This is a genomic window from Streptomyces sp. NPDC015144 (genome assembly GCF_043079735.1).
Taxonomy (GTDB): Bacteria; Actinomycetota; Actinomycetes; order Streptomycetales; family Streptomycetaceae; genus Streptomyces.
The window spans coordinates 16,519-73,125 of sequence record NZ_JBIBUU010000026.1; the positions used below are offsets into that span (position 1 = coordinate 16,519).

Consider the following 56,607-nt stretch of genomic DNA (forward strand, 5'->3'; position numbering starts at 1 on the left):
CCGACGCGCTCGCCCTGTTGGCCAAGCTGCGGGAAGAGGCCGGGGACCAGGAAGATGCCGAGAGGCTGGCCCGCGAAGCCGCCGACCACGGCGACATCGACGCGCTCGCCCTGTTGGCCAAGCTGCGGGAAGAGGCCGGGGACCAGGAAGATGCCGAGAGGCTGGCCCGCGAAGCCGCCGACCACGGCGACAGTTTTCCCTACCTGGACCGCGTAGCGCATCGCATGCTGGCAAGGCTGCATCCGCATGGACTGGACCCGGACGGTGCGCCGACGCCTCCGTGGCAGTGAACGCTACAGATCCGAGGGCATCGGGGCAGCCGAGACGGCACTTGATGAGACAACTTCAGGTGTCTGGAGAACCGTGTCGATCTTGGGCTCAAACCGCCAGCCTGGACCGTCGGGAAGGGCCGGGACGGCTTGTGCGAGTGCGACCTTGACGGGATGCGCTCGGTCCCGGGTCAGGGCGCGCCGAGCACCCGGTCCGGTCGGCACACGTCGCAGGGCGTGGCCCCGGCGGCGAGGGCGGCCACCGCTTCCTCCCGGCTGGCGGGCCGCAGCTGCATCCCCATGGCCCAGCAGTCCCCGCGGTGGACCTCGGTCTGGGTGGTACGGGCGCCGTCGGTGATGCCCCACGCCGGGGCCTGCGGCCGCGGCGCCAGGCTCTGTTGCTCCTCGGTCCGAAGGGCCCCGCGCTCGCGCTGCCCCTCGACGGTTCCCGGCCCCTGCCCCCGCCGCTCCTGGGCCTCAAGCTCGCGGATCCGGGCACGGGTCTGGCGCAGCTGCCAGTCCAGCCACTCCTCCAGGGTCTTCAGCTTGCCCAGACGGGACACTGGTCCTGGGTTGGGCACGGCTACGCCGCCCGGTCCTCGGACTCGGCCGGCTCGTGGGCGTGCTTGAGCGCCATGCGTGCATCGACGAGGTCGGGGCCGCTGAGCGAGGCCCAGTACGGGTGGGTGGAGACCTCGGCGCTCAGCCGGAGGAACTCCTCGCGGAAGTGGGTGACCTCGACCTTCTGCTCGTCCGTGTACCCGGGGCTGTCCGGCTTCCCGGACCGGTAGCTGCTGTGGAGTTGCTTGTCGCCTTCCCAGCCAGGCATCGGCTCGGCGGACCACGGCAGGGTCCTGGCGTACGCCTCGTACGCGGCGCGGGTCTGGTGGAGGGCGAGCTGGGCGTCGCGGAGATCCTGGGGGAAGGGGTACTCGGGCACACGACAATGCTACGTCTGTTCGAATGTTGGATGCGAGCGACGTGCCGGGCACCCCGCTCGCGAGCGCCCGACCGGCCCAGCGCGCAGGACGGACGCGGTGGCGGCAGGGTACGCGCCGGGGAGGCAATCGCGGTGGTGCGCTTCGCGGGATTCGGCTGGTGCGCCCCGGGACGTGGGGCTGCAGTCCCGGCCAGAGGAAGGGCTGGAACCGGGCTCACGCGTCGCGACACCTGGGAGTGGCTCACCGCCCTGGCCGTCGACCACGGCCACTTCCGCACCCCGCCCTCGGTCGAGGACGTCAAGGAAGGATGCGTCCAGACCGTCCTGTCCGGCCGCTCTCACGCTGACTGGTGCTCCTCATGGCAGACCTTGCAGGAGGGACGCCGCTGAGGGTCGCGCATGTTCGTTGCGGTACCGCAGTACAGGCAGGGAAGCCGGGCTGGGTCCCACCGGGAGGGGCGGGCTGTTTGGAGGTGCGCGGCGAGCGCGCGGTGGTAGCCGTCCGAGGCGGTCTCCCTGGCGCGTGGTGGCCCAGCGCGGGTGACCGAGCTGATTGCCGCCGAGCAGGACCCGGCGACCGGCCGGTGGGCGGCCGCCGAGGCCCGCCCCAGGGCCGAGGTCGCGGGCCCGCCCGGAGCCGCTGGGTACGCCCCGGTCGCGGACGACCCGCACTCCGACCCGCTCTTCGCCCGGCTCCACCATCTCGTCGGCGGCCTCACGGCCGAGGTTGAGCGGCTCTCCGGGCGCCCGCGCCCGCAGGCCGACGAGCTGCGGACCGTACTGGAGGACGTCACGGCCGTGCCCCAGGAACTCTGGCGGACCCTGTCGGAGGCACGGGCGGCGGGAGCCCGCGCCGGGTACCAGCGGGGACGGGCCGCCGGGCGGCGACGGTGACCTGATCGCCCGCCCGGTCAGGACCGGCGGGCCCGATCGGACTCGGCGACGGCCGCCGCCCGCACCGCCGTCATTGCCGTCTGCACCGACGCCAGGTGCGGGCCCGCCCCCCCGGCACGACCGCCAGCGCGGCCGCCAGCATCCCGATCGCCTCGGTGACCTGGCACGCGAGGGCCGGTGCCAGCACGTCGTGCGCCAGCACCGCGTCCAGGACCACGTCCGCCTCCTGCGTGACCAGGCCCACCGCGTTGTTGAGCGTCGGCGCCGGCCCGTCGTACGTCTCGGCCCACGCCCGCACCAGGTGACGGTGCGTCCCCCGGTCCGTCGCCCCCAGGATCCGCCCGCGCAGGCGCCCTCGCCGTTCCAGCTCCGTTGCCGTCATGCCCCGCCAAACGAGGTCCCGGCCGGGCCGGACACGGCCGGGCGGGCCCCGGACCGCGATGGCGGGGCCGCCCAGTACCTGGACCAGCCCGCCGGCCGAGATGGTCCCCACAACGTCGTACGCCCAGATACCTGCGCTCCGGTCCTCCCCCGGCCTCCCGCGTTGCAACAGGCCAACGGCGAATCTCGGCGGGCCGGGCGTACCCGTGCTGGGCAACGGGGGCGGGGGCTTTCACTCGTTCCCGCACCGGCGACGTCCCGCACACATGACCGCCTGTCAGGGGGACTGCGCTGGCTGGGATCATGAGGGCTCATCAGCCCCGACCAGCTGGAGACCCTTGTGTCCGTACGCCGCCTTCTCCCGATCGCCGTCGCCGTGCTCGCGGCCACGCTCACCGCGTGCAACCCGAGCGCTGCGGACTCGTCCGACGCGAAGCCGTCTGCCGCCGAGTCCGTCAACGCCTCCACCGGGGCCAGCCCCTCCGCGGCCGCGGGTGCCCCGGCTGACGGGAGCGGGCTGTCCCTCGCCGCGGCCATCGCGAAGATCGCCGCCGCGGAAGAGGTCCGCGACGGGTACAAGCGCGACAGCTTCAAGCACTGGGTGGATGCGGACCGAGACGGGTGCTCGACCCGCAACGAGGTCCTTCTCGCCGAAGCGGTGGAGAAGCCGGAGCAGGGTGCCCGGTGCGCGCTGACCGGGGGCGAGTGGCTGTCCTACTACGACGAGGTCACCGTCACCGAAGCGGGGAAGCTGGACATCGACCACATGGTCCCGCTCGCCGAGGCCTGGGACTCCGGAGCCTCCACCTGGGACGCGGACCGGCGCATGCGCTACGCCAACGACCTGGACGCCGAGAGGTCGCTCGTGGCGGTCACCGCGAAGACGAACCGCAGCAAAGCGGACAAGGACCCGTCAGAGTGGATGCCGCCGGCCAAGTCCGCGCAGTGCACCTACCTCGCAGACTGGACCGCCACAAAGCTCCGCTGGGAACTCACCGCGGACGACAAGGAGCGCGCCGCCCTGGAGAAGCTCTCGGCGGACTGCACGGACACGGTCGTGAAGTACGAAGTCGCGCCGTGATGTGAACACCGCCGGCCGGTGCGACACGCCCGCCATCTGCCGCACCACCAGCTCATCTCATGCGAGTTAGGTTGGCCATTGAGCGTGCGAGCCGGCCGTCCGTTTGAGCGGGACTCTTCGGCTTTGGGACAGGCGGTACCGGGCCGTTGCGCCTCGTGAGGGCAGCGGCCCGGCCAGAGGACCCGACGGTCAGACCGAGAACCCGACGTTGTCCAGGACGGGCTGGACGATGGACCATCCGGACGGGCAGGCGGCGTACACACCTCGCCTGTCGCCGAACGCCCGGGAGTAGGTGGCGTAGTAGTTGCTGACCCGGCTTCCGTTGGTGCAGGGCAACCAGGTGCTGTACTTGTCCGGTCCTGTCCCGTCGCACCATCCTGTGAAGGATGTGGCGTTGTAGCTCAGCACACCGCAGTAGCCGTTCCAGCCTGCGGTACCTACCTCTCCCGCTGATGCGGTCGGCGCTGAGAGCGCGATGCCCGCGACAGCGGTGGCAGTCGTGACGGCGGCAATTACGTTACGGCGGATCCTCATCCGTCCCCTCCCTATGCGTATGCCTTTCCAGCTATTGGCGCTGGTAGTGGCGCGGCCGTGCGGCGTGTTCGTGCGGGTCTCGCCGCCCTCCTGTTCCCGACCTACGGTGCTGAGGCGAGGACGGACGGGGCAATAGTGAGCGGCTGTCCCGGACACGCGGCGGCTGTCCGGGCTGTTCAGAGGTGTGTCCCGGACACTGGCCGGGAGGCGTTGGCGTCGACTGAGGCCGGAATCAGCGTTTCCGGACGACTCAGCTGACCGAGTCCGGGCATCGGCGGAGTCTGCTGGCACTCAGCTGGCCATCGGGCCGCTGCGCAGTTCAGGCGACCGGCGGAGCACCGAAGCCGGTGACACCCACCATGCTTCGTCGCGGTGGTCTTGGCCGCCTCGACCGGGCCTGGCGGCGGCCGACGGCACGGTCGAGGCGATGGTGGGCTTCGGGCCCGTTGTCCTACGGGTGCTGCTGGATCCACCAGAAGCCGAGGCCGACGATGCCGGCGCCGGTGGCGTAGGCGGCGCCGCGGAGGGCGCTGGAGAGCAGGGCGTGGCGGCGGCGGGCGAGCCAGCGGTTGGTGCGGTGGATTCGGTTGGTGTGCCCCGGGGTGTGGGGCTGGCGGCTAGTGTGCATGAGGTGCTCCGTTGTTGCGGGTGCTGTTTCGGGGAGTCCGGTGGGGGCTGGGCGTAGGAACTTGGCCCTGGCCGGGCTTCTTCGTTTACTGGCTGACGAGGTCGTGGATGCGGTTGGCGAGGTGGGGTGCGGGCCGGCAGACGAGGCCATCGTCGTGGCGGGTGATCAAGCGCTCGAATTCGGCTTCCAGCTGGCCGGTGGGGACGGTGCGGCGGGTGTGGTGCCGGTCGGAGTAGCCGGTGACGGTTTCCAGTGCCTCCAGGAACTCTTCCGGGTCCACGAGGGTGCGGCCCGGGCCGAGCTCGAAAAGGGAGGTGGTGACCTGCTGCTTCCAGAGCTGGGCTTCGCGGTCCTCGCCGAGGCCGAGGTGGTCCAGGTAGAGGCAGTACGCGGCGGCGGTGCTTCCGGCGCCGGCTGCGAATCTCCACCAGAATCGGGCGCTTTCGGGGTGGTGGGCGAGGTAGAGCATGCATGCGAAGGCGTGGGCGCCGTCGACGTCGACGGCGTTGGTCCAGCCGTCGAACTGGGCGATGCTCTCGTCGTCGCCGAGGAGGGCGGAGAGCTCTTCCACGTGTGCGGCCGCCCCGGCCTGGGTGACGGCCCAGCGGGCCATCACGCCGAGGCGGCGTCGGGCGCCGGCGCCTGTGTGGGCCTGTCCGGGGGCGGGGGGCATGTAGCCGGCGTCCTGGGCGAGGCGGCGGAGTCCGGCGCCGACGTCGAAGGGGCGGCGGGGCTCGCGGGTGGCGGCGGCGTCGGTGAAGGCTTTCTTCCATGCGTTCACAGGGTGTCCCTCGTCTTGATCGGCCGGGTGGCGCGGCGGTAGATGGGGTCGAGGCGTTCCTGGGCCCTGCGGCAGTGGTGGGTGACGGTGCTGGGTGTGAGGCCCATGTACCAGGCGATGTCGCGGGTCTCGTACTTCCCGATGTGGCGCAGGACGACCGCGTCGAACTGGCGCGGGGGGAGTTTGCTGAGGGCCGGGTACAGGCCGATGTGGCTGTCCATCGTGGTGAGGTCCTGGCGCAGGCCGTTGAGGAGTTCGCCGATGACGACGCGGCGCATGATCTGCCAGGTCTGTTCCTGCAGGTCGGGCTCGGTGAGCAGGGTGTCCCAGTGCCGCAGGATCTCGAGGAAGGCGCGGTGGACGGCCCTCTCGGCGCGGTCGTTGGTGTGCAGGATGGCGAGGGCGTACGCGTGGAACGCGTCCTGGTTGGTGAGGTAGTGGGCCTCGAAATCCAGCGGGAGGGGGAGCGGGGCCTCGGTCACGGGGGTGTGACCGTACTCCTCACGTACTTCGTCGGTCATGGGTCCTCTTCATTGAGGTGATGCGATGTGGTCGGGCACGTACTGATGCACCGTCACGGATCACTCAACCGGTCGAATCAGCCGAACGCGCATGCGCGGTCGAGCGAATATCACGCACCGGAATGAAGCATCGGCGGAACGTGATGTTGTGACGCATGGTGCGGGTGCGCTGACCTGCGGTGACGTAGTGGGCCGTGTGACGGGTTACCGACAAGCGCATCAATGAGAGTGGCGCACATCACAGTTTCGATCGGTGCTGCGGAAGCAGTCAGTTCTCACGATCGAGTGAAACCCCGCGCATCGCCTGCAAGTTCAGCGGGCCAGATGGTATGGGGCGACCTTCCGTATCGCCCTGATGAGGAGCGCGCGGCGCGGCCCGCGCCCCTCGGATCACCGGACCGAGGGTGTGGCGCCGGTGGCCTGATGACACCGGTCCGGCGAACGGGTTGATCGGTATCTCCCGTACCAGCTGTACGCGGCGATCCAGCGTGACCACCGTGGCGGCATGTCGATGCGGGAGCTTGAGCGCAAGCACGGCGTGACATGGCGGACGGTGCGGAAGGCGTTGGACTCGTCCTGGCCGGAGCCGCGCAAGAAGCTGCCGCCGCGGGCGACCGGAGCGGACCGCTACAAGGCGGTGATCGACGAGATCCTGCGGGAGGACCTGGACGAGGCGGTCGGGGCGCGGAGGACCGTGCTCGTCGCCGTGGCGGCGGGCGGTGCGCGCGGTGGCCGTTGCGGCGGTGCTGTTCATGCCGGTGCGGTCGGTGCGTTGGTCGAACCGGTAGGGCCGGGTGGTGCACACGTCGCCGACGGTGTCGGCGACCGTGGTCAGACGGCCGGTGTTGTCGTAGGTGTACGCACCGGCCGGGCGGAGCGGATCTGCCTCAAAGCCCGGGTTCCCGGCGTGTGGTGCCGGGGACCCAGGCTTCGTGCAAGAGGCTGCTCAGACTGTTCTCAGCGTGGTCCGATGCGGAGCGCGCTTCAGGTGCTGCTCGCTCGACGGTGAACCTTCGCGGAGCAGATCGGTCCAGCTGCCGTGGCGGAGGAGGTGGAACTCCGATGTTCCTGCGAAGAGACGTCGGCGCCGCGATACCCGCAGCTGGCGGGAGAGCTCCGTATCAACGAGGTCGGCCATCTCCGCGAGGGAGGGAGCCGCCGCGACGAAAGTCGTCACGATCGGGTCCTCGCACAGTTCGCCGCCCCAGCCAACTGTGAACGCCTCTTCCGTCAGCAGTACGCGCAGCGCGATCTCGCGGTCCCAGCCGGCCGGCAGAACCAGTTCGAGATTGTCCTCGCCCTCCATTGCCGAGCCCAGGTACCACATGGCCTCGTCACGGATGATCCCGATGGGGTCGGTGGCATCGAGAAGCCCGTCGACCGCGTCGATGAGAGCTCCTTCACGTGCCGTCGGTTCATCCCGCGCGTTGAGATCCGGGTCGGTATGCAAGTAGGTCACGATGCTGGTCGTCCTTTCATCGGCGGAGCTGTGCCACCGGGACGCCTGAGAGTTCAGCACGGACCCACGCCGGACGTCAGCCGTCGCATTTTGGAACGGCCGATGCCCGCCCTCCAGAGGATTTCCCCCCAGCCGCCACACTTACAAATGCATTCCAAAGGTCGATTACTGGGGATTATTTCCCATTCTTCGATCGATTTCTTTTTCCTCGTAGAATGCGAAGCCCTTCCCGAGTATTGCTGATGTCGAGCAGGACAAGCACGGCCTTCCCTGCTCCCTTCAGCCCTCGGAGGATGATTGCCACGAGATCTTCCATGATGTCTCCGGTTTCCTGTGTGGTGGCGCCGACCCTCGTTCACTCTTCGGGTCGGCGCCACAGTGGAACAGCGTGACACGTGCGGCTGGAGGCGGAAGCCCTGCAGTCCGGTCAGCGCGGAGCTTCGCTACGACTCAACGCTGATGAAGACGCGGAGCCGCCCTATGTGCAGGATCCTCGGCCGCGGTATCCCGTGTATTTGCGGCAGACGCTCTGCTGGCCTGCGCGGGTCAGAGACCGGTTGTAGTCGCGCATGTAGCTGTAATTCCTGAACATTGCACGCCCGCTCCTGTAAGCGGTTCCGACTCCCGTGACGGATCCTGCGCAGCCCCAGGCGTGCTTGAAGCCTCGCGCGCACATTCGGGCAACTCTCCGTGGACGCTTGAACGCGATATAAGCGTACCGTGCCTTTTTGGCCGGATTGACGAGGGAGGTGATGATTCGAAGACCGTAGTAGTAGTGTCGATAGTTTGGGTTTCTACTGGTTCGCCCCCACCAGCCCTTGGCGCGCTTCCAGAATCCTTGACGGCCGTCGAGGTCGTAGCGGTTGATGGGATCGGCGTGGGCGTACTCGTACGCGTTGGCGTTACCGCCGAAGACCGGGTCGGTGGACAGGAAGCGTCCGGTGGCGGAGTTGTAGAGGCGGACTCCCATGAGGGCCATGCCGGTGGGGGTTTCGGTGGAGCGTTGCTTCGCTCCGAGCCAGTTGTATCGGGTTGCCGGCTGCCCGGCTCTCGGGTTGCCGTACTCGTCGCTGTCCAGGGCCGTGGGGGCCTGGGTGGCGTCGAGGGGCAGTGCCAGGGCGATGTCACCGTGGATGGTGGTCAGCTGCAGGATCGTGTCGCCGGTCTTGTCGGTGGTGGCGGCGAGGTCTCCGCCGACGCCGTCGACGTTTCGGGTGAGCACTCCGGAGGTGTCGGACTCGGTGATCCAGCGGGGGTTGTCGCTGTCGCTGTCGTAGTGGTTGGTCTTGACCGCGCTGGTGGTCCAGGCGTCGTCGAGGTAGTCCTCGATGGTGGTGGCCCCTAGGCGGCCGGCTGCGTCCAGCGTCCAGGTCTGGCGCTGGGTGTCCGTGGCCTGACGGCGGACCAGGTCGTTGACGTGGTAGTCGACGGTGGCACCGGGCAGAGCGGTGGTGCGGCCGAAGGCGTCGTAGGTGTAGCCCTTGGCGATCAGCCGGTCGGCGCTGTCGAACGTGCTGCTCGCCGCCGGGGTGGTGGCAGCCGGGCAGGCGTCGGTGGCCGTTGCTGCGGTGCTGTTCATGCCGGTGCGGTTGGTGCGCTGGTCGAACCGGTAGGACCGGGTGGTGCACACGTCGCCGACGGTGTCGGCGACCGTGGTCAGACGGCCGGTGTTGTCGTAGGCGTATGCCTGGTCGGACCAGCCGGAGTGACTGGCGACCTGTCCGTGGACGGTCTCGGTCGTGGTGTCCCCGTAGACCAGTAGCCCGTCGCTCTCGCGGGTGTACTCACGGGAGAGGATCGCGCCGGTCGGGTCGGCCTCGACAGCGAGGGTATAGCCGCCGGGCAAGGTCTCCTTCGTCAGAACGCCGTCGGCGTTGTAGGCAGCGGTGAAGTCTCCGGCCACGGAGTCGGTGACTTTGGTGGCCAGGCCGCGGGGTTCGGCCGTGTGGTTGTAGGTGTACGTGGTGGTGGTCGGGATGCTGTCGCTGACCGTCACGGGCCGGTCGTACCGGTCGTAGTCCGTGGTGGTCGTGCCGGATGCGCCGTCGTTATAGGAGATCTGACGCCCGAGGGCGTCGTATTTCTTGGTGATGGTGGCGGCGCTGGTGACGGTGCGGACGGCCTGGCCGGTGGCCGGGTCGTATTGCGTCGTGACCGGCAGCACTGCTTCTCCGAGGCCGCCGGTGACGGCGACCGTGGTCGGGCGGCCGGAGTTGTCGTAGGAGTTGGTGGTGGTTCGGGTGATGCCGTTCGCGGTCTCGGTGACCTTGGCCGCGTTGCCCCACCAGTCATATTCGGTGGCGGTGGTCGCCAGGCCGGTGGGGTTGCTGCCGCCGCCGGTGATGGCGCCGCCGGGACCAGTGGTGCAGACCTGGTCGGCCCACTCCGGACGGCCGGCGCAGGTGCCGGTTCCGGTGGCGCTGTAGTACGTGGTGACGCGGGTGGCAGCGTCGGTGCCCGTGGCACCGGGCAGCAGTTCCTTGGTGACGCGTCCCTGGGCGTCGTACTGGGTGCTGGTGGTGATGTTCAGGCCGCCCGGGTCCTTGGTGGTGGTGGTGGGCAGGCCCTTGACCCAGTCGTACTGGGTGGTGGTGGTGCGGGTGTGGGTGAAGAGGGCCGGGGCGTCCAGGAGCTGGGCGCCGGTGGTGGTCTTGGTGACCTGGTTCTCCACGGTGGCGGTGTCGTCGGTGGGCCGGCCGGTGTCGTACTCGTTGACCGTGCGCGACCGGGCCGGGGCTATGTCGCCCTTGGCGAACAGGGTGTCGGTGCCGGAGGTGACCGGCTCGGTGATCTCTACCAGGTGCAGCGGCCCGAGTTCCTCCAGTTCCTGGGTGCCTGCGGCGTTGTAGGTGCTGCTGGTGGAGAGGAGTTCGGCGCGGGCGGCGGAGTCCTGTTCGGTGATGCCCAGGTCCCTCAGGGTGGCCTGCGCCTCGTTGGTGGCGCCCAGGGCGGTCTGGCGGTTGCCGGCGGTCAGTTCGCGAACGGTGTTGCCGAAGCGGTCGTACTCGGTGGTGGTGATGTTGCCGCCGGGGGTGGCGGTGTTGACCTCGCGGCCGGAGGCGTCGGTGTAGGTCACCGTGGCCCGGGCGTAGTCGGCGGCCGTCAGGTTGGCGCCGTTGTGCGAGGTGGGGACGGCTTCGCCGTGTGGGAGTACAGCGGTGGCGTCGGTGGGTGCGTCGGTCTGGCCCCAGGCCGCGACGGTGGCGCGGCCCATGGCGTTGGGGGCCTTGGTGCCGGTCAGCGGCACGTTATAGATGACGCTGGTGGCGGCTTCGCCGTTGACGGTGTCGGTGGTGCCTGCGGCAAGGGTGTCGCGGCGGGCCTTGATGAGCATGCCGTCGCCTGCGTAGAGCGGGTCGCCGGTGGACGCGTAGTCGAGCTTCCAGGGCTTCTGCCCCGGGATCTTGTAGGTGGTGACGCGGCCGGCGCTGTCGTAGACGTAGCCCTGCGCCAGCGCCGGGCTGATCTGCGGGTCGTAGGCGTTGCGCAGGGTGCCGTCGGTGCCGTATTCGTACTTCCGCACCGACTTCGACGTCGCCGCCGAGGCTCCGGGCGCGGTGGACCAGGCACGGATCTCCTTGACCTGCCCGGCGTAGTCACCGGCCGCGTCCGCGGTAGCGGTCGTGGTGGTGGCGTAGATGAACTCCAAGGACCGGCAGCCGGCCGTGGCCGGAGTGGCCGCACAGGTCGTCGCGGACGCGGCGGTCGTGGGGGCGATGATCCGCTTGGGCCGCACCAGGCTGGTGCCGGTCACGGCCTCGGAGACGACCGTGGTGGTGGAGTTGGTCTGGCCGATGATGCTCGATGTGGAGACGGGCCAGGTGCCGGTGGTGGCGTTGCGGGCGAAGACGGTCTCGGTTCCCTCGTCGGTGTCCTTCAGGACGAGGTTGCCGGTGACCGCACCGGTCAGGGCGAGAGTTTCGGCCCCGGGCTCGGGTATCCAGCTGCTGCCCTTGGCGGTGAAGCCGATCTCGTCGCCGTCGGCCGTGACGATCGACAGGGCGGTGTCCTTGCCCGCGACCGTGCGCTTGATGTGCGACCAGGGCGAGTCGGTGAGCTCGGCAATGGTGCCCGAGGTCCACTGCGGACCGAAGATCGCCGCCTGCCCGTCCTGCTTGGCCCCGGCATCGGGGGTGCGGGAGGACGCGGTGCGGGTCACGGAGAGCCCGAAGAGGGAGACGTCTGTCTCGGAGATGGTGAAGTCACCGGTGAGCAGGTTCACCGAACCGGGGCCGATTTCGTCGGAAGGCGCGGTGCCGGCCTTGCGGTCCACCGTCACGTTCGACACCGTCGAGTAGACGGTGCTGGTGCCGTTGGTAAAGGCGGCACGAACCTGGATCGGCCCGTCCTCGGGAACGGTCTTGACGATGTCCCAGTTCAGATCCGTCGGGACACCCGCAGTCGTCGCGAGCGGCCAGGCGGCCACGGCGGAGCTGTCGGAGACCTTGCTGACGTGTGCGAGCGGAACGTTCGCCCATGTGTCGGTGTCGGTGCGGCGCCACTGGTAGGTCACACCGGTGTAGTCCGGTTTACCCTTGCCCGTCAGCGTGGTGCGCCGGGCGGGGCGGTCGCCGTCCCCGGGGGTGAACAGGGCCGCTCCGTCGCCGACGCCGAAGGAGTAGGCGGTGGTGGCGGTGGAGATGTTGCCGCCGGAGTCGATGGTGCGGGCGTACAGGGTGTGCCAGCCGTCAGCGGGCTTGATGGTGATCGTCAGCGGGTCGCCGCCGTTGCCGTCGATGGTGTCGTAGACCTTGTTCGGCACAGCGGCGTCGTCCAGGCCCCACTGGTAGCCCTGGCCGTCGGTGGAGGAGGTGTCCAGAGTGCAGGTCGCGCCGGTGGACGACTTCGACGACCAGGTGTCCTTGGCGTAGGCGTCACAGGTGATGGCCGGTGCCGCAGGCTTGGCGGTGTTCATCACGAAGACCGTGTAGCCGCTCCAGGAACCGTAGACGCTTCCGTCGTAGCCACGCACCCGGTAGCGCAGGTGCGAGCCGGACGGAAAGGCGCTGGCGGACGGAACGGTCAGCTTCGCGGTGCCGCCGGAGGCTACTCCGGCGGTGGTGGCGGTGTAGGAGTACGCACCGGCGTCCGTGTAAGCGGGGTCGGGGGTGACTTCGAACTGCGCCTTGACCGTTCCGGCCTCGGGGTCGCTGACCTTCGCGGACAGCTGCGGCGTCAGCGAGGTGACGTACCGCTTCTTGTTGTACGCGTTGACCTGCGACGGTGAGATGGCGACAGCGGTCGGAACCGCCGGAGGCGAGTTGTACGTCACCGAGAGGTACGGGGTATTGGAGGCGGCGTTGCCGGAGTAGAAGCGCTTCCAGGCGTACGGGTCGCTTTCGTCCTTCGCCCGGATTCCGGCGTTGTGCGAGGTGGCGGTGTTGTCCGCCCAGACCTGCGCCATAGAGGTGACGTCTGCGGACACCCAGCCGGCCGAGCAGCCTGAAGCTCCCTTGGTCGCACTGGCGGTTGCGAACTTCGCTATCCAGGAGGGCTGCGAGTCCCAGCGGCTCGCGGTGGTTACCGTGCCGGACCGCCACACCTCCCAGCTGCCCGATCCTGAGCTGTTGCATGCCCAGGAGTGGTAGTTGTACAGGTTCAGCTTCGCCGAGAGGATCTTCTTGCCCCGGATCGCACCGGTCTGGAACTGCAGGAACGACCGGGCGACCTGGTTGGAGCCGTTGTTCCCGATCTTGAGGTCCGTCGAGGCCGACTGGTCGGTGGTGAAGCCCTGCTGCACGAATGAGTCGAAGTTCGCCCCGATGGAGACTGCTGGGTCGACCGTGACCGGGAACTTCGTGTCCGGGTCGGCGAGGAAACCGGCGTCCGGGGTGACGGTCAGGTCGACCTCGTCACCGTTCTGCGTCACCTTCAGACCGACCGGCGCGGTACGGGTGTGCTCGCCGGAGCGTTTGTCGGTGCTCGCGTCCCACATCATGGGGGCGGGCAGCAGCCCGACCTGCTTGCCGGTGTCCGGGTCGAGGAAGGACACCGAGCTGTCCTTGTTCGCCCGGGCCTTGAGGCCACCGGCGTTCAGGGACATCGTCACGCTGCCGGTCGCGTCGACCGACGACCGGTTCTTGAGCTCGAGGAACTGCTCAAAGCCGGTCTTCGTGGTCTCGACGATCAGGTCGGTTCCGGGCAGGGCTTCGACGTAGCGGGCCCGGTTCTCCGTCAGCTTCGGCTGGGGAAGAACGCCTCGCCATGACAGCGTCATGGGCTCGCCGTCCGTGTCCTTCAGGGACACCAGCGGGCTCGCGGGGACCTGCGGTTCACCCGGGTCGCCGGCCTCGCGGATCGCGGCGGCATTCTTCGCGGGGGTGGCCCCCGCCAACTCGACGTCCAGGGGGTGGGCCTTGGCCCGCACATCCCCGTCGGGCGTGCTCACCAGATCGAGGTCGATGTCCTTCCAGACCCCGTCGTCCTCGAACCGCACCGGCGCAGTCGCCGCCTCACGGGTCGTGGTGCCGTCCGGGTTGATGAAGACGCTGTCGGTCTCGGTGCGCTCAGCGAGCACCTCGATCCGCCGGTCCTGAAGTCGCGCCATCACTGACGCCGACAGGGCGTCAGAAGCCTCGGGGGGTCCTGTGTCGGCCACCTCGGCGGCGGAGATGGACGTGACGGGGGAGGGCAGGGCGACAGCCTGCCCGGTTGTGGAGACGACCAGAGCGGTCTCTGCGGCCACCACTCCAGCAGCAATCCACGCGATGACACGCAGACGGCTACGGGAGGGCAGTGACGCGGAGACATTCTGATCCCGCTCAGAAGAGAGGTTCATAGAAAGCCTTGTGCTTGATCCAAACGCCCAGACAGGGCCAGCGGATCTTTACAGAAAATCCATAAGTCTCAAGATCCATCGTGGCTACTCCACGTCACATCTCGGTAGCAGCAAGGTGATTGAAGGGGGCCCGGTGTAGATGTTCGTGACCTTTGCGCCTTTTGCGTTCGGCGCGCATGTGTCGCATTCAACAAGATCATTCTTTAAAGAGTGATCTTGGCGTTATGAGATTGATTCCGCGCCTGGGACATTTTTGGTGTGTGTGAGCCTCTTGGGCTCAAGAGTGGCTTATAGTTCGCCTGCCACCGCTCTGGGCCCCCACCGTGCCTTATGCCCCCTGGGCTACTTACATGCGAGCGTCAGTTCGCGGCACGCGCAGCTGATTTGACCGGTGGACCGGGGTACCGGCCGACGGGTCAGTCTCACCAACTCCCAGGCCCTGGAGGACCTGCCCCTCTCCGGCAGCCAGGCTGGCCCTGTCGCTGCCATCTGGCTGGACGACCGGATCGCCACCGCACAGGACCCCGTCCCCGCTCCGTAGCGGGCAGCCACAGCCGGCCCGCTGACCCGGATGCCCGGCGGCCCGCCACCAGGATGCCGTCCTGGATGCGGCCCAGAACTGGCTGCTCAAGCAGGCCGCCTGCCGACAACGGTGAACCACTGTGCGGTCACTTCGGCTGTCCTACTCGGCCGGCAGACGGAGCATCGGCTCGAAGGCCGCGTCCTCCTCGCCCTCGACCGAAGGGAGGAAGCCGTCCGGGACGGTGCGGGCGGCCGTGGTGAGGAGGCGGGCCAGGACCTCGGGCTCGGTGGCCGGGGGGAGGCGGAGGGCGGCGAGGAGGCGGTCGCGGACCTCGGGGTGGTCCGGGTTGTCCTCACGGTAGTCGGCGTTGAGCGCGGGGGGACGGAAGCCGGCCAGGGCGTCGTGCCAGGAGGGGAGGACAATGGCCAGGGTCAGGGCCTCGGCGAGGGACTCCGCGATGAGGGAGGCCTGGCCCTCGGAGTCGGTGTAGAGGACGGGGCGGACACGGTCGGAGCCGGCCGGGCCGCAGAGATAGTGGGTGCCTCCCGCGTTGCAGCCGGCCACGGGCTCCACCGGGAGACCGGCCGGCAGGGCGATCGACTCGATGGGGTCGGTCCGCGTGAGGTCGAACTCGCCGTCGCAGGCGAGGTACGCCTCGACCTCGGGTTCGGCGGCGATCCGGCGGAGCAGGGCCTCGTCGGAGAGGGCGGCCGGGTTGAGGCCGCGGGCGGCTTCGGGGGTCAGGGGGCGGCCCGCGAGGACGTGGCGGACGGTGTCGAGGGGGACGGGCCGCCCGTAGTCCTCCTCGAAGTGCGCCTGGACGGCCTCGGGGGAGCGGTCGGTGAGGAGGCGGAAGAGGTGCCCGGAGCCGTCCGGGTCCGGGTTGCCCGAGGGGAACTCGATGCCCGAGCCGGTGCGCCAGGCGCTGCCGCCGGTCTCCCACCACAGGCAGGCGGTGACCCGCGGGGCGCCGAGGCCCTCGTCGACGAAGGCCGGGTCGTCCAGGAGTGGGCGCAGCGCGGCGGGCACCTCGTCGATGGCACCGGGCCAGACCTGTTCGTCGTCCGTACCGTATGGGCTCATCTCCGACTCGTGGTCGAAGCCGCGGACGAGGACACCGGCCGGGGTGAAGAGGACGGAGAAGTCGTCACCCGAGCCGTTGTCCATCAGGGCCGCCTCCGTCCCAGGCCCCCAGGTGGTGGAGAAGGAGTAGCGGGAGAACCGCGGTTCGCGGCAGATCGCCTGGTCCAGTACGGCCAGCGCGCGCAGGTGCGCGCGGAGCTCGGCGGGGTCCGGGAGGAGGGCGGCGGTCGTGTGCACGGTGTCCATGGGCTCATACAAGCAGCCGCCACTGACATCCAGGGCGGCGGTTCGGTCACACCTGCTCTCTCACGCAGGGAACGAAAGGCCCAGCTCACGCAGGCGGGGCAAGCACGCTGCGAGGCATTGCTCCATAGACGCGGCATCGGTTCGCACAAGGACGTCCTCGCGCAGCGGCGCTCCAGTGGCGACGAAGGTCCAAGGCTTGCCTCTCTCTGCCGTCCGCTCAGCGTCGGACTTGAGCAGCACCGTTACGCCCTGTTCGGCCAGTGCTTCCATAATCGCGACGACGTCCACCGGCACTCTCCCCTCCCGAGGCGCCTCGGACGCGCCATCGGACGAACGTACTCACTCCGGGCCGGACTCTGGACACCGCCCGTGTGACCCAAAGTGACCGATCGGCGCGCCCTGAGCTGGAATACGCGACACTTCGACATGCGAGCTCACCAGTCCCGAGACCGGGGGAGGCCTGTGGGTTCAGGGGAACCGAAGTCTCTTCAGCGGGAACTCGCGGGTCGGTCCGTGTGCATCAGCTGGGCGTATCTGTGGGTTCGGCGGCAACCGTGTGAGCGTGCGGTGTCAGTGGGTGAGGGCAGACTGACTGCATGCTCGCCTCTCCCTCTATCGCAGACGATGCCGTTAGCCCCTCCCTTACTTGGGTGGAGTCGATGGGTGGTCCTCTGATCGTCGTCCCCGTCTCCGCCCTGGCCTCCTGGGGCGGGTGCACGGAGAGTGGTCTTATGGTGGGAGGCGCTACCGCCCCGGACGACTACGACCGGGCCTGCGCGGTGGACGGTCTGGCCGGTGCGATCCCCGCCGACGAGAACGGTGCGCAGGCACTGGTTCTGGCGGACGAGCCGGCGGCCAGCTGCTATCTGCCCCAGCACCGAGCGTTCCTGCGGTGGCTCGCCGCCGACTCCGAGGTCGGACTGAGAGCCGCGGCGGATACTGTCCTTGCAGACCCGGCCACGGTGTGGGAGGAGTGCGGCACCTGGGCCTCGGACGGTCCGGCGGTGCTTATGGACTCCGCCGAATCAGGTTCCGACCTGGGCGTCGAGTACCCCGGCGGTGGGATGCCCGCTGAGGCGCCGGTCCCGCTGCCGGCCGGCGCCTGGAGGGTCCGGGCCACGCAGACCAAGGTGGACGAGGAGAACTGGGTCGGCCTGGTCCAGCTCCTGCCCGCCGAATCCTGAACGGGCCGCGCTTCGGTTGAGTGTGGTCAGCCGCGGCGCGCAAGGTTGTGCAGATGAGCGATGCCGAGCATCGCGTGGTGCACTCCACCGCGCTTGAGGCGGCAGGCTCACCGATCGTCACCGAGGAGATGGATTCATGAGAGTACTGCCTGCTGCCGCTGACCGTGATGAGGATGCTCTGGTCGTCAGAACCGACTACCTCGACGAGCAGGTGTGGCAGGACGTCGTGGCGGTTCTGTTGAAGCCCTGGGGAGACGAGCAGTACGAGGCGCACGTTTGCTTCGTCGACGATGCGGCCTGGGTAGGGGCGAGCGTTGACGATGTGCTGGCTGCGGTCCGCGGTGACGACGACCCGGCGGTTGTCTTTCTCGCTGACCGTACGACGATGCAGGCCGAGAGCCACCCGCTGTTGGCGGTCACCACGCTGACACGCGAGGACTGCGTGGATGAAGAGGACTACGAGCAGCTGATCGAGTCCGCACCACCCCCGCAGCGCTCCACGAGGTCCACGCGAACCTGAGCATCGGCAACCTGGGCTTCGAGGAATTCGCGGCAGGGGCCCACGAGGATCCCGAGAGGATCTACCGGTCCTTCTGACCGGGCTCTCCAAAAGCGGGACGGCCGGCGGTGCCTCGACTGCCAGGAGCACACCATCGTGCGTGAGCACGACTGCCGGAGGGACTCCGGTGGAGTCGGGCCTGTCGGCTCCTGGCCCGGGATGCCGGGGCAGGAGCTGGTCTGCCGGGGAGAAGCGCGTGGCCTCGCACGTGGATGCGACAGTCGCTTGTGTCGGCGTGATTCGTGATGTCCTGGCCTATGACGTCAGAAGCGAGGGGTGGTTGATATGGCCGGTCCGGTGATGAAACAGCGGGGGCCTGTGGAGGTGGAGTTCTTCGGGTTCTGTCTGCAGGAGCGGGACACCGCTGCTGTTCCTGTGCAGTTTCCTGAGGACTGGGACACCGAGGGTGGTTTCCTGACGACTTGTGAGGGCCGGCTGGATGTAAGGAGTGCTGGACATACCCATACTGCGGATCTCGTGGTGGAGGTGTGGGACGAACCGCCGCCGGTGGACGTGGCAGGGACATGGGAGGCGGATGCGCAGGCGGTGATCGTTTCACCGTCGGGGACGCTGGACGTCTGGGGTGTCACCGGAGGGGATGCCGGAGAGCCCGTGCTCCTGGGGCGGCCGGGGGTCTGGCGGCTCAGGCTCCGGTGCGCGGGGCGGGCCGCGGTGGCCGAGCAGGCCCAGCACGGGGTGCCGGAGGGGGTTGAGCGGTACCTCGCGCAGTTCTGGCCGGTGCGGGAATGAGGGGTGGGCCGGGAACTGGGCGTTCCCGGCCCGTGGGCTTACTTGATCTTGACGATGAAGCCGTCGTTCGTTCCGTCGATGATCCGGTTCTTCGTCATGAACTGGCCGAGAAGGATCCCGGCGTCACGGTTTTCCGCGGTGACCAGAGGCATGGCGGAGAAGTTGTTCTTGGGTGCTGCAGCTTCGAACTGTGACTCTGCGGCACCCTGGTAGGTGGTCGCGAACGGAAATTCGTCGCATTGGTACGTGTTGTTCTTTGAGTACTTCTTGCCCCAGTACTTCTCGCAGACCTTGATGGCTTCCGACCGGTTCTTCTTCCTGCGGTCGGTGTCCCTGAAGAGTCGGTTGAGCGGGTTCGAAGCGCTCTGGCCGGGAATCTTCTTGGCCGAGTTCACCGGCTTGGTCGCCCCGGGGCTGGAGTAGGCCTTCTTGATGTGATCGGCAACCGCCTTCTCGGGCGCACCCTTCTTGCTGCTGTACGTCAGGGTGGGGAGATAGCTGAATGCGGCGGCGCCGTCGTCCCTGCTGACGTAGGACGCCTTGTCCCAGCGCGGTGCGAGCATGAACAGCTTTCCGCCCGCACCGTTGAGGGTGTAGCCGGGAGGGGGCGTGATGCTGATGACCGGCTCGTACACCGCGAAGACGGTGTCATCAGGTCCGGTTCCCTGCTTGGAAGCCACCTTGACGGTGTGCTTGAAGGTCTTCGTCCTCGCGAGCTCGTCGAAGCTCTTCGACCCCGGCACGTTGCCGCCCTGGGTGACCTTGGCGGCACCCGGCCACTTCTTGGGGATCTTCGGGGACGTCTTGATGAGGAGACCTCCCGTTTTGACGCTGCCGGTCTTGCCCATGTCGGTGAAGTGGTACTGGAAGGAGATCTCACGGCTCTTCGCAGCGATCGTCCCGACGGAGAGGACCACGAACTGTGTCTGCCCGACAGGACGCTTGTTCTGCAGCCACGTCTGCAGGAACACCGCACCGGAACACACCGCGAAGCGCGACTTCACGAAGAACGCCTTGTCCGTACCCAGCCCCTTGCGGCACTCCGCGGCCGTCATCGTGCGGGACGGATCGGGCCACGTCACCTTCGTCGCCCCTGCCGCCGAGGCCACAGCGGACGAACCCACAAGCGGAGTAGCACCGGACGGCACGCGCGACACCGGGGCCCAGGCCCGGGCCGGCCCCACCGTCTCGGCCGCCATCCGTGAAGCCACCGCCTGGCGCTGCTGCGAGAGCGACGAAAGACGGACCGTGGACTGCTCACCCGCGAACCCGTCCGGGCCACGCCCGTTGGCGCCGAGCGGCAGCATGTACGACACGACTTCCAGAGCGGCCGGCTGCGCCTGGGCACTGGGCGCACAGAGCGGCACTAACGCGACAGCAAAAACGGATGCCAGCCCACGCAGCGGCCTGCTGCACCGCAGGATTCTTCTCACTCGTAACGCCTCCAAGGTTCGCTCCGACTTGAGTGACCCCAAAGCAAGCATCTGAGCTGCCAACATGTCGAGATCAACATGACGAGATGGCGAGATCCAGTAATTTACTGACGCAAATAAATGGCTTGCGGGCCCGGAAGATCTTCCACGGCCGGGCTGGGCAGCTCTACCAGCGCTACCAGGACGGCATGGAGGACCATCGGCGCGCTCGGCCTGGTCCTCAACGCCCTTGTGCTCTTCAACACCCGGTACATGGATGCCTCCGTCGCCCAGCTCCGCGCCGACGGCTTCGACTTCCGTGACGAGGACGTCGCCCGGCTTTCCCCGTTCGGGCGGCACCACGTCAACATGCTCGGCCGGTACTCGTTCCAGCTGCCGGAACTGCCCGGCGGCTTGCGTCCCCTGCGGGATCTGAGCGCCGCCGACGAAACGTGATCGAGGGCGAGCAACCGTCCTCCGTCTTCCCCGGACCAGGCGGGTCCGTATCGTAGGCGCGAAGGTTGCTCACATGTTCGGGGGTTGGGTGCGCATCGCGGATCTCGCTAGATGGGACCGGGGCTTTCCAGTGAAGAACCTCCTGGTTCAGGAGGACGAAGACGGGGCGGAACAGCTCTGGGCGAGGTGCGCGGGGGTCGAAGGGTTGTTCGTTGACCCGGTCCCGCCGCCACGGGAGGTCCTCACCCTTCGTGGATGTCGCCCTGATGGTCTCCTGAGCGAGGTCCTGGCCGAGCCCCACGGCTCGCTACGAGGTCTGGGCGACGTATGCGTCGAGGTCTGGGACGACGAGAAGCCCGTGCAGTGGTGGACTCTTGTCGATGCGGTCGTGGTGGCCCATCAACCCCACTCGGTTGATCCGGCGCGGTACGACATCGTGCTCGGCGCCGCCGTCAGCAGCGAGGAGAGCTTCTTCGAACTACCTGCGGCGCCGCGCTTCGAGCTCTTCGCGGGGACGACGGTCGCTGCGGCGAGTGCAGGTCGGTGCTCCGCCGTGGACGGCCTGTTCAAACCGCGAGCGGACCCGGCCCCCGTTCCTATGGAGCTGATCGGCTGCGAGCCTTCAGAGCCCCTGCTCGCGGCGCTGCGACGACCCCGTCGGTCGGAGCGGGACTGGGCCTACCTCTTGGTCCTGGATCGTCATGGGGCCGTGATGGCCTCCCGCACCGTGGGCCTGGCCATCACCGAAGCTCGACCGTCCGTGCTCGGCGGCACACTCGTCGACATCACCCTCACCGATGGTGGGGACGATCGGCCATCGTCGGCGGCCCGCCCGATCTGGGCAGAGTGGTACCAGGGCCCGCCGGCAGAGCCCAACCTGTGGGCGCCGTACGACTCGCAGGGTAGAGCCGCATGGCTGGACCTCACCACCCGTGCCTGGCGGGTGCCTGCGCCCCGGGCGGACCACTCCGGCGGCGAGTACCACCTCGACGGCCGGTTCGTCACGGACGTCCCCGGGCTGCACTGCGCGATCGCCGAGGCCCTGCTCGGACCCGGCCGCTACTTCGGCCGGGAGTGGAACGCGTTCAAGGACTGCCTGGGCGGTGGATTCGGAGTGACCCCGCCGTTCACCTTGACCTGGCACGACTCCGAGATCGCCCGCCGCGCGCTGGCGGACGTCGTGGAGGATCCGGAGGACGGGCTCTCCTACTTCGAGGACCTCGTGCGGCTCCTCGAACGGTGCGGCGTCACGGTCGTACTCCGGTGAGCCGCAGGCGCCCGCACGAGTACGACTCCGGGAAAGGCCGAGCGGACTTGAGCGCCTGCTGTCCCCGGGCGCGAGCAGGCTGGTGACCTCGGCGATCGCCTCCAGGGACGGCTTGAAGTAGCGACGGACGTTCTCCGTCTTCTTGTGCCGTGACTTCGCCATCAGCATCAGCAGACTGGCCCCGGCCTCACCAAGATGGGTCAGGCCGGAATGGCGGTACTCGTGCAGGTCCCATCCAGTGCCCGGCCCACGCACCGCGGTCTGCTCGTCCAGCAGGGCACGGGCCTGCCCGTAGGAGAGGCGGGCGCGCCCGGTGTCCGGGCAGACATCGCGCGGGCTGACTACCTTGCCTGGGCCGGGACCTTCGTTGCCCAGGCTGCCGACTCCGGGCACACGGTGAGGCGGCCGGAGTCCGCGTCGTACGCCACGGCGGCAACGTGGCCGGCGAGCTCGGGGGCGATGGCCGCCCATCGGTCCCGCAGCGTCGCGCCGACGGCCGGGAGCTCCCAGGCCCGCTCGGTGACCAGCGCGCCGAGCGCCGCTCCGAAATCCCACCGGCTCCCGGCCGTCCCGCCGCGCAGCAGGCCGTCACCGAGGCCGACGAGGCGGATCAGCAGGGCCTTGCGGACGGCATCGGTCTGCCCAGGGGACCAGTCGTGCGGATCCGCGTGGGCGAAGAGCCCGAGCGTCTGGCGCTGAGTCACAAATATCGTGGCGCGCCTTGCTAATTCGTAGCCAGTACAGCGCGCCACTCTGTGAGGACTACGAACGCCCGCCGCTCTCCTGGTGGGGCGTGGGGCTGTTCCACGCCGGGAAGGTGTCCGAATGCCACGCTGAATGTCGTGCGCATGATGATAGTGATATCAGGGTGCGGAACCTTGAGGACACTGTGCATTGGAACCGGGGGAGAGCATGGAGACTTCTGAACTGGCGGCCATGGCAGTCGCGGTTATGACCGCGACTGCGACTGGAGCGGCGACCGCGGTCGGCCAGAGTGCCGGAACCGCAGTCGCCGATGCTTTACACGCCCGGCTGGCCTCAACGGAGCGGGGGCGTGCGGCCCTGGCCACACTGCACCAGGCCCCGGAGGACCCGGCCGCACAGGACACGGCCCGGTCCGTGATCCAGGAGGAGATCGAGGCGGACCCGGAGCTGCGGCGTCAGCTGCAACTGCATTTGACCGCACCGGAAACCAACGCCACGGGCAGCCTTCTGATCACCGGCAGCCAGGTGTCACGCAGTTCCATCGCTCTTGGCCCGCTGACCATCAACAACACCCGGGGCGGGCGGGCCGTCATCGCCCTGGTGGCTGCTCTGCTGCTGGCCCTGGTCGTGCTGGCCGTGTACGGGGGCACCCGGCTGATCATGGTCGACGACTCCCCTGGGTCGTCGCAGGACAGCAGTGCACGCCATGCCGTGCGAGCCCTGAACGCCAGCGAGGTCAAGCGGGTCGTTCCGGACCTGGCGAGCATGCCATCCGGCTGGGTGAGATCCGGGTTCCTCGCGCCTAGCGTGGGTGAGGAAAACGGGTGCTCAAGTGCCCAGGCGCGCTTCAAAACGAACAACTGGAACGACGGCAGCACGAGGACGGTCTGGGCCGACTTCGCGGTGTGGTCCTGCCCCAGCGCGGCGCTGACCGCGAAGGGTTTCGAGGAAACCCGGTCGGGCGTCGCCAACAACAACAAGGCGAGGGAGATCTTCCTCCCGGAGCTCGGCGACCAGCGCTCCGCGATCACGCACTACAACACCGACCTCGACGAGACGACAGCCGTCGCCCTGGTCCGCGTCGGTACCGTCCTCATCAAGCTGGAATACCAGCCGGTGCCCGACGACTCGGGCTGGACCAGGGAGTTCGAGCAGTTTGCCTCGGAGGTCGCCACCCGCGCCCAGCAGGTCCAGAACGCCTGACCCGCGGCCTCGTTCCTTGCCGTAGTGGAACACGGTGTCGCGCTGTTCCAGAGCCAGGGGCCATGAATCCGGACCGGATCATGATCCCGGGCACGGCCGACGGGCGCCGACTCCGGGCCGCTCTCAGCGGCCTCAGGGCGGAGAACCCGCACGCCCAGCCGTAACGCCGCCGCACCGACGGCGGCCCCGCGCCCGATGGGCCGGACCGGGTGCCCGAGGGGCAGACGGTCGACCACTTCTGATTCCGCCGCTCCGGGAGCACGCGCCCAGACGCGCCAAGGCTCCGCCCGCCCGCAGGAGATGCGGACGGGCGGGGCTGTGGTGTGTCAGGGGCAGCGGGGCACGTATATGTTCCAGTCGCTGGGCCTGACGTAGACCTTGCTCACCCAGACATTGGCGTTACCGCTGTCGTCGTCGGTTTTGAACCAGGTGGAACTGGTCCTGCCCTTGTCCGAGATGCTCTGGCCGTAGTCCCAGCATTTGACGTAGTTGGAACCCTCGTTCAGATAGCCCACGTGCGTAGAGGCCAACGCGTCCGGGGTCTTGTGGGACCACGAGGTGTAGTCGAAGTACAGCCAGTAGACCCCCTGGGCCGCCGAGGGCACCGCGGCCGAGTCCTGGGCCGCCTGGGCCGGTGCCGCGGTGACCGCGAGTGCGGCTCCACCGAGGGCGAGGGCGCTGAGTACCGCGACTGCGGAACGCTTGAGCTGCTTCATGTGAGTTCCTCCCCATACGCTGCGGTTTCGTCGTGCTGCCTCAGCAACGATGCGATAGCCATGGAGAGGAGCGCGCATGGTTTTGGCTCCCACTAAAACGTCACCCGCGACCTCACCGGTGGCCGGTGGGCGGGTCTTCAGCCGGACGGGGCGGGCGCCCCGGCGGCCAGTCGCTCCCGGAGGGCGTCCAGCTTCTCCAGGACGGCCTCCGGGGGTGAGGATGCTCGCTCCGCTGCCGCGGTCGCCAACGACACCGCGACGAACCGGTCGAGACCGTGCAGATCACCGAGCGGACCGACGTCGCCGGCGGCGAAGGCGTCCAGCGCGGACCCGACGTCCGGCGGCATCGGGAACCGGCCCGTCAGCGCCGTGGTCTCGACCGCCACGGCGGGGATGGCGCCGAGCGGTGTGGTGTCGCCGGGTCGACAGCCGAGGGCCTCGACCGCGTCCGCGAAAAGCCCCTCGACCCGGTGCCGGGCGTGGTCGTGGAGCGCGACGCCGCCCGCCGGGTCCATCAGCCGGCGCATCCCGCGATCCAGCTCCACCACCACGTCGTGCAGGTCGGCCGGATCGTGCCGCACGCACGCGCGCACCAGGTCCACCGCCAGGATGCCGCCGCGCAGCCGCGGCACGCTCGTCACTCTCATGCCTGGCCAACGAGCCGCGCCCCTCGGGGAAACCCGCCCGCTGGAGCCTTGTCCCGCCGCTGTCGGGCTTCTGCCGGTCCGTCAGTCGCGCGGGGCCGGCTCTTCGTCGGCGCGTCCGCCGGTGCCCAGGGTCCGGCGCGGTGGCGGGGGCGCGGTGGTGGGGAGGGCGTCGAGTACGCCTCGAGAGCGCAGGGCGTCGAGGTCGGCGAGGCGCTCGCCGGGCAGGGGGGCGAGGAGGTCGGCCTGGGTGGCGCGGCTGGGTGCGGGTGCCTGGGGGCCGGGTCCGAGGGTGCGGCGGGCGGTCACGGCGGCATCGTACGGGTGCCGCGACCGCCCGCTCGTCCGGCCCGCGCACTGTGCGGCTACAGGAGGCCGGTCAGTCCGGTGGCTGGGCCTACCGTGTGCAGCGGGGCGCACAGGTGCCAGGCCCGGTGCAGTGCCTCCGGCTCGCAGATCGGGCCCGTGGTGCCGCTGGTCTCGTGCCACGCGTCGCAGGTCTCGCAGTCCGGCTGCCGGTCGGGCAGCCACTCCGGGTGCGTGGTGATCAGGTGGTCTTCGAGGTGGATCCTGGTCGAGGTGAGGGGCAGGTCCCAGTCGCGGGCCCTCGCGCGGGGGTGGCGGGAGCCTGCCACGGCCAGGCCGTACTCGACGGCCAGCTTCCGGCAGGCACCGCACCCGGCCATCCGGGCAACAACGTCCTCGGCCTCGGTCATGTGCTCTCCTTCGGATAGTCCTGCAAGGCGAGGCCCTGTACGCCCCGCCGAGGGCCGATCGCGATCTGGAACCTTGAGGGCCTGACGGACGCTCAGAGAGGCGTACAGGGTGGCTCTTGGGGTTCGGGGGTGCTCAGTGCTGGTTCGTGTCCGTGAAGCGGGAGTAGTGCATTTGCGCGGCTGCCGTGACAGTTGCCCGCCGGCCCCGACTGGCTCGATCAACTGGTATCGGCCGTCCAGCACGGTCCCTGCCTGTACAACTCCCCCTTCGGCGCGCGGCGTAGCGCGGTGTACCAGACGTGCAATCGCAACGCTACGCGGTGATCGCCGCCGGTACCGGAGTGTTGGCTCGGCTCAGCCTGGGGCCCGGAGGACTGCTGGGGCCGGGGCGCCGACCACGTCCGCCGATTTCCGGGCCGCACGCTCGGCACGGGCCCGGCGTGGGAGGCGTCGGCCTGGCGGCGGCGCTCGGCGCGGGCCTGCCCGGTGCGGGCGGCTCGGGGAACGCCCGGCGGGACTGTTCGGGCAGCGTGGCGGTCTGCCGCTGGACCGCTGCGTCGATGCCGAACTGTCCGCCGTAGCTGATGAGCGAGGTGGGCACCGAGGTCAAGCGTCTCGGAATGCTGCCCCACTTCCACGGAATCGCTGGCCACCTCGGAAGGCATTCTCACTCCGCCACGGCCTTCTTGGTGCTGGATCAGCGTTCCATCAGCATGTCTACGTAGGCGCTGACCTCTGCGTTTTCCTTGCGAACACGCTCAAGGTCGACTTCCTTCCGTATTTGGCGGAGGATCTTGAGCGCTGTTTTGTCCAGCTCCTCGGGATCAAGGAGGTCGAAGAGTTTCCTGCCGCCCAGTCCCAGTGACATGGACTCGTTCGGGAAGTCGTTCCGAAGCGCGCGCCCCTTGGGGTCGTTCTTGCGTTGCGGCGTTGGTGCGGTAGCGGTCGTCTCGGTCAGGTCGGCTTCGTCGAGATGCTCGAGCGCGTCGCGCACGGCCTTCAGCTTCTTGTTCTCCTCGGGCTGTTCCGTGCCCTGCAGATCCGCCAGGCGGATGGCCCACCGCTCGAGCTGGTGCGCGGACCAGACCAGGATGTGCTCGCTAGCCCACCTGGTCCGCCAGGTCGCACCGAGCTCGTCCTCGAAGTCAGGGCTCCAGGTTTCGCCGCGTTCGTAGTTTCGGAACGCGGCATCGTCCTTCTTCCGGTTGGCGCGGGCGACGGCGGCCTGCCTGACCACTGCCTCAGCCCAGATCTGGACCATGGTCTTCGCAGCCAGCTCGGCTTCGCTGGGGCTTTTCGGGAACTCAGCCTTCATCGCCGCAGCCTAGCCGCGTACAGGCTGACCATGCCCATCCACCAGCCCAGCTCCGAGAACCGGGTGCCGTGAGCCTTCCAGGGCTGATGACGACTGCGACATCATTTCTGGAGCTGTCGGCACCTACTGGTTGCGAGCCCTTCAGAGCTGATGACGTGGTGGGTGGTGGGGGCTAAGGCTTGTCCCGTAAAGATCTTCGAGTCAGTGGGACCGTGATCGACTGCTGCCCGCTCTGCTCGCCTATCGGCCGAGGGCAAGGTTGTGCAGGCGGGCGATTCCACTCATCGCGTGATGGACGCCGTCGCCCTTCAAGCGGCAGTCACGGAGGATCTTCCACGTCTTCATGCGGGCGAAGGCGTGCTCAACACGGGCGCGGACCTGGCGGTGGGAAGTGTTGTGCTCTTCCTTCCAGGCAAGCAGCTCGCTCTGCCCGCGCTCACGGCGGTGCGGGATGACCAGGCCGGTGCCCCGGTAGCCGCCGTCAGCGATCACGGTAGTGCGGCCGACGGCGTCCTTGGCTCCGGACAGTGCCCACGCCTTGCAGTCGTTGCGGTTGCCGGGCAACGGCCGGCCGACCACGACAACGCGCCGGGTATCTGCGTCGATGACGACCTGGTGGTTGGTGGAGTAGCGGTAGTTCTTCGACCGCTCGGCCACAGTGTGGTCGCGGGTGGGGACCAGGGTTCCGTCCACGATGAGCACGGTGTCCTTACGGAACCGCCTGCGGGGCTTGAGCGCGAGCAGGGGACCAAGGTGGCTGATGATCCGGTCAGCTGCGGACTTTGAGACGCCGAACAGCGGTGCGAGCTGCCGCAGCGTCAAGTTGGTGCGCCAGTACGCCGTGATCAGCAGCACCCGGTCCTCCAGCGGCAGGCTCCACGGCCGGCCTCTGCGAACCGCGTCAGCTCCTTCGCGCCGCAGCTGTGTCACCAACGTGCCGAAACAGCGGGGGCTCAACCCGGTGAACGGGGCTATCCAGGACGGCTGCGACGCCGTGATCACACCAGCCACGGCGGGAGCCTCACACGGTTCCCGCCGTGGCTGGTGTGCTGATCACTTGCTGGACAGGCGGAGATCTCCGGACCAGGTCTCACACCGGACACGGCCGGAGCCGAAGGAGATCTCCAGTGCGAGCCGCCCGCTATCCGGGGCACCCTCTTCGCTGACTGCCAGTACCGTCTCGCCGAGGTGATCCGCGAACGCGGTCTCGCCGCTGATCGGCGCCACCTCGACGCGACCTGACTCCGCCATGTCGTATCCCGCGAAGGGGGTCGACGTCTCCACGATCAGGCACCAGTCCGAACCGGTCGTGATGTGCGTGGCGACCGCCTCACTGTCGATCAGCCACACGTCCAGCGGGCCGGACGGAGCCTCCGAGCCGTACAGATGCCACGAAGCCACCACTTGCTCAAGCCGCCGCCCGACCAGGTAATCAGGACGCACACCGGCCCCGTGCAACGGGCCCTCGCTCACCCTCATCGACTCCACCCAACGACCGTACCGTCAGGCAGAGCCCCAGCTCACGCCCTTATACGGGACAAGCCTTAGCGTACGACGCTGAGTGCGGGTCGGACGGGGGTGCTGAGTTCGCCCCCGCCTTGGAATCCGACGGGGATCAGGCCGAAGACGAAGTGGTTGAGTTCTTCGGGCGCAATGTCCATAGCGGCCGCGACCTCTGCCGGACTCATTCGTGGGCGGAGCGCTTCGAAGACCTTGGCCAGCAGTTGGCTGCTTTCGCGGACCATTTCCGAGTTGGGCTCGCCTTTTCGGTACCCCATCTGCGCGAGCTGTCTGGCGGCGTGATGGTAGCGCCACTCGCTGAGGAGTTTCATGGTGCGCAACCGGTAGGTAAGGGCCATGGCGGAGACTTGCCAGCGTCGTTTGGCGCTGAGGATGCGTTCCACGCTTGCTTCGTGGAGTTGCTGGGCGAGGATTCCGGCGCGAGGCATGAGGAATGCGGAGGCGAAGGCGTCGGCGTTGGCTTCTGCTTCTGGGCCGCGGGGTGATTCGTAGCCGCTGTGGAGGACGAGGTGGCCGAGTTCGTGCGCGGCGTCAAAGCGTCCGCGCTCGCCGGTCTTTCGGGTGTTGAGGAAGACGTAGGGGGTGCCGTGGCGCGTGGTGGAGAAGGCGTCGACGTCCAGGCAGTCCGGGGCGAGGGAGAAAACACGTACTCCGTGGGCCTCGAGCAGGTGGACCATGTTGGGTGCGGGGTCTTCGCCCAGCCCCCAGTGTCTGCGGACGAGGTCGGCGGCCTCTTCGGGCGTGGGGTTGCTGTCGGGATACGTCGGGACGTCCGGGGTCGGCAGGGAGAACCGGTCCTCCAGCCACAGGTTCAGCGTGGCGGCGATGGCGCCGGAGCTGAGGGCACTGTCCCGTTCGACGGCGCTCATCTTGGATGGCGCGCGGAAGCTGCACGCCCCAGGGCTCATGTCAGGTGCCGGGGGTGCCTCGAAGAATGAGATGGGGAACTTGAGGGCTTTGGAGAGCGAGGAAAGTGTTTCCGCCGTAGGAATGCGGCGATGATTTTCGTAAGCGGTCAGGCTCTGCGCGGAGATGCCGCATTGTTGGGCCAGTGCGGCCAGTGTCATGCGCCTCCGCTTGCGTGCAATTACCAGTCGCTCAGGCGTAAACACTTTCCTCGACTCCTAGTTGTAGTTACAGGTTTTTGATCTCCACGGAGACCTGGGCGCTGGTTTCAACGGCGGCATCCAGCAGTTCGACATCGACGCCGGGGTCGACCTTCCCTCGGAAGAGGGGAATTCGCTGAACCCACTGATTCACGTACTTCCCTTCCATTTTAACGGGAAGGGAGAGCTCGGCGGAGAGCTTTCCGTTATCTCCTCGCTCGTAAAGCAGGAACCAGAGAGGAATGTCGTCGAGTTCCCGGCCGAACTCGATGTCGTCACGGGAAAGGAAAACTCCCTGCCCGTCCGGCTGGTACTTCGCGTTGTTCTCCACGAGGTAGGCCATCGCGCTGCCCTTGGGGTTCTTCGTGCGGGGCTTCGCGTCCAGGTCTCCGACACCGCCCTTCCCGCTGATCGCGGTAATGGCGTGCGTGGCGTCAGGGTGGACGACGCGCATGATGCTGTCCCGGTGAGTCCAGCGCCACGGGACAGGGGTGTGCTCGGCGTCCGTGAGGATCTCGGCCAGGTAGCGGTTGGTGCGGCTCCAGAAAGTGACCCCTGCCGCGGCCGGGGCGTCCAGCTTGGTGCACTGGCGAGTCTCGGCTGCCGCCCATTCCGTGGCATCGGTGAAGAGCTTTGCCGAGACGCCGAGATCTTCAAGGCTTGCCACACGCTGTGGCGGTACTGCGTTGAGCACAGACCCTCCCTGAGTGAGTTTCAGAAACCGTACCTGATCCGAGGTCAGATTTTTGAAACCGGAGTGATCTTCGCACACAGTTTCGAATATGTCACGCCAGACAGCAGCAACAAGCCAACTCAACCACCAGTCACATCAGTTGAGGAAGCAACGACACACCCACCGGAGCAGCCTCGAACCCCGGCTCGGGCCGGCTTCGAGGCCAGCCCTGCTCCCGGTGAGAAGCCGCTCACGCGGACTTGTCCAACGGTGCCGGCTGCGGAACTGAGTCCACCATCGTCCCGGCCTCCCTTGCCGCGCGTTCCGCACGGGCCCGGCGCAGGGCTGCGGTGTGGGAGGTGTCGGCCTGGCGGCGGCGCTCGGCGTGGGCCTGGCCGATCGGGGCCGGTGCGCTGTCCGGTGCGGCCGGTTCGGGGAATGCCTGGAGGGACTGTTCGCGCAGCGCGGCGGTCTGCCGCTGGACCGCTGCCTCGATGTCCGGGTCCGTCCGGGAGGGGCGGGCTGTTTGGAGGTGCGCGGCGAGCGCGCGGTGGTAGCCGTCCGAGGCGGTCTCCCTGGTGCGTGGCGTCCCGGCGGGCGCGGTCGCGGGCGTCGGGCTGACGACAGTCGGCGCGGATCCCGGTGCTGTGCCGGGTGCCTGGATTCGCAGGGTGCGGACGACAGTGCGGCCCGCCGACTTGTTGGCGGCCGCGATGATGCGGGTCTGCTCCAGCCGGGCCTTCGTTGCCCAGGCTGCCGACTCCGGGCACACGGTGAGGCGGCCGGAGTCCGCGTCGTACGCCACGGCGGCGACGTGGCCGGCGAGCTCGGGGGCGATGGCCGCCCACCGGTCCCGCAGCGTCGCGCCGGCGGCCGGGAGCTCCCAGGCCCGCTCGGTGACCAGCGCGCCGAGCGCCGCTGCGAATCCCACCGGCTCCCGGCCGTCCCGCCGCACAGTACGAACCGCCCGCGGCTTCGCCTTTGCCTTCTGGCCGCCGTTCTTCCGGGCTGCGTCCATCGCGGCCCGCAGCGCGACCCGGGCCAGGTCGACGCCGGTCGACGCTTCGCTGCCGCTCACGCCTGCCCCCAAGTGGTGTAGCCGAGGTCCAGGTGCCCGAGGCCGGACAGGCGCTGCACCTGGGCGACGAACGCCCGGGTGAACAGGCGCTGCGCCGACAGCTCGCCGTACCGGGCGATGTGGTCGAAGACGAGCTGGTGGTCGGCGGCAGCGCGGTTGCGCCAGTCCAGGACCTGCTCCCGGGTCAGCTCCTTGAGGACGAGCTCCTGGTCGTCGTCGACGTCGGCGAACTCCGGCTCCGTAGGAGGCACGATGACGGCGGCCGGGCGCGGCGCGGGCATCGCGACCGGAGCCACCGGCACGGCCGGGACGTCGTCGGCCGGCTGCGCGGCCGCGGCTTCGGCGCGGTGGGCCTTGGCGGCGGCCTGACGGGCGCGGACCTGCTCCCACTCGCGCTCGCGGGCCCAACCCTGGGCGGTCACCCGCTCGTGCAGCTGCCGGTCAACGGCCGCGCGGCGCTCGTCCTCGGAGGCCCCGGGCATCGCGGTGTCCACGGCGGCCGCGATCGCGTGGCGCTGGGCGCGGCGGTCGGCCTGCCGGTCCTCGCAGCGCGGGCAGTCCTGGCCGGAGTCGAGCAGCACGCCTTCGTCGCACCGGGGCTCCGCGCACAGCTGACGCTGCGGCAGACCCCGGCCGATCAGCCAGCCCACCGAATCCTTGATCGGCCCGGCCAGCCGCATCTGCTCCGCCAGGCGCCGGGCGAGCCGGTCGGCCAGGACCTGCGGCGCGTCCGTACGACCGGCGAACCCGATCACCCTGCCCAGCTCGCGGCGGGCGGCGGCCTCCACCAGGCGCCGGGTGGCCGGATGCTCCAGACGTGCCCACACCAGGTCGACCGGAGCCAGGACGGCCCGCAGATCCTCCGGCGGCAGAGGCACCCTCCCCCGTTGCTGCCTGCCCTGACCCGTACCGTCCACGACCCGCGCCGGGCCGTCGGCCACCGGCCCGCGGTGGGGCTTCTCGCTACTGATCGACGGGGGCTTCTTCGGCTTTTCCCCGCGGAGCGGGCCGCCCTCAGCCACCGACGACGCCGACTTGGCAGCGGCGGTCTCGCTATCGACGGCCTGGTCCTCGCGCACACACACGCGCTCCGGCCGACGGCCTTCACCCCCACGGCCTTCGCCGGAAAAACCACAATCAAGCTGAGGAGGAACTACTGGAGTAACCACCTGAGCGTGGTCTGCGTGGAGCTCTGCACTATCAGGGCGCTCCAGAATCTCGGAGACTCCGGCGTCGCCGGTCCTGCGGATCCCAGGCATACCAAGGGCACCAGCCGTACCAGCCGGAGCAAGATCTCCGTCTGCACTACCGGGGCGCGCCGAAAACACGACCGAGGAGGTGTGGACGACCTCCAGTACACGGCCGTACGCCCGGGCCACGGGCAGCAGCCTGACCCGGCCCCGGCCACGCATCCGCGTCGTCGTGGACCGGTACTCCCGACCCACGACACCACTCTCCGTCAGCCGGTCTAGGACCTTCCGGGCCCCGGCCGGTGAACAGCCCAGTAGCCGGGCCAGTGTCAGGGCTCCGCGCCCGTGCTTCTTCTCCGCCTTCCGCACCGAGCCGCCGCACAGCGGCAGCCAGCCCGATCCCGGAGTGGTCAGCACCATCAGCAGCAGGCCGAGGCGGTCGGTGGCCGCGCCCTTGCCACTGCGGCCGGCGAGCAGCCCCGGAGGCGTCGGCTCCTTGCCCTCCGGGGACCAGCCGTGCCCGAACAACGCCTCGCACAGGTGCAGAAGCGTCGCGAGCTCCGCCTTGGTGAGGGCCAGCGGGTGCCGGGGCCCGCCGTGCTTACGGGCCCGCCACAAGGGCATCACCAGGCACCTCAGCCCGGTCGGGTAGCCCCGCTCGTCCCGGACCTCCTCGGTGTGGAGTCCGTCCGACGCACGCAGCGGAGTCAGTGCCCGGCGGTGGACGGTGGACTCCCCCACGCCCATCCACCGGCCCAGCTCCGCGACCCAGATCGATGTCACGGAGTCGTCCTCGTTGCCCATCGGCGCCCGGGACTTCGCGAGCAGCACTACGGACGTCAGCTTCGCCACGTCCGACTGCCCCGCGATCGACGGGTCCGCGAGCAGCGCCTGGACCGCGGCGAGCAACCGCAACCGCATCGGCCGGCCCAACCGCACCGGATCCTCCGGCCCATCACCCGCCAGACGCCCCCGGCCCGGAACAGGACCCAGGCACGTCTGCGTCTGAGCGCGCCGTGGACGCGGGAGAACGGCAACCGGCGCCGCCACGGCACTCACCGGCCCACCCGGACGTACGAGAGAGAGATCATCCCGGCAGCCTCGCGCGGACCGCCTGTGGACAGAGGCCCGGAACCCAGGAGAGCCCCGCTGCCTCCCGCCCGGCGGTTAAGAACTTCGGATCGGGTCCCGCCATGCGGGCCGGCGGTATCGAGGACACCGTCGGCGAAGAGGGCGGAGCCCCGCAGAGCGCCGCTTGGCGTGGTGGTCGGCGATGCCACGCCGCACGTTGAGGAGGTCGTAACGGGGACGTGCTGAGCGGGGGTTGGTGTCGTCATGGCGGCACCGTGGGCGGTGCGGGGGTTAGCTCCGCAAGTCCAGTGCTGGCCGGTCCCCGTCGTGTGTACGCGATGGCGATGCGGGCTGGGGGCGCTGGGGATGCAGGGGTACGTCACACCTGCCGCAAGTGCGTTTCTGGTAGCGAACGTGACACCGGAAACGCGGAAGGATTCCGAGGCCGCCTGGTAGTCGTCACGGGTGGCCTGCGGGCGTACGAGTGGGGTAGCCGATCCTGCGACCGTGTCCTCGGAGCCCCGTCCAGCCGCGGGGGTCAGCCTTGATGCGGCGGTTTCGGGCCGGGGGGCGAGGGGCTGCGGAAGGCAGAAGGCGGCACTGAGTGCCGGAGAAGACTTGGTCCAGATCGGGTGAATTTGGACTGGGTGGGTATGGGTGGGCTGGAAAACGGCATGGCAGTCCTGCACAATGTCTCCTTGTGGAGGCGAGACATCGCCAAGACACAGCGAAGCCCCGGCTAGGTGCTTCGTGGTTCTGGGAGAACCAGTACGAATCGTTCGGCCGGCTGCGAACCGGACCGGACAACCCCTTCGACCGGGGCTGCTAACCCTGGTCGGTATCAGAGGGGGCGCTCGGCCGAGGTGCTGGTAACACCTCGAGGACTGAGCGTCCCGGCGGCTATGGGACCTGAGAGGTCGCCGCCATCACGTGACTACGTCGATTCGGCCCCCGGAGTGCAGTACGGCTCGTGCTTGCTGCTGCCCGCACGGAAGTCGGCGCGCTCGCCCAGCGTGGAGTGGCTGACTCGAAAGCGAAGGAAGAGGCCGCGAGGGCACGAATGCCAGGCCGGAGCGACGTACTGGCGTCGCTGCCACGGCGGGGCGTTGGTATGTGACCGTGCCCGTGTGCAGGTACCCTGCATCACGCGCGCCTCCTTCCTAGAAAAGGTGGATCGCCGGGCCGGAAGGAACTTCCGGCCGAGAGCCCCTCGGACTTGCCTAAGGTCCTGGGGGCTTTTTTCTTGCCCTGATTGATCAGGTGAGGGATACCCTACCCCTCACCTGCAACCGAACGGCTACGGACTGCGACGTGTTGGGGTGACTGGCTACGCCGCGCCCAACGAGCTGTCAGCGCGCATGGGCAGCACCTGTTCACACGCCAACCTTCACTCCCTCAGATCTAAGGGCGAGTTGGTTCGGTCCGGGATGGCGCACCGTGGAGGCTGGGCGCTGCCCAAGCCATCCTGATAGGCGGTGTGCGGGCGCCTCAGTGCGAACGTGGCGGAACCCCTCCCGCAGGTAGAACTGCTGCAGCGCGGAGTTACTCCGCCAGCAGTCAAGCCGCACCCATGGCAGGCCCTGAAGCCTGGCTTGGTCGCCAGCCCAGTCCAGGAGGCGCCCTCCGAGGCCGAAGCCCTTCACCGATCGCGCAGTGATGAGCTTGGCTACGTAGACGGCGCTCTCCGGGCCGTCCTGTTCGTTCCAGAAGTCCTCGTCGGCAGAGGTGAGCGTGATTGTCGCCACGACGGTTGAACCCTTGTCAACAACCCAGGTGCGCCCAGCCGCGATGTCGCGGTGCCATTTCTGAAGGGCCGGCATTCTCGTTGCAGGGTCACGCCACTGGTCAATGCCGGCCCGGGCGAGCCACCGCTCAGCATCGAGGCGGAGCTCCATGAGGGCCTCGGCGTCGCCTGAGGTGGCGGGTCGGATCATCATCCGCTCACATCCAATTCGTAGACGAGGATATGCCTGTCTCCAGGCGCGATTGTCCGCATGGCTCGTACTGGCGAGTGCTCGCCATAGCCAATACGGACATGCTGGGCGACTGGGGTTCCTGGGGGGAGACGCAGGCGCTCGGACTCTTCAGGCGTGGGCATGCGGATGCTGATCTCGTCCCGCACGTGCTGCTGCGGGTGGCCGATCGACTTGAGGATTCCGCCCGGGACTGACACGTCGCCAGCCGCTTCAAGCAAGGTTCCGATGGCGATCATGCCGGGGAACCAGCTAGTGCTCAGCTGAAACGGGCGGTCGTCCACTGTCCGCACGCGCTTCCGAGTGACAACGAGGTCGCCCGGGCTGATCTCCAGCCACGAGGCCACGTCGGCCGGTGCTGGGCCGGTGCTGACCTCTACCTCCTGGGCAGGTACGCGGCCAGCCATCTTGATTGCCGCTGACCAATCGTCCATGGCCCGCGAATCGCGGCGTCGGCCTCGTTCAAACGATGTCAGGTTCCAGGTGACCGGGTGGTCGGCGCGAACTCGGCGGCGCCCACCTCGTTCGCCTACAACCAGGCCCTCCGTCTTGAGGATGTCGATCCCCGCACTCACCGTCTTGGCGGTGACGCCGTACTGCTCAGAGAGCTCACGGCTCGTGGGCAGCGCGACGCCGGGCGACAGGTGACCGGAGCGGATCTGCTCGCGCAAATCATCAGCGATCGCTTTCGCCGTTTGTCGGTGCGGGCTCGTAGTCATGCGAGCACAGTACCCCCCATCGAGACTTAGGTACACAACTGGGGGCTATTTGAGTGATGGCGCGCCAAGTTCCGTACCTAACTCTTGACTTGACGGTGCCTAAGTCCTGTACGGTCATACCCGTCGACGGAAGTTATGTACCAAAGTCGATGTGGTTACCCGTGCTTCCTGGCGGGTGGCCGTCACCACCGCAGTTTTGCGGCCCGCCTCTTCGGAGTCGGGCAGGTGGCCGGAGGCGGTAGCCACGACCAAACCCCCCGGCCGGCAGGACTGCGTGTACGACTGCAGCGCTGATGTGTTGCCTGTCCGCCAGGACACCTTGGGCTTCGGCCTGTGGGCCTGGCGGGCGGAGAGAGCATCCGCCCCCCTTCCCTTCTTCTCCTGCTGAGGAGGCGCCATGTCCAATCTCGCCATGCCCAAGGCCGCCACACGCCGGGGCCGCACCCGTACCTCCCGCGTCAGCCCCCTCGACGCGATCGTCATCTCGACCCTGTCGCCCGGCCACGTCGACATGCGGCGGGTCGAGTCCACCCAGAAGCGCCGCATCTCGCTGGCCTGCCCGGGCTGTGGCACCTGGGTGGCCGTGACCCCCAACCGCGGCACCTACCTGCTCAAGACGGTTCCGCACCACACCGGCAAGGCCGGCCGGGACGCCGCGATCCGCTGCAGCTCCAGCAACCGCCTCGTCGACGTGGACATCACCCAGGACACCTGGAGCCACCAGTACGAGGAGTGGGCGCGCGAGGAGCGCATCGCGGTCGACCTGACCCGTCACCGCCGTGCCACCGTCCAGACCCTCAAGGTCGCCCGGCCGCAGGAGCGTCCCGCCGACCGGCGAGCGCAGTGGGAGCGTGCGGTTCCCGCCGCCCGCCAAGCAGATGCCGCCCGTGCGGTTCCCGCCGACGCGATCCCCACCACGCGCGGTCGGGCCGTCGACGGACCCGCCGGCGCCCTGCCGGCCATGACCGGGCAGACCGCCGGGGACCACCGCTCCGTCCGCGCCCTGGCCACCGGCACCCTCCGCGCCCTGGCCGACGCCACCCCGGACCGCTCCGCGAGCGATGTCCTCGACGAGCTCCTCACCCGCGCCGCCTACACGCACCTGGCTACGGTCTGGCGCCGCCCCCTGACCCCGGCGGACCAGTCCGAGCACACCAAGCTGGTGGCCAAGGTCAAAGCCGCGCTGCCCGCCCCGGCCCCGGGCGAGACCGCCGCCGCGTACACCGCCCGCTACCGCAGGCCTGCCCTCGCTTCCTGACCCCGCCAGCACCACTACGGCCTCGGCCGCCCCGGAACCAGGGGCGGCCGAGGCCGTAGCTGTCTGGTGCTCAGCCTCAGCCCGCCCTCTCCGAAAGGACGCCCCCCGTGACGCTCAACCGCCTCTCCCCTACTGCCGCACGCAACGCCCTCCGCCCCCGGCTCCTGGCCACCGTTGAGACCCTCGCTCGCTGCCGGGGCCTGGACCAGTACGACGGATTGTTCAACCGCGCCCCCGACCTGCCGGCGAACGTCTGGCCGCTCCAGCAGGCCGCCGCCTCCAGCTTCTGCTCGCTGTGCCCCGCCCGGCCCGCGTGCGAGGAACTGGAACTGCGGTACGGGAATGACACCCGCACGAGCGACACCGTGGTCCGCGGAGGCCGTCGCGGCCAGGAACTGGCCATCGACCGCGAGTGCCGCCAGACCGACCGCCTCGACGACGCCGTCGCGGCCGACCAACTGGAGGCGGCCCGCGAGCAGTTCACGCTCGCCTACACCCTGGAGACCGGCCCGGTCACCAGGCGGATGCTGCGACGCCCGGCTCTGGAACGGCTCGGCGAGATGGTCATGAGGCTCGCCGACCGCGGCGCCGCCTGGAACATCGCCGTCTACGACGCGGCCGGCAAAGACGTCACTTTCAACTTCGCCTTCACCGCCGAGGACGCCGCCCTCCCGGCCGCGGCCTGAACCCGGGCACCTGTTCCGTACGTCGTCCCCAGCCCGAAAGGACTGGTGTCGGCGTGGGGCTACAGGACCCCACCGCGCCCCGCCCCGAAACGGAGCGGACCCCCGACACGGCGTTGCACCGCCACATGTGCCGAGGGCCAGCGCGGACCACCCGTCTCACAGGAGCTGATCCGCATGACCAGTATGACGTGCGCGCCCCTCGCGCCCGCCTCCACCACCGCTTCCCTCGCCTCGACGGCCGCCCCGCTGCACGCCGGCGTCATCGAGGAGATCGGACGCGAGGACGACCGTGGCGGGCACGACGGCCGCGGCTACGAGCGCGACGAAACCGACACCGCCTTCCGCCAGCTCGTCCAGCACCTCGTCGACCACGGTGACGCTCGGGCCCAGAAGGCCGATCGCCATGCTCGTCGGACCTATGCCGACATGGTCCCCGGCGACTACGCCCGCCAGCCGGTTCTGCACCTCACCAGCCCGCTTGACTACCGGTCGGCGGACGACGCATGCGTGATCTGCGGATTCTGGACGTGCAAGTGCGGCGGGATCGCCCCGGCCCAGAAGGCCGACCGCCGCGCTGGCCGGACCTACGCCGAGATGTCCCCCGGCCCGTCGTACACCTGCCAGCCGGTCCTTCGCATGACCACCACCAGCATCACCTTCACGCCGAGCGCCCAGCCCGCCCCCCACGGCAACGGCCGGATGCAGTGCGATCGGTGTAACGGCTGGTTCGGCGTCACCGCCTGGACGTGCGACGCATGCCGAGCCGCCGGGAGGTAGACCCCTGCTAGTACCTCCGCACCTCATACGCACGGCCCGGACCGCACAGCACACAGCGGCCCGGGCCATCCGCTTCTACGGCCTGGCCCACCCCGTCACGACCGCCCTGCTCGCGCTCGCCGCTACGGCGGCCGCCAGGGCCTGGGACGCCGGCCACCACGTCACCGAAACACACCCGCGCACCACCCCACGCCGAAAGGACCAGCCCTCATGGCCGCTCCCACGAACGAAACGCCTGACCGAGGACCGGCGCAGGTCGTCGCGGACGTCATCCGCGAGGCCGTGACCTGCGAGCGGGAGCAGTGCCGGCCGGAGGACCACCAGCGCTTCGTCGACGAGAACCTGCGGATCGCGACCGAGCGAATCAACAACTCCTGACTCACGGCTGACCGCACGACAGGACAGAAAGCCAACTCGCCTCCCGCGCCCCGACGCTCGACCCGGCCGGCCGCCCACCTGACGGGCGGCCGGCCTTCCGCACACCTCCGGCCCGGGAAACCATCCCGAACCCACCTGAAGGAGGGTCCAATGCCCACGCTCGACACCGCGACCACCAGCGCCCGGCTCCCCGCCTCGCTCTGCACCCACACCCCCCGCTGCCCGACCGCCGACAGCCCCGACGCAGAGGCCGCCCACGTCGTGGCCGCCCACCCCGAACAGGGCTGGAGCCTCCTCTGCAACGCCGTCCTGCTCTTCGACGACACCGGCGAGCTGCTCCCCGACGGCCAGGTCGTCGACCCGCGCCGTCCCGCGCTCGCTGCCTGACCAAGGGCCGCAAGTACGGCTGATCCCGATCTGCGGGCTGCCTGATCCGCGCGGCGCCTCTTTCACCAGACCGGTGGAGAGGCGCCGCGCGGTGACGGGGAGCCGGACAGCCCGGACCACCAACGTAAGGAACACAGCATGTTCAAGCTGAACCGTGGCCTGCACGACCGCCGTGACCTGGAAGCCACCGCCGACATGTTCGTCCGTGACATCGAGACGTTCATCGCCGGGACGATCGCCGCTACGACCCCGGCCAGCACCCCGGCCTCGCTGCTCAAGTCCGCCTGGGCCCTGACCGACGACTACACCGACTGGCTGCGCTGGGGCCCCAGCGGCATGCCGCTGACCGGCGAGCAGATCGCCGCCCACGCCGAAGCCGCCGCCCGGGCTCTGCAGGCCGAGGGCTGGAATCCCACCTACCCGGCCGGGCGCGGTATCCGCGCGGCTCTGGTCCACGCGGAGGCGACCGATCCCGAGCACCGGTTCAGCGGGGACACCCGCATTGCGCTGAACTTCATCTTCGAGGCCCTCATCAGGGCCCTGACCGGGGCACCCCACGCCAGCTACACCGCCTGGGACGAGCACCCCGCCCGCACGGTCGAGGACGTCTTCGGCCTGCTCGCCGCCGCCGCCGCGTTCGCCCGCGCCTACGGCGCCCTTGCCCCGGCTGCTCAGGCTGTCTGACCCGTCGCCGGCTCGCCGCGCAGACCACCACCGCCTCCGAGAGGCCGGAGCTCCCCCCCCCCAGGACTGACGGCCTGACGGCTGCCTGATCCGCTCGTCCCGACTGCCCAGCACGGCAGCCGGGACGAGCGGTGACGGGGAGCCGGACAGCCCGGACCACCACCGATGAAGGACCCGATCATGACCAGTCACGACGACATCCAGCAGCTCGCCCAGCAGCTCGCCGACCACCACCACCCGCACTTCCAGGGCGTCACGACGAACCCCCACGGGGTGCTGACCTTCACCTTCGCCAAGTTCACCGGCTCGGAGCCGGAGCCCGACCTGCCCCGCGAGGTCTGGGAGGACTCCCGCCTCCCGCAGGAGGCACTCAGGTTGTTGGAGAAGGAGTTCATCGAGGCCCGGAGCCTGTGGCTCGATGCCGCGTACGTCCGCGCGCTCACCGCGCTCCGCCCGGAAATGGTCCCGGTCTGGGACGACTACGTCCAGGCCCACGAGTCCATGGACAGGGCGTTCACTGCCCTGGACACCACCGCCGACACCCACTGGCGCGCCGCCGTGTCGACGTTGGTCGCTGCGCAGGAGCGGGCGCTGGCGGCGGCGCGGGCCTGGGACTGGCAGGCCGCCGCCCTGGCCGCGGTCGACGAGAAGTACCTGTACGGCAGCAGCATCTCCCCGGCCGAGGCACACGCGCGTGCCGGGCTCGACACGACCGGCTGGGTCGTCGAGTCCGCCAGCGCGTACGCCGGATACGGCGACAGCCCGCTCATGGAGCGGGTGAACGGCGTGGTCGAGCGGCAGCGCGACCACGTGAAGAAGGTGGCCTCGCTCACCACCACCCCGTCACAGGGCTGACCCCCGCCCGTACCACCCGTTCTTACCGCGCCGACGCCTTCCTTCGCTCTTGCCGGAGGAAGGCCGGCCCCTTATATACGAGGAGATCCCCGTCGTGGCGAGTGCCCGCTCGAAGTCCCCGGCCAAGCGCAAGCCCAAGCCCAAGCCGCAGGCCCGGCCCCGGAAGACCACCAGAGCCGGCACGCCGACCGCCTGCACCACCGCACCGGCCCCCGTCCCTCTTCCCGCCCCTCGCGAAGAGGCCACCGAGACGGAGACGACGACGTATCCGGCTGCCGACCCGGTGGTGGCCGATGCCCGGGACCGGGCCGCCGACGCGGCCGACCTCCTGCACGAGTCCGCACAGGCCGAGGCGCGCCGGATCCTGGACGACGCCGAGGCCCGGGCAACCGCCCTGACCGACCAGGCGCTGCGGCAGTCCGGGGAAGCCCGGGCCGCTGCCGAGGCCCGGGCTCGGCAGATCCTTGCCGAAGTGATCGACGAGTCCGGCCGTCGGCTCACCGCCGCGACCGAGGACGCCGACCACATCCGCAGCACTGCGGCGGATGCGGCGCAGCAGGTCCGGGAGGAAGCCCGTCTGGACGCGAAGAAGACGAGCACCGGGGCCCGTGCGGTCGCTGCCCGACACCGGGCCGAGGCCGCACGGACCGCCGCCGCGATCGAGCGGCGCGCCCGGGAGTTGGCGGAGCAGGTCCGTCGTGATGCGGAGGGGAAGGCCGAGGCGCTGTTGGCGCGGGCGGCCGAGGAAGCGGCCGCCGTCCGGGCCGGTGCGGCCGGCCTCCGGGACCGGGCCGACGCCGATGCCGCGCGCATCCGCGCCGAGAGCGAGACCCGCGCCGCCGAGTTGCTGGACGGCGCCCGTTCGGAGGCGGCTTCGATCAGCGAATCAGCCACCGCGATCCTGGCCGACGCCGAGACGAAGGCCCAGCAGCTGCTGGCCGACGCGCGCACGAAGGCCGGCACTGTCACAGCGGCGGCGTCCGGCGAGGCCGGCCAGGTCCTCGCCGACGCCCGCCGCCAGGCCGAGGAAGCCATCAGCACGGCGGCCGCACGGGCCGAGGAGGTTCGGGCGGAGGCGGCTGATGCGGCGGCCCGGGTGCGTGAGCGGGCAGAGGAGGACGCGGCCCAGGAGCGCGCGGCCGGTGCCGGGGCGGCGGAGGACCTGAAGGCCCGGGCCGCGGCCGACGCGGAGCAGCGGGTGCGTGAGGCGCAGGCCGAGGCGGCCCGGCTGCGTGAGGACGCCGGGCGGGCCCGTGAGGCCGCGGTCGCGGAGGCGGCCCGGACGCGGGAGCTTGCGCGGGAGGACGTGGAACGGGTACGGGCGACGGCGGCCGAGGACGCCGAGCGGCTCACCCGTACCGCCCGTACGGAGGCCGACCGGGTCCTGGCGGCGGCGAGGGAGAAGAGCGCCGCGGACCTGAAGGAGGCAGAGGCCGCTCTCGCCCGGGCTCGGGTCCGTGAGTCGGACGCGGACCTCGTACGGGCGGAGGCCGACGGCACCTTGAGGGAGGCTGCCGAGCAGATGCGGCGGGCGACGTCGCGGACCGAGCGGAAGATTGAGCGCAAGCGTCTCCGGCACGCAGCCCGCACCGCGCGGCGCGACGAGAGCACGGCCCGCAGGGCGAAGGCTCGTCAGGAGCGGTCCGCGCGCCGGGCCGGGCAGCCGACCGTGGCGGACCGGGTCAAGAAGTTCGTCAAGGTCAATGCCGAGCGGCTGATGGTGGTCGGGCCGATCACCGCGCCGATGGCGGTCGCCTGGACGGGCCAGGCCGGTTTCGCCGGGGACATCCTCGGCTGGGTCGCCCCCTTCACGGTTCTGTTCGCTGCGGCCTGGGAGCTGTCGACCGCGTTTGTCGGGTGGATGTACCACCAGGCTCGCCGTTGCGGTGACGCCGGAACGCTTTACCGCGTCAGCACGTGGATCTTCGCCCTCGGTGCCGCGGCCATGAACTACTGGCACGCCTCCGCCGAGCCCGTGCCCGGCAGCCGGGTCTGGGACGAGACCGCCGGTAAGTGGGCGGAGCAGATTACCTACTGGCACTTCACCCCGAAGGCCGTCGCTTTCGCTGCGATGAGCGTCGTGGGGATGGTGCTGTGGGAGCTGTACGCGTCGCTGATTCACCGTCGCAAGCTCCGTGAGGACGGCAAGGTCGCCAAGGCCCGCCCGACGATCGGGGCGGTCCGCTGGGTCCGCTACCCGGTCCACTCCTTCACCGCGTGGTCCCTCGCGATCACCGATGCCCGCCTGACCACCCTGGACCGGGCCTGGACCGCCGCCGCCGCGCAGCTCGCGGACCGCACGGCGGTCCGGACCGGACGGGCCCTGCACCGCGTCGTTGTGCCCAGGGTCGGGACCGAGGATCACGGTCCGGCCGCGATCCCCACGGTCCTCACCCTCACCCGCCTGGACCGTCCCGGACCGGACCACACCGCCGGACCGGTCCCTCCGGTCCACTACGACCGGTCCCCGGTCCGGACCGGTCCGGAACCCCGGAACACGGTCCACGCCCCGGTCCGAACCCCGGTCCGGCCGGACCGGACCGCCGGACCTGCCCTCGCACTGGACCCCGGTCCGACGGACCGCACCCCCGCTGACCTGCACGGTCACAACGGTCCGGACCGGAAAGCGAAGACCGTGCCCGCCGCGCACCCCGCCCGCAGCGTCACCGTCCGGACCACGACCCCGGACCCGGACCGCATTCCTGGTCCGGACCGGACTTCCGGACCGGACCAGGGCGGGCGACGGACCGGACCCGACGACGGTCCGGACCGGACAACGGACCAGTCGACGGACCGGACCGGTCCGGACCGGGAAACCGGCGACGGACCGGACCGGACCGTCATCGAGCTCACGGACCTGGAACGGACCGCCCTGGACCGGCTCCGGACCGAGGGCCAGCCGCTGAACCGGTCCAACATCGCCAAAGCGGTCCGGACCGACGGCGGGTCCATCGCCACGGACCGCGCCGGACAGATTGCCGTCGCACTCAAGCAGCACCAGGTCCACTGACGGACCGTACGGACACCGCACGGACCGCGCCCGACCTGGCACCGCATGGTCGCCACCAGCCCCACCCACCAGCACCCGGTGGACGGCTTGGTGGTGCGCCACGGCCGCCAGACCGACCACGCCGCTCCCGGCCCGCTTTCCACGGCCCGGCCAGGAGCGGCGCTCGCATGCCCCCAACACCGCGTCAGGAGCGTGTTCACCATGGCCTTTTTCGGCCTGATCGGCAACGACCGAGAGCTTGCCACGTAGGAGTACAGCGGCCGTGAGTCCGCGAGCGACAGGGCGACCCGCAAGCGCCGCGAAGCCCACCACCGCAACGCCACGAAGGCGGACCGGCAGGGCCAGGCGTGGGAGGCCTCCGAGCGCGCCCGCCAGGACCGCGGCGGCTGGTGGCGCACCCGCTGACCAGCCCACACCCCGTCAACCTGACTTCCCGAGGGCCGTGACACCAGCACCTGGTGTCACGGCCCTCGGGTCTCAACTTCCCTGGAGACCACTGTGCTGTTCGCCTGCCTGCACATCCGCCGTCCCGGCCGTCTGAATCACCTGCGGCGCCTCGCCCTCGCCGACGCCCCGGTCACGGCGACCCGCCTGCCCGGCCCTCTCCTGCCCGACACGCGGTACCCCGCCGGCCCCGTACCGGCGCTGCCCGACGGCTTCCACCCCGCCGACCCCGCACCCGTTCCGGCCGGACCGGCCCCCGTGGACGCGGATGAGCGCGCCGTCCAGGTCTGGTTCCAGACCCGCCAGTTCGGCCACTCCGGCCTCGTGACCAGCCCCGATGAGACGGGAGACCGGCGGTGACGGACACCACGCACGTGCGCCGTGATCAGCCGATCGAGCCGACCAACGTCGAGCTCTCCGGCGAGCGCACCGACCGCGCGACGCCCCCTCCCCCGCCTCTGTCCCAGCCGCCGACGCCGCCGTCGGCGAGCCCGGAACCGGTCCCGCCGCCCCGACGCGGAACACCCCCTCCACCCCCGCCGCCGGCCGGGCCTCCGTGGTCCTGGGGCGGCGTGATGGCGCCCCAGGCGCCCCCGCAGACCCTGGTGGAAAACCACTACCACTACTACCCCACCCAGGACCGTCCGCCGCGGTTCAGCGTCTCCCGGCTCAGCCCGGCCAAGAACGGGAGCGCCCTGGTCGCGGGTCTGCTCCTGCTGCCGGTGACGGGCAAGGTGCTTCACGTCTGCGGGGACGAGCCCGGCATCCTGATGGCCGCGCTGGCCGTCACCGGAATCCTGGAGCTGCGCACGCACAGCCGTGTCAGGTCCTGGCTGGTGCGGGTCCTGACCTTCAATCTCCTCGTCTCCACTGTGGCCACCCCGGCCGGCCTGCACCTGTACGGCTACCTCCTCACCGGGGTGTGGTCATGACCAGCGCCCTGATCCTCGCCCTGGCCGGCATCCTTTCCCTGGGCCTCCTGACCAGCCTGCTCCTCCGCAAGCACCGGGCGGCTCTGGCCTTCCTCTGGGCCGTCGGGGAAGCAGTCCTGCTCGGCGCCGCCTTCGCGTTCGGTACCGGCCCTCTGCTCGGCGGCCTGAACATCCTCATGGGATCCGTCGTGGCGGTGGTCCTGCCGTGAGCGTGACACCGACCCAGCTATCGCTCGGCGGCTTTGGTCTGGCATCCGCGGTCCTGGTGCTCACGCTCGCCCGGTGGTGGCGCAACGGACGCGAGGTACCCTCGGCGGCCGCCATCGCGGGCGGCCTGGTAATCGGCCTGCTCAGCGCTCTGTGCTCCGGTGGCCTGCTCGGCTGGGCCGCCCGCCGCACCGTCACCACCATCACCAACCCCCTCGGCAACCTCGTGGTGGGTGCGGGCAGCAGCCGGCTGCTGCCCGAGACCGCACCGTCCGGCATGAGCCCCGGCGGTGCCGTCGCTACGACCGTGCTCCTGGCCGTCCTCGTCCTCGCCTGGCGCTGCTGCGACAACCAGCTGCGCCGCCAGATCGCGGCCGGTGCGCTGGTCGGCTCGGCGGCCGGGTTGACTGCTGGGGCATTGGGCCTGGCCGCCCTCACTCTCATCCCGGCCATGAACCACCTCGGCGACCAGATCCTCGCCGCCCTGCCCTTCCAGTAACCCCTCTTCTCTCGTCCCCCTTTTTTCGTATGTGATCCGGAGGTCACCGTGCTCAACCTGCCCACTTCCACCCTGACCGCTGGCGGCCTGGCCATCGGCCTGGCCATCCCGGTCCACTTTGCCGCCCACTGGCTCAAGGCCAACTTCAAGTCCAAGAAGAAGGACTGGCGGACCCTGATCCCCTTCGCCGGCGGCATGGCCTACGGGGGCATGGCCTCCATGTGCACCGGCGGCCTGATCGCCTTCGGCGCCGGGGCCATCACCCTGTTCGGGAACGGCGCCGGGTCGCTGGCGCTGTGGGGGATCACCGGCGGGGACGCCACCCGGGCCGTCCGCGCCACCCCGGTCGAGCTGACCGCCGACGGCAACATCCTGCTTTTCCTCCTGACCGTCGTCGTTTTCGGCCTGTGGAAGGCGATCAAGTCCGAGGAGAAGAAGCTCGCCAAGCGCGGCATCGTCGCCGGCGTCCTGCTCGGCCTGTCCGCCGTCCTCGGCGGCGCGGTGGCCGCCACCGTGATCCCCACCGTCAACAACTTCGGGACGCAGCTCCTCGGAAACGTCGGCTGACCCCCGCTCCCCCGACCGCCGTGTCCCGGCGCCATCGGTCGCCCGCACCCACCCGCACCGCCCCTCCGCCCTCGTGGCCAGGGGCGGCTCGTGTGTGCGGACGGCCGTCACCGCCCGGCCGCAGCCCCTGTTTCTGGAGAAGGACCATGACCCACCTGCCCGACCGGATCGTCGTCGACGCCGAGTTCGTCGACGACGACGAACCCACCACCGACACCGGTTCAGCCGACCGGCCCGACCTGCCCGACCGGCCTGGTCTGGTAGCCCGCACTATCACCTTCCTCAGCGCGGCCGCGCTTCGCGAGGCCACCGCCGTCCGCGAGGGCCTGCGCGTTCTGGGCGCAGAACGCGCCGGATGGTTCAACAGCGACACGGTCACCGACGCTCACGTCCGCGCCGACCTTCTCAACGACCGGCACGCTACCTGGCAGCAAGAGGCGGCTCGCGAGGCACAGAGCCTGACCGAGAAGGCCGAAGCGCTGGAGAAGGCGGCCGACGAGAAGCTGGCCGAGGGCAGCGCCGACGACGCCAGCCCGGCCGACCACAAACGTGCTGGCAAGGGCGCCGAGGCGCTGCGCTCCGAGGCCGCCGCGTGGCGCGAGCGCGTCCGGCAGATTGAGCTCCAGCCCTACACCGGACACCGCGAGCCCACCGCCGCAGAGCTCGCCGCCCACCGCAAACGCATGGGAAACCGCCGCCGCTGGAAGGCCATCGCGGCCGGTGTGGCCGCCGGGTGGGGCATGCTCCAGTTCGGCGGCCCCACGCTCCTGGGCGGCCTCCTGGGCGGGCTGGTGGCCGTCGGCTGGGCCAAGGGCCGGTTCACCGCCTGGCGCGCGGCCCCGCCGGAGGTCCCCCAGCTCGACTACGCCGCACCCGCCGCACCGGCCACCGCCACGGCCGCACCCACCAGCGCCTCCCCCGGCCAGGCCGCGTTCATCCCCGGCCAGACCGGGCCGGCCGGGCCGGTGTTCACCAAACCGGCTACGGCTGCGTCCGGGGCCGAGGCCGGTTTCACCGCGTCCTGGACCCCGGCCGACTCCCCTGCCCCGGCCGCCCCGTCCGGTCCGGTGGAGGGCGAGCTGGACTGCGAGGAGACCGACCAGCTCACCGAGGCGATGCTCGCCGCCGGAGCGATCAGCGAAGGCACCGTCCGTCTCGCCCGGCCCGACTCGATCACCCGCGTGCCTGGAGGATGGCTCGCCCACGTCGTCCTGCCCAAGGGCGACGGGGTGACCGTGGAGACCGTCCTGCCCAAACTCGGCCAGGTCGCCGGGGAGATGGGCCTCGACCGGGCCCGCTTCTTCATGGACCCGGTCCACGCCTCCGTCGGCGGCAACGCCAAAACGATCGCCGTCGCCGCCTTCCAGGAAGACCCGTTCACCACACCACGGACCTCACCCCTGGTCGGCATGGACTCGGTCGACGTCTGGACCGACGGCATCCCCGTCGCCTTCGACGCCTTCGGCGCCCTGGTCAACCTCGTCCTCAAGGACACCAGCCTGGCCCTCGGCGGCGCCTCCCGCTCCGGCAAGGGCGCGGCCCTGCGCGGCATCATCGCCGGCGCCCTACTGGACCTGCGAGTGAACCTCCGCCTGGTCGACGGCAAAGCACCCGGCCAGGACCGGTGGAGGAACCTGGCCGCCACCTTCATCGACGAACCCGGCACCAAGGGCGCCAAACGCACCCGCGCCCTGCTCGAGTCCCTGGTCGCCGACCTGGACCGCCGTGCCGCGATCCTCAAGCGGTACGGGATGGAACAGATCGACGACCCCGCCCTGATCGCAGAGCTCGGCGGCCTCGAGCTCGTGGTCGTCGACGAAGCCGCGGCCATCACCGGCGACAAGAAGCACGGCACGGCGATCAAGGAAGCCCTCAGCGCGCTCGCCGCCCGGGGCCTCGCGTTCGGCATCATCCTCGTCATCGCCACCCAGGTCGTCACCAAGGGCGCCGACGGCGTCCTGCCCCGCCTGGTCACTGGCAACATCACCTGGAAATGGGCGATGCGGGTCACCGAGACCACCGAATCCAACATGGCACTCTCCCAGGGCGCGGCGAAGGCCGGCTGGGACGCCTCCACCCTCGACCCGGCGATCCGCGGCATGGGCATCCTCCTCGCCGACCGCTACCGACGCATCCGCTCCCTCTGGCTCGACGGCCCCGACCTCCTCACCCTGATCGACACCATCACCCGCATCCGCACCGCCGCCGGACGGCTGCGCGGCCAGTGGACCGACCCCATCGAAGCTGTGATGCGCGGCCTGAGCACCCCAGCACCCGGACACGCTGCGTCACCACGACCGGCCCCTCCGGTCGACGAGTACGACGACATCGACGACGGCCTGGACGACGAATTCGGCCCCGACGGCGAGGACGACGACGGGGAGCAAGACGGCCTTGAGGACGACGGGTTCACCGCCGACGGCGTGCCCGTCCTTCTCCTCCGCGCACACGAGGCGGTGCTCGCCGCGGGGGGCCGGATGCACACTGGGCCCCTCGCCCAGGCGCTCGGCTACGAGGACTCACGGACGCTCGGCATCGACCTCAACAGCATCCTGCGGGAGGTCGACGTCGAGCGCCCCGCAGGCGGCCAGCTCCGCGTCCCCGGCACCGACAAACCCGGCCTCGGCTACTACGCCGACACCCTCGCCACCGCTATCGAAAGATACCGAGGGTGACCACCGCACCCCCAACACCCCCTACAGCGGCATCCCAGACACCCCGTCTGGGATGCCGCCCTGTATGGGTTCCTGACCTGCATGTATGGGGTGTCTGGGGTCGAGAAGGCCCCCTGGAATCCCGCCCGGCAGACCCCATACAGCCGCCCACCGGAACCCACCCCCAACAACCCTGACACCCCATACAACCTCACGCACCGTCACCCGTGAGTAGAGGGCGAACACCCCGGCCCCCGCCACCGAACCCACCCCCACCACAGCTCCGCGCCCGCCGGCACCAGCCGACGCCGACAGGCGCGGAGCACTGCCCACCCTCGTAGAAAGGGGCCGGCGGCAAGGCGAGGCCGCCCCAGCGGTCCTGGAAAGCAGTGGCCCGTTCGATCTCTGCCACGGGGATCCCGTGCTCGATCCACGCATCGTGGTGTCGCCGGATGTCCTGATGCGCGGATGCCCTCCGTCTCGATGAACCTCTGGGCCCTGCGGCTCAGGCCGGCAGGCGCGACCGGGACGGGCGATACGGGCTGGTCGGCCATTACCGCTGCTCGCCGTCACCGGTGTGGAGCACGGCCGACGCAATCTCCCGCACGCGCTCCAGGCTGATCCCTGTGCGCTGCTCGATGGCGAGGGGGTGGTCGGTGGGCTCCAGCTCGACGAAGGGGCGCTCGCCGACCGGGCGGGTATGGACGCGCGTTTTCAAATTGAGCGTCGTCGCCGGGTACACCGGAAGATCGGTGGTGAGCCAGCCGAAGTAGGGCTTCTCCGTTTCGCGGCCGGGTCTGTCCCACAGGTCTGAGACCCGGGAGAAGCTTTCTCGGCTGAGCGAGACCCAGACGCCCCAGGAGAACGCCTCGTCGCTGCCGATGACCGGTATCTCGATCAGGCCTTTGACGAAGTAGTGCTGAGCGCGGACCACGCACTGGTCCGTAGAGAGCAAGCAGTCGTCGGCGTCGGCGAAGGCCGGATCCCACACGGCGGGGGCCTCGGCCGTGTAGTTCATCGGCAGCTCAGGGTGGTGGGCCCCGCAGCACGTGCAGGTGAACCCCAAATCACTGGTCATGGGCCCGGAGCCTAGCGACGGACTCCATCCGTACCCGAAGGGGGCTTGCCCGGCACAACTCCGCGCGGCCAACTACCCCGCTCAGTCACAGCTGGCTACCCCGAGGACAGCTTCCGTGGCGCCTTGGCACTGGAATACCGCAGCTACGGAACAAGTGCACTCCGCCAACACTGCTCAAGACCTTGGGGTCCTGCCTGGAGTGCCACGACGGCACGCCGGCCGACCCCGCCAGCTACATCGCTCCCCCGGCCCAGCACCTGCTGGCCGCCTGACCCGAGAGGACCCCATCCCATGACCGACACCACCCACGAGACGATTCACCTCACCGCCGACGTCGTCCTGCTCGCCGCCGGCCACGTCCTGCTGATCGAGCGGGGCTGGGCCCCGTACAAGAACTCATGGGCTCTTCCGGGAGGTCACGTCGACAGCGGAGAGACCAGCCTGGCCGCCGCCGCGCGCGAGCTGGAGGAAGAGACCGGCATCCCCATCCCGGTCACCGACCTGCGGCAGGTCGGCGCCTTCGACGCCCCCGACCGTGACCCGCGCGGCCGGTACGTCAGCATCGCCTACACGACCACCCTGCCCGCGCCCATCCCGCCGACGGCCGGGAACGACGCCACCACCGCCCGCTGGTGGCCCCTGGACAAGCTCCCCGACCTCGCATTCGACCACGCCGACATCCTTACGGCCGCCACGGCCCGGCTGACGTGACCATCAGCACCGACCCCGCCGCCAGCACCGAATCGGCCACGGTGAACCGGAACCTCGACGCAGGGTGCGCCGACACGGCCACGGAGCTCGCACGCGTCGACGGCAAAGCGTCCTTACTGCTGGCGTTCGACGGCGCGCTCCTCGCCGGACTCGCCAGCCTCGCCGACAAACCCCTCCCCCTCCCCCTCCCCACCAAGATCATCGGCGCCGCCGCCATCCTCGCCCTGACGACCGCCGCAGTCCTGCTGCTCCTGGTCGTACGCCCGAACATCGGGGGCCGGAGGCTGCGCCGGCATGGAGGAGCAGTACGCCGCGGCGGTCCGCGAATGAGCCGTGCCGTCAAGGGACCACACCCGCACCCGCTGAGACGCGCGACGCCGTCGAGCGAGATGCCCGGGTGAGCCGCTCGTTGCGGTAGATCTTCGTGGCGAAGATGGTGAGCCTGTCTGAGCCCTGCTCTACCCGAAGGCCTGCCTCCGGCCCCGTGCCGGGGGCAGGGCCGGACGCGCCAATCCCCGAGCAGCCGGACCGGTGGGGAGCGGCCAGGCTGCGGCCCGGCTGGGAGCTGGAGTGGCCGCCGCGACCAGCAGCTGCGCGCCGAGGACTTCTGGGCAGCGGCCTGATCAGGCGAAGGCGGCAAGTCGTCTGAGATGTTGGCCATGGCGGCGGTGACGAACTTGCGTGCTCCCAAAGAGGCGATGCTGCTATTCCTCGGTTCTGAGGCCGTGTGTGTACCGGATGGTGGAGACGTTGGGAGCGTGCTGTGCCGCAGGTGGCTGAGGCCACCCGGGCTGGGCAGGTCCCAGTAGACGTCCCGGTGGCTGGAGGAGGCCAGGGTGCGGCTGAGGCGGTGGATCGGAGGTGCGGCTGTTGTCGTCCAGGAACAGGCTTAGCAGCGGGCCGTTGAGGGTGTCGGTGTCGAGCGCCGCCTCGGTGTGGTGGGCTACAGCCTTCAGCACGGGTACCAGACCGGAATGCTCCGTGCCCGCTGCGTCGAGCTGTTCCTGCACAGCGTTCCACCAAGGGTGTGGTGCAGGTGGTCTGGTGTAGGTGTAGCCGGGCTCGAAACGCTCGGTGCACTGACCGTCGCGCCAGCACGCGAAGCCGTTCATGCCGTCCCCGCCCCGTAGGACGCTGAAGGTCTCGGTGCCTTGGGATAGTGCCGACAGGGGGCCGGACATTGCACCCATGACTCCGTACTCCTCGAAGCAGAACGACCAGTTGTTCAGGGCTCCGGCGCGTAGCACCGATCCCTCTGCCCCGCTCAGCTGCACGGCTTGCTGTCGAGTCAGGATTTGGGCGGTTCGGCTGTCTGCCCCGTACCGGGCAAGGACGTCATGCGGTGTGATGCAGCGGGTGAAGGTCACGCACCACATCACCGTGCTCGGATCTGTGACCCATGCCCACGGCGTGGGCGGTGAGTCCTCCACGTTGTTCTCCTTCAGCTCTACGGAAGGGCCCCGAGAGTGTCCCTTCTCGGGGCCCTAGCTATGCGGCGGTGTCCAGTATCAGGCGATGATGTTGACGTTGTACTTCTCGGTGTCCAGGATGCGCTGGCTCTTCACAAAGGCCCCGTACTTGCCGCCGGCGGACTGGTTGGCATCCAGAGCGACGTGACCGCGTATACACGGCTCATCGAAGGTGACCGGCTTGTCTGTACGAGCCTCATAAATCATCCACTGCCCGTTCTGGAACAGCGGGATGATGTCGGCACACAGAGCACCATCGGTTCCCCCTTCGAACGATCCGGCGAAGGGGAACTCGTCGCAGGAGTCATTCGGCACGTACTGCGGAAGCAGTACAAAAGGATCGCTGCTCTGGGATCCGCACGTGCGTGCCCGGTTGGCGTCATTGAGTCCGTCCGCCCGACTCAGCGGGGCCCAGTCACGCAGGTTGGCCTGGGCGAAGCCGTATGCAGCGGCGGCCGCCCCGTGATTGGGGTCAGAGAGCGAGTACTCCAGGCTGGCCCTTCTCTCGGGGATGACACAGCCAGGCGTGGCGAGCTCCGCATCGCATCGAATTTTCGCCTGGACGGGGCTGTCCCAGTTGACGTTGGGCTGAGTGGGGATGCTGCCCGTGGTGGTGACGTACATGTGGTACTTCGTCTGGAAGCTGTCCGACGCGCCAGAAGCGATGTTGCTGTTGTAGGTGACAGATCCGGACGCCTGCGCACCTACGCCCAGAGTCCTGGCACCCGTCCAGGGGCGGTTGCTGGGTGCTGAACAGGCCGAGGTGCAGGACACGTCGAAAGAGACGTTAAGGCTCGTCACCTGCCCGGTCACGGCGATCACCTTGACGGTGATCAGCTCGTTCCAGCTCACGCTGGTGGCGCTGAGATCCATGCTGCTCTTCACGTTCATCAGGCCGGTACCCAAGACCGCGCCTTTATCGTTCCACAGCGTGTAGGTGATCTCCTGACCGTTCAGACACATGCCGCCAGTCCGGGTCCAGGTCCAGTAACCCGGTTGACTAATGTCGCAGGCTTCGGCGTCAGCGGTCTGTGCGGCACTCCACGCAGTAGAGGTGCGGCTTGCCACCAGCGGCCTGGTCTCGACACACGCCATAGTCGCACCGCCAAGAGCGGCCCGCGCGGAGGGCTGGATGGGGGAGCACGACTTTCCGGTGCCGATTCTCACTTGGCCCTGCTCCGATTCCGGGACTGGGAGGTCGGCGGCCTTGATTGTTCCAAGCGCCTGATGCCCGGGAGTGTCGGCTGCGGTAGCACTACCAGTGACAGCAAAGGACACGGCGGCTGCCAGCGAGGCAGCCGCCGCGATTATGCGCTGTGTGCGGCTCATCAACTTCCTCCTATTGAACGGATGCACACGGTGTGCACGTATGCGTGCACACCGTGAAGGACCGTAGTAGGGGAGTCGCATACCTTCCGAACTTGATCGAAATGTTGGCCATCGAAGATCGTCTCTTGTCTTGTGCGGCACTCTTGCGATTGGTGTGCCGCTGTGCACATGGCGCCCTGAGCGCCGGCAAACGATGAATGACGACAGGCGCGGCGGACACCCAATGAACCCGGACTTCTCGGGGCCTGCCGGCGGTACGGGTCCGATTGGATCCCTCTGGCGGCTGATGACAGGGTTCGCCAGCACGCAACGGAGCGGTCACCGATCCCACAGCCCTGATGAGCGGTTTCCAGGCGTGCGCAGAGTTCTCGCAGAGATCGATCAGGCCGACGCCGTGGTGATCGTGGGCACCGCTGTCACGGGCGAGTGCCTGAGTGCACGAGATGAGGCCTTGTTGCCCGGACCTAAGGTCCGGGCAACAAGGCCTCATCTCGTGCTTCTGGGGCCGTCGATTGACTGCCGACTTCGTGGAGAAGTTCTCCGATGCCTCTACTGGGCAGCGGACCGGACTGAGCCGCGGCGATGCTCAGCCATCTCGGCCAGCGTATCCACGAGGATCAAGAACTGGGCGTCGTCCATGCGGGCGTTGAGGAACTCGGCAGCCTGGACGGCGTTGTCGTAGGGAAACTTGATACCCGTGACTACCGGTTGCGCGGCCTCAGCCCCAGGCTGGTCCTTCCCGGGCGCATTGGCTCCGGACTCGTCCAAGGCCCGCTGATCGGCTTCACCGTCGAGCGCAGGGGTATTAACGCCGTTAACGGTCGAGACGTCTTCCTCGCCTGAGGTCGTCTCCACCGTCGGGGTATTAACGGCGTTAACGGTCGCGGGCGTCTCCTGCCGTGCCCGAGGGGATCGCTGCCGAGGCGTCTTGGCCGCAGCAATGACCTTATCCGCCTCAGCAGCCTGCTGCTCCTTCGGCAACCGGCCGATGCGACGTGCCGGTTCGACCTTCAGCGTCCCCGACTCGACCTTCTCCTGCAGATCATCCGTAAGCTCCAGCAGCGCGAGCCGCTGCGATACCCAAGCAGGCGTCTTACCCAGCCTCTTGGCCACCTTTCCCTGCGAACCATGGACGCGGACGAGCTCCTGCAAGGCTTTGGCCTGGTCCAGCGGAGCGACATCCACACGGTGGACGTTGGCGATCAGCGCGCTTTCCAGGATGTCCGCAGCCGTCGCGGCGAGGGCGTCGTTGACGTCGATTCGCAGCTCCGCAAGCTCGGCCTCAGCCGCGGCCGCGAGCCGTCGGTTCCCGTCGATAACGACGTACTCGGCCCCGGCAAGAGCTTCTTCCTGATCAGGGTGAACGGCCACGAACGCAGCCCGCCTGACCACCGTGACGGGCTGAATCTGCCCCTTCTCCCTCAGAGAAGCGGCAGTCTCGTCGATCTCCGTGAGCTCTTCGCGCGGATTGAAAGGGTTGTGAGCCAGGAGCTTCAGCTCGACCGACGCCGGGGGACGCTTCCCCTCCCCGTTAATGATCTGCTGGCGCGTCCGGACACGCCGTGGCGCCTCCTGGCCACCATCTTGGCCGTCCTCGTCCACAGTGAAGCCGCGCGTCACGCGTACCTGCGGGCCCTTGGGCTTGGTTTTCCTCATACCGCCAGTTCCTTCGCCAGGTCGCGCATCGCCTGCGCGTGCTCACTGTCGGGCGCATACTCCAGCAACGGGATCTCCCCGTCTGCAGCCTCCCGACCTTCCTTCAGATCCCCGATGACCGCCAGAACCGCCGGCGAACTGCTGCGTTCCCACTGGTCGCGGTTCTCCTTGACCAGCTTTCCGCGACGGCTGTCGTAGGCGTTGATGACCAGTCCGAGATAGTCGACCGTGATGCGTCCCTTGCGACACAGGTCTTCCATCTGCGTGCGCAGCAGCCGGAACGCCCGATGTGACGCCTTGTTTGCCCACACCGGAGTGATGACGCCAGAACGGTCTGACAATTCGCCTTCGCGGCGCCGGACGTAGTACAGAGCGGTGTCCATGTTCAGGCCGAGGCTGGGCGGCCCGTCGATGATGATGACGTCGTAGTCGTCCTCCAGAGGCTCCAGGGCACGTTCCAGGGCAGCCTCGCTAAACGACACCTTCGAAAGTGCCACGTCCCGCAAGAACGCGTCATCACTCGCGGGCAGCAAGTGCAGCCGCTCGCCGAATCGTTCCTGGTCCAACGCGACCAGCAGGTCGTGGATGTCGCCCTTGGCCGTCCCATCCATGTGCATCAGCAAGGTCTCGACGTCGTCCTCGTACATGAG

General features: G+C 69.3%; 56 protein-coding genes and 4 pseudogenes (1 of these 60 only partly in view). 27 read left to right on the forward strand and 33 right to left on the reverse strand.

Going from position 1 to position 56,607, the window contains the following annotated elements:
* A pseudogene (locus tag ACF08W_RS31320) lies at positions 1-290 on the forward strand (hypothetical protein); the annotation flags it as partial.
* Between the two features lie 170 nt (positions 291-460).
* On the opposite strand, the gene ACF08W_RS31325 reads toward ACF08W_RS31320, so the two are convergent.
* Positions 461-832 (reverse strand): DUF6233 domain-containing protein, encoded by a 372-nt coding sequence (locus ACF08W_RS31325; protein WP_392281340.1) that lies wholly within the window; start codon positions 830-832, stop codon positions 461-463.
* A 20-nt stretch (positions 833-852) separates the two neighbouring features.
* Positions 853-1,209, reverse strand: coding sequence for a hypothetical protein (locus ACF08W_RS31330; RefSeq protein ID WP_392281341.1), 357 nt, complete (start codon positions 1,207-1,209; stop codon positions 853-855).
* Between the two features lie 540 nt (positions 1,210-1,749).
* Between ACF08W_RS31330 and ACF08W_RS31335 the strand changes: the two genes are divergently transcribed.
* The gene (locus ACF08W_RS31335) at positions 1,750-2,103 is read left to right on the forward strand and encodes a hypothetical protein (protein ID WP_392281342.1); all 354 of its coding nucleotides are present in this window, start codon (positions 1,750-1,752) and stop codon (positions 2,101-2,103) included.
* A gap of 70 nt (positions 2,104-2,173) precedes the next feature.
* Here ACF08W_RS31335 and ACF08W_RS31340 read toward each other — a convergent pair whose 3' ends face one another.
* Positions 2,174-2,485 (reverse strand): hypothetical protein, encoded by a 312-nt coding sequence (locus ACF08W_RS31340; protein ID WP_392281343.1) that lies wholly within the window; start codon positions 2,483-2,485, stop codon positions 2,174-2,176.
* Positions 2,486-2,824: 339 nt separating this feature from the next.
* Here ACF08W_RS31340 and ACF08W_RS31345 point away from each other — a divergent pair, with 339 nt between their 5' ends.
* The gene (locus ACF08W_RS31345) at positions 2,825-3,565 is read left to right on the forward strand and encodes an HNH endonuclease family protein (RefSeq protein WP_392281344.1); all 741 of its coding nucleotides are present in this window, start codon (positions 2,825-2,827) and stop codon (positions 3,563-3,565) included.
* 189 nt (positions 3,566-3,754) lie between these two features.
* Here the strand turns inward: ACF08W_RS31345 and ACF08W_RS31350 are convergent, their stop codons facing one another.
* The 6 genes from ACF08W_RS31350 to ACF08W_RS31375 all read right to left on the reverse strand — a co-directional run bounded on the left by ACF08W_RS31350 (position 3,755) and on the right by ACF08W_RS31375 (position 14,176).
* Positions 3,755-3,901: a hypothetical protein gene (locus ACF08W_RS31350; protein ID WP_392281345.1), complete on the reverse strand. Its 147-nt coding sequence runs from the start codon at positions 3,899-3,901 to the stop codon at positions 3,755-3,757.
* A gap of 649 nt (positions 3,902-4,550) precedes the next feature.
* Complete coding sequence (locus ACF08W_RS31355) at positions 4,551-4,727, reverse strand: hypothetical protein (RefSeq protein WP_392281346.1); 177 nt, start codon at positions 4,725-4,727, stop codon at positions 4,551-4,553.
* An 85-nt stretch (positions 4,728-4,812) separates the two neighbouring features.
* Positions 4,813-5,508, reverse strand: coding sequence for a hypothetical protein (locus ACF08W_RS31360; protein WP_392281347.1), 696 nt, complete (start codon positions 5,506-5,508; stop codon positions 4,813-4,815).
* Entirely contained in the window at positions 5,505-6,029 is a 525-nt protein-coding gene (locus ACF08W_RS31365) for an RNA polymerase sigma factor (protein WP_392281348.1), read from the reverse strand. The genes ACF08W_RS31360 and ACF08W_RS31365 overlap by 4 nt, the downstream gene beginning before the upstream one ends.
* 946 nt (positions 6,030-6,975) lie before the next feature.
* On the reverse strand, positions 6,976-7,488 hold the full coding sequence (locus tag ACF08W_RS31370) for a hypothetical protein (protein WP_392281349.1): 513 nt from the start codon (positions 7,486-7,488) through the stop codon (positions 6,976-6,978).
* A 478-nt stretch (positions 7,489-7,966) separates the two neighbouring features.
* Positions 7,967-14,176 carry a DNRLRE domain-containing protein gene (locus ACF08W_RS31375; protein ID WP_392281350.1) on the reverse strand — a complete coding sequence of 2,070 codons (6,210 nt, stop codon included), beginning with the start codon at positions 14,174-14,176 and terminating at the stop codon, positions 7,967-7,969.
* 481 nt (positions 14,177-14,657) lie between these two features.
* Here ACF08W_RS31375 and ACF08W_RS31380 point away from each other — a divergent pair, with 481 nt between their 5' ends.
* Positions 14,658-14,807 (forward strand): hypothetical protein, encoded by a 150-nt coding sequence (locus tag ACF08W_RS31380; RefSeq protein ID WP_392281351.1) that lies wholly within the window; start codon positions 14,658-14,660, stop codon positions 14,805-14,807.
* Between the two features lie 141 nt (positions 14,808-14,948).
* Here the strand turns inward: ACF08W_RS31380 and ACF08W_RS31385 are convergent, their stop codons facing one another.
* Together ACF08W_RS31385 and ACF08W_RS31390 are read right to left on the reverse strand one after the other, a co-directional pair.
* Entirely contained in the window at positions 14,949-16,118 is a 1,170-nt protein-coding gene (locus ACF08W_RS31385) for a hypothetical protein (protein ID WP_392281352.1), read from the reverse strand.
* 60 nt (positions 16,119-16,178) lie between these two features.
* The gene (locus tag ACF08W_RS31390; protein ID WP_392281353.1) at positions 16,179-16,406 is read right to left on the reverse strand and encodes a hypothetical protein; all 228 of its coding nucleotides are present in this window, start codon (positions 16,404-16,406) and stop codon (positions 16,179-16,181) included.
* A gap of 308 nt (positions 16,407-16,714) precedes the next feature.
* On the opposite strand from ACF08W_RS31390, the gene ACF08W_RS31395 reads away from it, so the two are divergent.
* From ACF08W_RS31395 to ACF08W_RS31410, 4 genes are all read left to right on the forward strand, one after another.
* On the forward strand, positions 16,715-17,302 hold the full coding sequence (locus ACF08W_RS31395) for an Imm21 family immunity protein (RefSeq protein WP_392281354.1): 588 nt from the start codon (positions 16,715-16,717) through the stop codon (positions 17,300-17,302).
* 136 nt (positions 17,303-17,438) lie between these two features.
* Positions 17,439-17,822: a DUF6924 domain-containing protein gene (locus ACF08W_RS31400; protein ID WP_392281355.1), complete on the forward strand. Its 384-nt coding sequence runs from the start codon at positions 17,439-17,441 to the stop codon at positions 17,820-17,822.
* Between the two features lie 2 nt (positions 17,823-17,824).
* Positions 17,825-17,899 carry a hypothetical protein gene (locus tag ACF08W_RS31405; protein ID WP_392281419.1) on the forward strand — a complete coding sequence of 25 codons (75 nt, stop codon included), beginning with the start codon at positions 17,825-17,827 and terminating at the stop codon, positions 17,897-17,899.
* Between the two features lie 247 nt (positions 17,900-18,146).
* A complete protein-coding gene (locus ACF08W_RS31410; protein WP_392281356.1) occupies positions 18,147-18,611 on the forward strand; it encodes a hypothetical protein in 465 nt (154 codons plus the stop codon).
* 38 nt (positions 18,612-18,649) lie between these two features.
* Here the strand turns inward: ACF08W_RS31410 and ACF08W_RS31415 are convergent, their stop codons facing one another.
* Entirely contained in the window at positions 18,650-19,927 is a 1,278-nt protein-coding gene (locus ACF08W_RS31415) for a hypothetical protein (RefSeq protein WP_392281357.1), read from the reverse strand.
* A 248-nt stretch (positions 19,928-20,175) separates the two neighbouring features.
* Here ACF08W_RS31415 and ACF08W_RS31420 point away from each other — a divergent pair.
* Both ACF08W_RS31420 and ACF08W_RS31425 read left to right on the forward strand, forming a co-directional pair.
* A pseudogene (locus tag ACF08W_RS31420) lies at positions 20,176-20,479 on the forward strand (Tn3 family transposase); the annotation flags it as partial.
* Positions 20,480-20,684: 205 nt separating this feature from the next.
* Complete coding sequence (locus ACF08W_RS31425; RefSeq protein ID WP_392281358.1) at positions 20,685-21,746, forward strand: barstar family protein; 1,062 nt, start codon at positions 20,685-20,687, stop codon at positions 21,744-21,746.
* A gap of 51 nt (positions 21,747-21,797) precedes the next feature.
* Here the strand turns inward: ACF08W_RS31425 and ACF08W_RS31430 are convergent.
* Positions 21,798-22,106, reverse strand: a pseudogene (locus ACF08W_RS31430) (site-specific integrase); the annotation flags it as partial.
* A complete protein-coding gene (locus ACF08W_RS31435; protein WP_392281359.1) occupies positions 22,088-22,498 on the reverse strand; it encodes a DciA family protein in 411 nt (136 codons plus the stop codon). The pseudogene ACF08W_RS31430 and the gene ACF08W_RS31435, both read right to left, overlap by 19 nt.
* 160 nt (positions 22,499-22,658) lie before the next feature.
* On the opposite strand from ACF08W_RS31435, the gene ACF08W_RS31440 reads away from it, so the two are divergent.
* On the forward strand, positions 22,659-23,654 hold the full coding sequence (locus tag ACF08W_RS31440) for a hypothetical protein (protein ID WP_392281360.1): 996 nt from the start codon (positions 22,659-22,661) through the stop codon (positions 23,652-23,654).
* A 326-nt stretch (positions 23,655-23,980) separates the two neighbouring features.
* Here the strand turns inward: ACF08W_RS31440 and ACF08W_RS31445 are convergent, their stop codons facing one another.
* The 13 genes from ACF08W_RS31445 to ACF08W_RS31505 all read right to left on the reverse strand — a co-directional run bounded on the left by ACF08W_RS31445 (position 23,981) and on the right by ACF08W_RS31505 (position 36,376).
* Entirely contained in the window at positions 23,981-24,370 is a 390-nt protein-coding gene (locus ACF08W_RS31445) for a hypothetical protein (RefSeq protein WP_392281361.1), read from the reverse strand.
* A gap of 137 nt (positions 24,371-24,507) precedes the next feature.
* Entirely contained in the window at positions 24,508-25,017 is a 510-nt protein-coding gene (locus ACF08W_RS31450; RefSeq protein ID WP_392281362.1) for a hypothetical protein, read from the reverse strand.
* An 81-nt stretch (positions 25,018-25,098) separates the two neighbouring features.
* Positions 25,099-25,323 carry a hypothetical protein gene (locus ACF08W_RS31455; protein WP_392281363.1) on the reverse strand — a complete coding sequence of 75 codons (225 nt, stop codon included), beginning with the start codon at positions 25,321-25,323 and terminating at the stop codon, positions 25,099-25,101.
* Positions 25,324-25,379: 56 nt separating this feature from the next.
* On the reverse strand, positions 25,380-25,730 hold the full coding sequence (locus ACF08W_RS31460; RefSeq protein ID WP_392281364.1) for a hypothetical protein: 351 nt from the start codon (positions 25,728-25,730) through the stop codon (positions 25,380-25,382).
* A 697-nt stretch (positions 25,731-26,427) separates the two neighbouring features.
* Positions 26,428-27,045: a hypothetical protein gene (locus ACF08W_RS31465; RefSeq protein WP_392281365.1), complete on the reverse strand. Its 618-nt coding sequence runs from the start codon at positions 27,043-27,045 to the stop codon at positions 26,428-26,430.
* A 240-nt stretch (positions 27,046-27,285) separates the two neighbouring features.
* Positions 27,286-28,056: a transposase gene (locus tag ACF08W_RS31470; protein WP_392281366.1), complete on the reverse strand. Its 771-nt coding sequence runs from the start codon at positions 28,054-28,056 to the stop codon at positions 27,286-27,288.
* 42 nt (positions 28,057-28,098) lie between these two features.
* The gene (locus tag ACF08W_RS31475) at positions 28,099-28,524 is read right to left on the reverse strand and encodes a hypothetical protein (protein ID WP_392281367.1); all 426 of its coding nucleotides are present in this window, start codon (positions 28,522-28,524) and stop codon (positions 28,099-28,101) included.
* 65 nt (positions 28,525-28,589) lie between these two features.
* Positions 28,590-29,678: a helix-turn-helix domain-containing protein gene (locus ACF08W_RS31480; protein ID WP_392281368.1), complete on the reverse strand. Its 1,089-nt coding sequence runs from the start codon at positions 29,676-29,678 to the stop codon at positions 28,590-28,592.
* Positions 29,679-29,700: 22 nt separating this feature from the next.
* The gene (locus ACF08W_RS31485) at positions 29,701-30,366 is read right to left on the reverse strand and encodes a hypothetical protein (RefSeq protein WP_392281369.1); all 666 of its coding nucleotides are present in this window, start codon (positions 30,364-30,366) and stop codon (positions 29,701-29,703) included.
* A 229-nt stretch (positions 30,367-30,595) separates the two neighbouring features.
* Complete coding sequence (locus ACF08W_RS31490) at positions 30,596-31,423, reverse strand: DUF721 domain-containing protein (RefSeq protein WP_392281370.1); 828 nt, start codon at positions 31,421-31,423, stop codon at positions 30,596-30,598.
* Positions 31,420-33,552, reverse strand: coding sequence for a hypothetical protein (locus ACF08W_RS31495; RefSeq protein ID WP_392281371.1), 2,133 nt, complete (start codon positions 33,550-33,552; stop codon positions 31,420-31,422). Before ACF08W_RS31495 ends, ACF08W_RS31490 begins: the two co-directional genes overlap by 4 nt.
* 1,505 nt (positions 33,553-35,057) lie before the next feature.
* Positions 35,058-35,621 carry a GNAT family N-acetyltransferase gene (locus tag ACF08W_RS31500; RefSeq protein WP_392281372.1) on the reverse strand — a complete coding sequence of 188 codons (564 nt, stop codon included), beginning with the start codon at positions 35,619-35,621 and terminating at the stop codon, positions 35,058-35,060.
* On the reverse strand, positions 35,618-36,376 hold the full coding sequence (locus tag ACF08W_RS31505) for a GntR family transcriptional regulator (protein WP_392281373.1): 759 nt from the start codon (positions 36,374-36,376) through the stop codon (positions 35,618-35,620). Before ACF08W_RS31505 ends, ACF08W_RS31500 begins: the two co-directional genes overlap by 4 nt.
* A 397-nt stretch (positions 36,377-36,773) precedes the next feature.
* On the opposite strand from ACF08W_RS31505, the gene ACF08W_RS31510 reads away from it, so the two are divergent.
* From ACF08W_RS31510 to ACF08W_RS31575, 14 genes are all read left to right on the forward strand, one after another.
* Positions 36,774-37,634 carry a hypothetical protein gene (locus ACF08W_RS31510; protein WP_392281374.1) on the forward strand — a complete coding sequence of 287 codons (861 nt, stop codon included), beginning with the start codon at positions 36,774-36,776 and terminating at the stop codon, positions 37,632-37,634.
* Positions 37,635-37,741: 107 nt separating this feature from the next.
* Complete coding sequence (locus ACF08W_RS31515; RefSeq protein ID WP_392281375.1) at positions 37,742-38,320, forward strand: hypothetical protein; 579 nt, start codon at positions 37,742-37,744, stop codon at positions 38,318-38,320.
* 174 nt (positions 38,321-38,494) lie between these two features.
* Entirely contained in the window at positions 38,495-39,097 is a 603-nt protein-coding gene (locus tag ACF08W_RS31520) for a hypothetical protein (RefSeq protein ID WP_392281376.1), read from the forward strand.
* Positions 39,098-39,307: 210 nt separating this feature from the next.
* Positions 39,308-39,475: a hypothetical protein gene (locus ACF08W_RS31525; protein WP_392281377.1), complete on the forward strand. Its 168-nt coding sequence runs from the start codon at positions 39,308-39,310 to the stop codon at positions 39,473-39,475.
* A gap of 150 nt (positions 39,476-39,625) precedes the next feature.
* On the forward strand, positions 39,626-39,862 hold the full coding sequence (locus ACF08W_RS31530) for a DUF5999 family protein (RefSeq protein ID WP_392281378.1): 237 nt from the start codon (positions 39,626-39,628) through the stop codon (positions 39,860-39,862).
* A gap of 138 nt (positions 39,863-40,000) precedes the next feature.
* Positions 40,001-40,546: a hypothetical protein gene (locus ACF08W_RS31535; protein WP_392281379.1), complete on the forward strand. Its 546-nt coding sequence runs from the start codon at positions 40,001-40,003 to the stop codon at positions 40,544-40,546.
* A gap of 180 nt (positions 40,547-40,726) precedes the next feature.
* Positions 40,727-41,401 carry a hypothetical protein gene (locus ACF08W_RS31540; RefSeq protein WP_392281380.1) on the forward strand — a complete coding sequence of 225 codons (675 nt, stop codon included), beginning with the start codon at positions 40,727-40,729 and terminating at the stop codon, positions 41,399-41,401.
* A 94-nt stretch (positions 41,402-41,495) separates the two neighbouring features.
* Positions 41,496-44,411, forward strand: coding sequence for a hypothetical protein (locus ACF08W_RS31545; protein ID WP_392281381.1), 2,916 nt, complete (start codon positions 41,496-41,498; stop codon positions 44,409-44,411).
* Between the two features lie 498 nt (positions 44,412-44,909).
* The gene (locus ACF08W_RS31550; protein ID WP_392281382.1) at positions 44,910-45,215 is read left to right on the forward strand and encodes a hypothetical protein; all 306 of its coding nucleotides are present in this window, start codon (positions 44,910-44,912) and stop codon (positions 45,213-45,215) included.
* Positions 45,212-45,787, forward strand: coding sequence for a hypothetical protein (locus ACF08W_RS31555; protein ID WP_392281383.1), 576 nt, complete (start codon positions 45,212-45,214; stop codon positions 45,785-45,787). The genes ACF08W_RS31550 and ACF08W_RS31555 overlap by 4 nt, the downstream gene beginning before the upstream one ends.
* Positions 45,784-45,996 (forward strand): hypothetical protein, encoded by a 213-nt coding sequence (locus ACF08W_RS31560; protein WP_392281384.1) that lies wholly within the window; start codon positions 45,784-45,786, stop codon positions 45,994-45,996. Before ACF08W_RS31555 ends, ACF08W_RS31560 begins: the two co-directional genes overlap by 4 nt.
* Complete coding sequence (locus ACF08W_RS31565) at positions 45,993-46,493, forward strand: hypothetical protein (protein WP_392281385.1); 501 nt, start codon at positions 45,993-45,995, stop codon at positions 46,491-46,493. Before ACF08W_RS31560 ends, ACF08W_RS31565 begins: the two co-directional genes overlap by 4 nt.
* 48 nt (positions 46,494-46,541) lie before the next feature.
* Positions 46,542-47,060 (forward strand): hypothetical protein, encoded by a 519-nt coding sequence (locus ACF08W_RS31570; RefSeq protein WP_392281386.1) that lies wholly within the window; start codon positions 46,542-46,544, stop codon positions 47,058-47,060.
* A gap of 146 nt (positions 47,061-47,206) precedes the next feature.
* The gene (locus ACF08W_RS31575) at positions 47,207-49,735 is read left to right on the forward strand and encodes a hypothetical protein (RefSeq protein WP_392281387.1); all 2,529 of its coding nucleotides are present in this window, start codon (positions 47,207-47,209) and stop codon (positions 49,733-49,735) included.
* A gap of 307 nt (positions 49,736-50,042) precedes the next feature.
* On the opposite strand, the pseudogene ACF08W_RS31580 reads toward ACF08W_RS31575, so the two are convergent.
* Both ACF08W_RS31580 and ACF08W_RS31585 read right to left on the reverse strand, forming a co-directional pair.
* Positions 50,043-50,268, reverse strand: a pseudogene (locus tag ACF08W_RS31580) (hypothetical protein); the annotation flags it as partial.
* On the reverse strand, positions 50,268-50,732 hold the full coding sequence (locus ACF08W_RS31585; protein WP_392281420.1) for a DUF2199 domain-containing protein: 465 nt from the start codon (positions 50,730-50,732) through the stop codon (positions 50,268-50,270). The pseudogene ACF08W_RS31580 and the gene ACF08W_RS31585, both read right to left, overlap by 1 nt.
* 351 nt (positions 50,733-51,083) lie before the next feature.
* On the opposite strand from ACF08W_RS31585, the gene ACF08W_RS31590 reads away from it, so the two are divergent.
* Together ACF08W_RS31590 and ACF08W_RS31595 are read left to right on the forward strand one after the other, a co-directional pair.
* Positions 51,084-51,503: an NUDIX domain-containing protein gene (locus ACF08W_RS31590; protein WP_392281388.1), complete on the forward strand. Its 420-nt coding sequence runs from the start codon at positions 51,084-51,086 to the stop codon at positions 51,501-51,503.
* A complete protein-coding gene (locus tag ACF08W_RS31595; protein WP_392281389.1) occupies positions 51,500-51,904 on the forward strand; it encodes a hypothetical protein in 405 nt (134 codons plus the stop codon). Before ACF08W_RS31590 ends, ACF08W_RS31595 begins: the two co-directional genes overlap by 4 nt.
* 303 nt (positions 51,905-52,207) lie before the next feature.
* Here ACF08W_RS31595 and ACF08W_RS31600 read toward each other — a convergent pair whose 3' ends face one another.
* The 4 genes from ACF08W_RS31600 to ACF08W_RS31615 form a co-directional block, all read right to left on the reverse strand.
* Positions 52,208-52,933, reverse strand: coding sequence for a DUF6461 domain-containing protein (locus tag ACF08W_RS31600; RefSeq protein ID WP_392281390.1), 726 nt, complete (start codon positions 52,931-52,933; stop codon positions 52,208-52,210).
* 78 nt (positions 52,934-53,011) lie between these two features.
* Positions 53,012-54,301, reverse strand: coding sequence for a hypothetical protein (locus ACF08W_RS31605; protein WP_392281391.1), 1,290 nt, complete (start codon positions 54,299-54,301; stop codon positions 53,012-53,014).
* A 549-nt stretch (positions 54,302-54,850) separates the two neighbouring features.
* Positions 54,851-55,957, reverse strand: a complete 1,107-nt coding sequence (locus ACF08W_RS31610) for a ParB/RepB/Spo0J family partition protein (protein ID WP_392281392.1) — start codon at positions 55,955-55,957, stop codon at positions 54,851-54,853.
* Positions 55,954-56,607: the 3' portion of a ParA family protein gene (locus ACF08W_RS31615; RefSeq protein WP_392281393.1), read on the reverse strand. Its footprint extends 495 nt past the window's final position; 654 of the gene's 1,149 nt are visible here — the last part of the coding sequence; its start codon lies off the right edge, out of view; the stop codon is at positions 55,954-55,956. Before ACF08W_RS31615 ends, ACF08W_RS31610 begins: the two co-directional genes overlap by 4 nt.

Coding starts and splice junctions, on each gene's coding strand:
- ACF08W_RS31340 (WP_392281343.1), bottom strand. CDS start 2,485: ATGACGGCAACGGAGCTGGAACGGCGAGGGCGCCTGCGCGGGCGGATC.
- ACF08W_RS31355 (WP_392281346.1), bottom strand. CDS start 4,727: ATGCACACTAGCCGCCAGCCCCACACCCCGGGGCACACCAACCGAATC.
- ACF08W_RS31365 (WP_392281348.1), bottom strand. CDS start 6,029: ATGACCGACGAAGTACGTGAGGAGTACGGTCACACCCCCGTGACCGAG.
- ACF08W_RS31385 (WP_392281352.1), bottom strand. CDS start 16,118: ATGGACACCGTGCACACGACCGCCGCCCTCCTCCCGGACCCCGCCGAG.
- ACF08W_RS31395 (WP_392281354.1), top strand. CDS start 16,715: ATGCTCGCCTCTCCCTCTATCGCAGACGATGCCGTTAGCCCCTCCCTT.
- ACF08W_RS31400 (WP_392281355.1), top strand. CDS start 17,439: ATGAGAGTACTGCCTGCTGCCGCTGACCGTGATGAGGATGCTCTGGTC.
- ACF08W_RS31410 (WP_392281356.1), top strand. CDS start 18,147: ATGGCCGGTCCGGTGATGAAACAGCGGGGGCCTGTGGAGGTGGAGTTC.
- ACF08W_RS31440 (WP_392281360.1), top strand. CDS start 22,659: ATGGAGACTTCTGAACTGGCGGCCATGGCAGTCGCGGTTATGACCGCG.
- ACF08W_RS31445 (WP_392281361.1), bottom strand. CDS start 24,370: ATGAAGCAGCTCAAGCGTTCCGCAGTCGCGGTACTCAGCGCCCTCGCC.
- ACF08W_RS31450 (WP_392281362.1), bottom strand. CDS start 25,017: ATGAGAGTGACGAGCGTGCCGCGGCTGCGCGGCGGCATCCTGGCGGTG.
- ACF08W_RS31460 (WP_392281364.1), bottom strand. CDS start 25,730: ATGACCGAGGCCGAGGACGTTGTTGCCCGGATGGCCGGGTGCGGTGCC.
- ACF08W_RS31465 (WP_392281365.1), bottom strand. CDS start 27,045: ATGAAGGCTGAGTTCCCGAAAAGCCCCAGCGAAGCCGAGCTGGCTGCG.
- ACF08W_RS31475 (WP_392281367.1), bottom strand. CDS start 28,524: ATGAGGGTGAGCGAGGGCCCGTTGCACGGGGCCGGTGTGCGTCCTGAT.
- ACF08W_RS31500 (WP_392281372.1), bottom strand. CDS start 35,621: ATGATGATCCGACCCGCCACCTCAGGCGACGCCGAGGCCCTCATGGAG.
- ACF08W_RS31505 (WP_392281373.1), bottom strand. CDS start 36,376: ATGACTACGAGCCCGCACCGACAAACGGCGAAAGCGATCGCTGATGAT.
- ACF08W_RS31510 (WP_392281374.1), top strand. CDS start 36,774: ATGTCCAATCTCGCCATGCCCAAGGCCGCCACACGCCGGGGCCGCACC.
- ACF08W_RS31520 (WP_392281376.1), top strand. CDS start 38,495: ATGACCAGTATGACGTGCGCGCCCCTCGCGCCCGCCTCCACCACCGCT.
- ACF08W_RS31525 (WP_392281377.1), top strand. CDS start 39,308: ATGGCCGCTCCCACGAACGAAACGCCTGACCGAGGACCGGCGCAGGTC.
- ACF08W_RS31530 (WP_392281378.1), top strand. CDS start 39,626: ATGCCCACGCTCGACACCGCGACCACCAGCGCCCGGCTCCCCGCCTCG.
- ACF08W_RS31535 (WP_392281379.1), top strand. CDS start 40,001: ATGTTCAAGCTGAACCGTGGCCTGCACGACCGCCGTGACCTGGAAGCC.
- ACF08W_RS31540 (WP_392281380.1), top strand. CDS start 40,727: ATGACCAGTCACGACGACATCCAGCAGCTCGCCCAGCAGCTCGCCGAC.
- ACF08W_RS31560 (WP_392281384.1), top strand. CDS start 45,784: ATGACCAGCGCCCTGATCCTCGCCCTGGCCGGCATCCTTTCCCTGGGC.
- ACF08W_RS31575 (WP_392281387.1), top strand. CDS start 47,207: ATGACCCACCTGCCCGACCGGATCGTCGTCGACGCCGAGTTCGTCGAC.
- ACF08W_RS31585 (WP_392281420.1), bottom strand. CDS start 50,732: ATGAACTACACGGCCGAGGCCCCCGCCGTGTGGGATCCGGCCTTCGCC.
- ACF08W_RS31590 (WP_392281388.1), top strand. CDS start 51,084: ATGACCGACACCACCCACGAGACGATTCACCTCACCGCCGACGTCGTC.
- ACF08W_RS31605 (WP_392281391.1), bottom strand. CDS start 54,301: ATGAGCCGCACACAGCGCATAATCGCGGCGGCTGCCTCGCTGGCAGCC.
- ACF08W_RS31610 (WP_392281392.1), bottom strand. CDS start 55,957: ATGAGGAAAACCAAGCCCAAGGGCCCGCAGGTACGCGTGACGCGCGGC.